This is a genomic window from Streptomyces sp. AHA2, assembly GCF_036857595.1.
Taxonomy (GTDB): Bacteria; Actinomycetota; Actinomycetes; order Streptomycetales; family Streptomycetaceae; genus Streptomyces.
This window is the reverse complement of the sequence record NZ_JAUQWJ010000012.1, coordinates 1-55,065: the sequence shown is the minus strand read 5'-3', so window position 1 is coordinate 55,065 and position 55,065 is coordinate 1. Positions and strand designations below refer to the sequence as shown.

60 protein-coding genes and 1 rRNA gene (1 of these 61 only partly in view) are annotated in these 55,065 nt (G+C 71.9%); 31 read left to right on the top strand and 30 right to left on the bottom strand.

The genetic code is table 11. From position 1 onward, the window contains the following. From Q5694_RS23495 to Q5694_RS23485, 3 genes are all read right to left on the bottom strand, one after another. A protein-coding gene (locus Q5694_RS23495) for an aminoglycoside phosphotransferase family protein (RefSeq protein WP_333935222.1) crosses the window boundary here: on the bottom strand, positions 1-453 show its 5' portion. The gene continues 612 nt to the left of window position 1, outside the view; only the first 453 of its 1,065 coding nucleotides appear in the window; it begins with the start codon at positions 451-453; its stop codon lies beyond the left edge, outside the window. Between the two features lie 264 nt (positions 454-717). Then, a complete protein-coding gene (locus Q5694_RS23490; protein WP_333935221.1) occupies positions 718-1,431 on the bottom strand; it encodes an HAD family hydrolase in 714 nt (237 codons plus the stop codon). 29 nt (positions 1,432-1,460) lie between these two features. Beyond that, on the bottom strand, positions 1,461-2,315 hold the full coding sequence (locus Q5694_RS23485; protein WP_333935390.1) for a winged helix-turn-helix domain-containing protein: 855 nt from the start codon (positions 2,313-2,315) through the stop codon (positions 1,461-1,463). 201 nt (positions 2,316-2,516) lie between these two features. Here Q5694_RS23485 and Q5694_RS23480 point away from each other — a divergent pair, with 201 nt between their 5' ends. Beyond that, on the top strand, positions 2,517-2,705 hold the full coding sequence (locus Q5694_RS23480) for a hypothetical protein (protein ID WP_333935220.1): 189 nt from the start codon (positions 2,517-2,519) through the stop codon (positions 2,703-2,705). A 96-nt stretch (positions 2,706-2,801) separates the two neighbouring features. Here the strand turns inward: Q5694_RS23480 and Q5694_RS23475 are convergent, their stop codons facing one another. The 3 genes from Q5694_RS23475 to Q5694_RS23465 all read right to left on the bottom strand — a co-directional run bounded on the left by Q5694_RS23475 (position 2,802) and on the right by Q5694_RS23465 (position 5,951). Beyond that, the gene (locus tag Q5694_RS23475; RefSeq protein WP_333935219.1) at positions 2,802-3,704 is read right to left on the bottom strand and encodes a FadR/GntR family transcriptional regulator; all 903 of its coding nucleotides are present in this window, start codon (positions 3,702-3,704) and stop codon (positions 2,802-2,804) included. Positions 3,705-3,979: 275 nt separating this feature from the next. Further along, positions 3,980-5,242: a GNAT family N-acetyltransferase gene (locus tag Q5694_RS23470; RefSeq protein WP_333935218.1), complete on the bottom strand. Its 1,263-nt coding sequence runs from the start codon at positions 5,240-5,242 to the stop codon at positions 3,980-3,982. 76 nt (positions 5,243-5,318) lie between these two features. Then, positions 5,319-5,951: an RsiG family protein gene (locus Q5694_RS23465; RefSeq protein ID WP_333935217.1), complete on the bottom strand. Its 633-nt coding sequence runs from the start codon at positions 5,949-5,951 to the stop codon at positions 5,319-5,321. Between the two features lie 211 nt (positions 5,952-6,162). Between Q5694_RS23465 and dtd the strand changes: the two genes are divergently transcribed. After that, positions 6,163-6,588, top strand: a complete 426-nt coding sequence (gene dtd, locus Q5694_RS23460; protein ID WP_333935216.1) for a D-aminoacyl-tRNA deacylase — start codon at positions 6,163-6,165, stop codon at positions 6,586-6,588. 19 nt (positions 6,589-6,607) lie between these two features. On the opposite strand, the gene ygfZ is transcribed toward dtd, so the two are convergent. From ygfZ to Q5694_RS23445, 3 genes are all read right to left on the bottom strand, one after another. Next, the gene (ygfZ, locus tag Q5694_RS23455; RefSeq protein ID WP_333935215.1) at positions 6,608-7,573 is read right to left on the bottom strand and encodes a CAF17-like 4Fe-4S cluster assembly/insertion protein YgfZ; all 966 of its coding nucleotides are present in this window, start codon (positions 7,571-7,573) and stop codon (positions 6,608-6,610) included. 10 nt (positions 7,574-7,583) lie between these two features. Continuing rightward, positions 7,584-8,021, bottom strand: coding sequence for a Fur family transcriptional regulator (locus Q5694_RS23450; RefSeq protein WP_333935214.1), 438 nt, complete (start codon positions 8,019-8,021; stop codon positions 7,584-7,586). A 68-nt stretch (positions 8,022-8,089) separates the two neighbouring features. Continuing rightward, positions 8,090-8,665 carry an FABP family protein gene (locus Q5694_RS23445; RefSeq protein ID WP_333935213.1) on the bottom strand — a complete coding sequence of 192 codons (576 nt, stop codon included), beginning with the start codon at positions 8,663-8,665 and terminating at the stop codon, positions 8,090-8,092. 203 nt (positions 8,666-8,868) lie between these two features. On the opposite strand from Q5694_RS23445, the gene Q5694_RS23440 reads away from it, so the two are divergent. Further along, positions 8,869-9,231: a DsrE family protein gene (locus Q5694_RS23440; RefSeq protein WP_333935212.1), complete on the top strand. Its 363-nt coding sequence runs from the start codon at positions 8,869-8,871 to the stop codon at positions 9,229-9,231. On the opposite strand, the gene Q5694_RS23435 is transcribed toward Q5694_RS23440, so the two are convergent. From Q5694_RS23435 to Q5694_RS23400, 9 genes are all read right to left on the bottom strand, one after another. After that, positions 9,225-9,620, bottom strand: a complete 396-nt coding sequence (locus Q5694_RS23435; protein ID WP_333935211.1) for a VOC family protein — start codon at positions 9,618-9,620, stop codon at positions 9,225-9,227. The two genes, Q5694_RS23440 and Q5694_RS23435, sit on opposite strands and share 7 nt — an antisense overlap. Before the next feature lie 37 nt (positions 9,621-9,657). Then, complete coding sequence (locus Q5694_RS23430; RefSeq protein ID WP_333935210.1) at positions 9,658-9,957, bottom strand: DUF3099 domain-containing protein; 300 nt, start codon at positions 9,955-9,957, stop codon at positions 9,658-9,660. Between the two features lie 86 nt (positions 9,958-10,043). Further along, positions 10,044-10,331: a DUF1416 domain-containing protein gene (locus Q5694_RS23425; RefSeq protein WP_003991226.1), complete on the bottom strand. Its 288-nt coding sequence runs from the start codon at positions 10,329-10,331 to the stop codon at positions 10,044-10,046. 43 nt (positions 10,332-10,374) lie between these two features. Next, positions 10,375-11,220: a sulfurtransferase gene (locus Q5694_RS23420; RefSeq protein ID WP_333935209.1), complete on the bottom strand. Its 846-nt coding sequence runs from the start codon at positions 11,218-11,220 to the stop codon at positions 10,375-10,377. Between the two features lie 137 nt (positions 11,221-11,357). Next, positions 11,358-11,438: a putative leader peptide gene (locus Q5694_RS34875; RefSeq protein ID WP_350310325.1), complete on the bottom strand. Its 81-nt coding sequence runs from the start codon at positions 11,436-11,438 to the stop codon at positions 11,358-11,360. Positions 11,439-11,641: 203 nt separating this feature from the next. Continuing rightward, positions 11,642-12,382 carry an LmeA family phospholipid-binding protein gene (locus tag Q5694_RS23415; protein WP_333935208.1) on the bottom strand — a complete coding sequence of 247 codons (741 nt, stop codon included), beginning with the start codon at positions 12,380-12,382 and terminating at the stop codon, positions 11,642-11,644. A gap of 225 nt (positions 12,383-12,607) precedes the next feature. After that, positions 12,608-13,732 carry a hypothetical protein gene (locus Q5694_RS23410; protein ID WP_333935206.1) on the bottom strand — a complete coding sequence of 375 codons (1,125 nt, stop codon included), beginning with the start codon at positions 13,730-13,732 and terminating at the stop codon, positions 12,608-12,610. A 2-nt stretch (positions 13,733-13,734) separates the two neighbouring features. Further along, entirely contained in the window at positions 13,735-13,989 is a 255-nt protein-coding gene (locus Q5694_RS23405) for a MoaD/ThiS family protein (protein WP_107456736.1), read from the bottom strand. Between the two features lie 78 nt (positions 13,990-14,067). Then, positions 14,068-14,919: an alpha/beta hydrolase gene (locus tag Q5694_RS23400; protein WP_333935204.1), complete on the bottom strand. Its 852-nt coding sequence runs from the start codon at positions 14,917-14,919 to the stop codon at positions 14,068-14,070. A gap of 173 nt (positions 14,920-15,092) precedes the next feature. On the opposite strand from Q5694_RS23400, the gene Q5694_RS23395 reads away from it, so the two are divergent. From Q5694_RS23395 to Q5694_RS23375, 5 genes are all read left to right on the top strand, one after another. Further along, positions 15,093-15,872 (top strand): response regulator transcription factor, encoded by a 780-nt coding sequence (locus Q5694_RS23395; RefSeq protein ID WP_333935203.1) that lies wholly within the window; start codon positions 15,093-15,095, stop codon positions 15,870-15,872. Positions 15,873-15,999: 127 nt separating this feature from the next. Further along, positions 16,000-17,022, top strand: a complete 1,023-nt coding sequence (locus tag Q5694_RS23390) for a LacI family DNA-binding transcriptional regulator (RefSeq protein WP_333935202.1) — start codon at positions 16,000-16,002, stop codon at positions 17,020-17,022. Positions 17,023-17,152: 130 nt separating this feature from the next. Next, positions 17,153-18,145: a S1C family serine protease gene (locus Q5694_RS23385; protein ID WP_333935201.1), complete on the top strand. Its 993-nt coding sequence runs from the start codon at positions 17,153-17,155 to the stop codon at positions 18,143-18,145. Between the two features lie 100 nt (positions 18,146-18,245). Then, complete coding sequence (locus tag Q5694_RS23380) at positions 18,246-18,983, top strand: response regulator transcription factor (RefSeq protein WP_333935200.1); 738 nt, start codon at positions 18,246-18,248, stop codon at positions 18,981-18,983. Further along, complete coding sequence (locus tag Q5694_RS23375) at positions 18,980-20,446, top strand: sensor histidine kinase (RefSeq protein ID WP_333935199.1); 1,467 nt, start codon at positions 18,980-18,982, stop codon at positions 20,444-20,446. Before Q5694_RS23380 ends, Q5694_RS23375 begins: the two co-directional genes overlap by 4 nt. Here the strand turns inward: Q5694_RS23375 and Q5694_RS23370 are convergent. Both Q5694_RS23370 and Q5694_RS23365 read right to left on the bottom strand, forming a co-directional pair. Continuing rightward, on the bottom strand, positions 20,436-20,633 hold the full coding sequence (locus tag Q5694_RS23370) for a DUF397 domain-containing protein (RefSeq protein WP_333935198.1): 198 nt from the start codon (positions 20,631-20,633) through the stop codon (positions 20,436-20,438). The genes Q5694_RS23375 and Q5694_RS23370 overlap by 11 nt on opposite strands. Continuing rightward, positions 20,630-21,463, bottom strand: a complete 834-nt coding sequence (locus Q5694_RS23365; RefSeq protein ID WP_333935197.1) for a helix-turn-helix domain-containing protein — start codon at positions 21,461-21,463, stop codon at positions 20,630-20,632. The genes Q5694_RS23370 and Q5694_RS23365 overlap by 4 nt, the downstream gene beginning before the upstream one ends. A 137-nt stretch (positions 21,464-21,600) precedes the next feature. Here Q5694_RS23365 and Q5694_RS23360 point away from each other — a divergent pair, with 137 nt between their 5' ends. Together Q5694_RS23360 and Q5694_RS23355 are read left to right on the top strand one after the other, a co-directional pair. Then, entirely contained in the window at positions 21,601-21,816 is a 216-nt protein-coding gene (locus tag Q5694_RS23360) for a hypothetical protein (RefSeq protein ID WP_333935196.1), read from the top strand. After that, positions 21,813-22,088 carry a hypothetical protein gene (locus tag Q5694_RS23355; RefSeq protein ID WP_333935195.1) on the top strand — a complete coding sequence of 92 codons (276 nt, stop codon included), beginning with the start codon at positions 21,813-21,815 and terminating at the stop codon, positions 22,086-22,088. The genes Q5694_RS23360 and Q5694_RS23355 overlap by 4 nt, the downstream gene beginning before the upstream one ends. A gap of 252 nt (positions 22,089-22,340) precedes the next feature. Here Q5694_RS23355 and Q5694_RS23350 read toward each other — a convergent pair whose 3' ends face one another. Next, complete coding sequence (locus Q5694_RS23350; protein WP_333935194.1) at positions 22,341-24,158, bottom strand: bifunctional metallophosphatase/5'-nucleotidase; 1,818 nt, start codon at positions 24,156-24,158, stop codon at positions 22,341-22,343. A gap of 145 nt (positions 24,159-24,303) precedes the next feature. Between Q5694_RS23350 and mshD the strand changes: the two genes are divergently transcribed. Next, positions 24,304-25,230 carry a mycothiol synthase gene (mshD, locus tag Q5694_RS23345; protein WP_333935193.1) on the top strand — a complete coding sequence of 309 codons (927 nt, stop codon included), beginning with the start codon at positions 24,304-24,306 and terminating at the stop codon, positions 25,228-25,230. Between the two features lie 106 nt (positions 25,231-25,336). On the opposite strand, the gene Q5694_RS23340 is transcribed toward mshD, so the two are convergent. After that, complete coding sequence (locus Q5694_RS23340; RefSeq protein WP_333935192.1) at positions 25,337-26,299, bottom strand: LysR family transcriptional regulator; 963 nt, start codon at positions 26,297-26,299, stop codon at positions 25,337-25,339. Between the two features lie 211 nt (positions 26,300-26,510). Here Q5694_RS23340 and Q5694_RS23335 point away from each other — a divergent pair, with 211 nt between their 5' ends. The 11 genes from Q5694_RS23335 (at position 26,511) to pstB (ending at position 38,127) form a co-directional block, all read left to right on the top strand. After that, positions 26,511-26,903 (top strand): GntR family transcriptional regulator, encoded by a 393-nt coding sequence (locus Q5694_RS23335; RefSeq protein WP_333935389.1) that lies wholly within the window; start codon positions 26,511-26,513, stop codon positions 26,901-26,903. Then, complete coding sequence (locus Q5694_RS23330) at positions 26,900-27,784, top strand: ABC transporter ATP-binding protein (protein ID WP_333935191.1); 885 nt, start codon at positions 26,900-26,902, stop codon at positions 27,782-27,784. The genes Q5694_RS23335 and Q5694_RS23330 overlap by 4 nt, the downstream gene beginning before the upstream one ends. Next, entirely contained in the window at positions 27,781-28,647 is an 867-nt protein-coding gene (locus tag Q5694_RS23325) for an ABC transporter permease (RefSeq protein WP_333935190.1), read from the top strand. The genes Q5694_RS23330 and Q5694_RS23325 overlap by 4 nt, the downstream gene beginning before the upstream one ends. Beyond that, positions 28,644-29,549 carry a hypothetical protein gene (locus Q5694_RS23320; RefSeq protein ID WP_333935189.1) on the top strand — a complete coding sequence of 302 codons (906 nt, stop codon included), beginning with the start codon at positions 28,644-28,646 and terminating at the stop codon, positions 29,547-29,549. The genes Q5694_RS23325 and Q5694_RS23320 overlap by 4 nt, the downstream gene beginning before the upstream one ends. 353 nt (positions 29,550-29,902) lie before the next feature. Continuing rightward, positions 29,903-32,134, top strand: a complete 2,232-nt coding sequence (locus Q5694_RS23315) for an RNA degradosome polyphosphate kinase (RefSeq protein ID WP_333935188.1) — start codon at positions 29,903-29,905, stop codon at positions 32,132-32,134. Further along, positions 32,115-33,263, top strand: coding sequence for a CHAD domain-containing protein (locus Q5694_RS23310; protein ID WP_443040925.1), 1,149 nt, complete (start codon positions 32,115-32,117; stop codon positions 33,261-33,263). The genes Q5694_RS23315 and Q5694_RS23310 overlap by 20 nt, the downstream gene beginning before the upstream one ends. Further along, positions 33,260-33,730 (top strand): NUDIX hydrolase, encoded by a 471-nt coding sequence (locus tag Q5694_RS23305; protein ID WP_333935186.1) that lies wholly within the window; start codon positions 33,260-33,262, stop codon positions 33,728-33,730. Before Q5694_RS23310 ends, Q5694_RS23305 begins: the two co-directional genes overlap by 4 nt. A gap of 283 nt (positions 33,731-34,013) precedes the next feature. Further along, positions 34,014-35,144, top strand: coding sequence for a phosphate ABC transporter substrate-binding protein PstS (pstS, locus tag Q5694_RS23300; protein ID WP_333935185.1), 1,131 nt, complete (start codon positions 34,014-34,016; stop codon positions 35,142-35,144). A 103-nt stretch (positions 35,145-35,247) separates the two neighbouring features. Continuing rightward, the gene (gene pstC / locus Q5694_RS23295; RefSeq protein ID WP_333935184.1) at positions 35,248-36,249 is read left to right on the top strand and encodes a phosphate ABC transporter permease subunit PstC; all 1,002 of its coding nucleotides are present in this window, start codon (positions 35,248-35,250) and stop codon (positions 36,247-36,249) included. Beyond that, positions 36,246-37,307 carry a phosphate ABC transporter permease PstA gene (gene pstA, locus Q5694_RS23290; RefSeq protein WP_333935183.1) on the top strand — a complete coding sequence of 354 codons (1,062 nt, stop codon included), beginning with the start codon at positions 36,246-36,248 and terminating at the stop codon, positions 37,305-37,307. The genes pstC and pstA overlap by 4 nt, the downstream gene beginning before the upstream one ends. Before the next feature lie 43 nt (positions 37,308-37,350). Then, the gene (gene pstB / locus Q5694_RS23285; RefSeq protein WP_333935182.1) at positions 37,351-38,127 is read left to right on the top strand and encodes a phosphate ABC transporter ATP-binding protein PstB; all 777 of its coding nucleotides are present in this window, start codon (positions 37,351-37,353) and stop codon (positions 38,125-38,127) included. Positions 38,128-38,245: 118 nt separating this feature from the next. Here pstB and Q5694_RS23280 read toward each other — a convergent pair whose 3' ends face one another. Both Q5694_RS23280 and Q5694_RS23275 read right to left on the bottom strand, forming a co-directional pair. Further along, positions 38,246-39,244 carry an inorganic phosphate transporter gene (locus tag Q5694_RS23280; protein ID WP_333935181.1) on the bottom strand — a complete coding sequence of 333 codons (999 nt, stop codon included), beginning with the start codon at positions 39,242-39,244 and terminating at the stop codon, positions 38,246-38,248. 7 nt (positions 39,245-39,251) lie between these two features. After that, the gene (locus tag Q5694_RS23275; protein WP_333935180.1) at positions 39,252-39,872 is read right to left on the bottom strand and encodes a DUF47 domain-containing protein; all 621 of its coding nucleotides are present in this window, start codon (positions 39,870-39,872) and stop codon (positions 39,252-39,254) included. Positions 39,873-40,075: 203 nt separating this feature from the next. On the opposite strand from Q5694_RS23275, the gene Q5694_RS23270 reads away from it, so the two are divergent. After that, on the top strand, positions 40,076-40,453 hold the full coding sequence (locus tag Q5694_RS23270; protein WP_333935179.1) for a metal-sensitive transcriptional regulator: 378 nt from the start codon (positions 40,076-40,078) through the stop codon (positions 40,451-40,453). A gap of 17 nt (positions 40,454-40,470) precedes the next feature. Here Q5694_RS23270 and Q5694_RS23265 read toward each other — a convergent pair whose 3' ends face one another. Beyond that, the gene (locus Q5694_RS23265; protein ID WP_333935398.1) at positions 40,471-40,638 is read right to left on the bottom strand and encodes a hypothetical protein; all 168 of its coding nucleotides are present in this window, start codon (positions 40,636-40,638) and stop codon (positions 40,471-40,473) included. A gap of 91 nt (positions 40,639-40,729) precedes the next feature. Continuing rightward, complete coding sequence (locus Q5694_RS23260; RefSeq protein WP_333935178.1) at positions 40,730-41,581, bottom strand: hypothetical protein; 852 nt, start codon at positions 41,579-41,581, stop codon at positions 40,730-40,732. Between the two features lie 138 nt (positions 41,582-41,719). On the opposite strand from Q5694_RS23260, the gene Q5694_RS23255 reads away from it, so the two are divergent. Both Q5694_RS23255 and Q5694_RS23250 read left to right on the top strand, forming a co-directional pair. After that, positions 41,720-41,890, top strand: a complete 171-nt coding sequence (locus Q5694_RS23255) for a hypothetical protein (RefSeq protein ID WP_333935177.1) — start codon at positions 41,720-41,722, stop codon at positions 41,888-41,890. A gap of 470 nt (positions 41,891-42,360) precedes the next feature. Beyond that, the gene (locus Q5694_RS23250) at positions 42,361-43,911 is read left to right on the top strand and encodes an FAD-binding oxidoreductase (protein ID WP_333935176.1); all 1,551 of its coding nucleotides are present in this window, start codon (positions 42,361-42,363) and stop codon (positions 43,909-43,911) included. A gap of 25 nt (positions 43,912-43,936) precedes the next feature. On the opposite strand, the gene Q5694_RS23245 is transcribed toward Q5694_RS23250, so the two are convergent. After that, entirely contained in the window at positions 43,937-44,635 is a 699-nt protein-coding gene (locus tag Q5694_RS23245) for a phosphatase PAP2 family protein (RefSeq protein ID WP_333935175.1), read from the bottom strand. A 245-nt stretch (positions 44,636-44,880) separates the two neighbouring features. After that, the gene (locus tag Q5694_RS23240; RefSeq protein ID WP_333935174.1) at positions 44,881-45,882 is read right to left on the bottom strand and encodes a bifunctional lytic transglycosylase/C40 family peptidase; all 1,002 of its coding nucleotides are present in this window, start codon (positions 45,880-45,882) and stop codon (positions 44,881-44,883) included. Between the two features lie 1,043 nt (positions 45,883-46,925). Between Q5694_RS23240 and Q5694_RS23235 the strand changes: the two genes are divergently transcribed. The 6 genes from Q5694_RS23235 to Q5694_RS23210 all read left to right on the top strand — a co-directional run bounded on the left by Q5694_RS23235 (position 46,926) and on the right by Q5694_RS23210 (position 54,250). Further along, positions 46,926-47,234 (top strand): hypothetical protein, encoded by a 309-nt coding sequence (locus tag Q5694_RS23235; RefSeq protein ID WP_333935173.1) that lies wholly within the window; start codon positions 46,926-46,928, stop codon positions 47,232-47,234. A 210-nt stretch (positions 47,235-47,444) separates the two neighbouring features. After that, entirely contained in the window at positions 47,445-48,275 is an 831-nt protein-coding gene (locus tag Q5694_RS23230; RefSeq protein ID WP_333935172.1) for a hypothetical protein, read from the top strand. Beyond that, on the top strand, positions 48,265-49,611 hold the full coding sequence (locus tag Q5694_RS23225; RefSeq protein WP_333935171.1) for a hypothetical protein: 1,347 nt from the start codon (positions 48,265-48,267) through the stop codon (positions 49,609-49,611). The genes Q5694_RS23230 and Q5694_RS23225 overlap by 11 nt, the downstream gene beginning before the upstream one ends. After that, positions 49,608-51,164 (top strand): SCO6880 family protein, encoded by a 1,557-nt coding sequence (locus Q5694_RS23220; RefSeq protein ID WP_333935170.1) that lies wholly within the window; start codon positions 49,608-49,610, stop codon positions 51,162-51,164. The genes Q5694_RS23225 and Q5694_RS23220 overlap by 4 nt, the downstream gene beginning before the upstream one ends. A 6-nt stretch (positions 51,165-51,170) precedes the next feature. Beyond that, complete coding sequence (locus Q5694_RS23215; protein WP_333935169.1) at positions 51,171-52,580, top strand: ATP-binding protein; 1,410 nt, start codon at positions 51,171-51,173, stop codon at positions 52,578-52,580. 11 nt (positions 52,581-52,591) lie between these two features. Further along, positions 52,592-54,250: a type IV secretory system conjugative DNA transfer family protein gene (locus tag Q5694_RS23210; protein WP_333935168.1), complete on the top strand. Its 1,659-nt coding sequence runs from the start codon at positions 52,592-52,594 to the stop codon at positions 54,248-54,250. 43 nt (positions 54,251-54,293) lie between these two features. Here Q5694_RS23210 and Q5694_RS23205 read toward each other — a convergent pair whose 3' ends face one another. Next, positions 54,294-54,836 (bottom strand): GNAT family N-acetyltransferase, encoded by a 543-nt coding sequence (locus Q5694_RS23205; protein ID WP_333935167.1) that lies wholly within the window; start codon positions 54,834-54,836, stop codon positions 54,294-54,296. A 156-nt stretch (positions 54,837-54,992) separates the two neighbouring features. Next, positions 54,993-55,065: ribosomal RNA gene (rrf, locus tag Q5694_RS34870) — 5S ribosomal RNA — on the bottom strand; the annotation flags it as partial.

Sequence of the window (55,065 nt, the reverse complement as noted above, 5' to 3'; positions counted from 1 at the left end):
GTAGACCTGTTCCTCGACGAAGACGATCAGCCGCTCCAGGAAGCCGTCGCTGTCGCCGTCCTCGGCGCGGTCCCGGTCCTCGCACCGCCGCTCGGCGTCGAGCATGTCCGGGGTGACCCGTACCGTCTCGCCGAAGAGGTCAAGGATCTGCTCGCACGCGCTCTCGGGTACGCGTCGTCCCGGTCGGCGCAGCTCCCCGAGCGTGCGCCCCTCGATGAAGGTCTGCAGGGGCATGCCGCCCACGTCCACGACGTCCGGGACACGGCTGATGTGCGGACGCAGCGCGGTGAGCAGCTCCTCCTCCGCGCGGAAGCACCTCCGGTCGAACCAGAGGATCTCGGCCCGCGGTTCACGGACCTTCACCGCGCGGGTGCCGCCCGGCAGGGCGAGGACGTAGGTCTCGTGGTGATAGCCCTCGAGCGGACCCCTGACCAGGCTCGGGTCGCCGCTCATCTCCTCTGCTCGCCCTCGAGCACCGGTGACCGACGGGGATGTCATGTGCTGGTTCAGCCTGTTCCGGTGGTACCGATGGTGTGGGAGGGGACGCAATCTACCCCCGCGGCCGCGGCCGCGGAACGACACAGGGCGGGCGGGCAGGGGATCACCCTGCCCGAGCGAATCGGCGCACACCTGAACGGCGGTGGAGGGCCGCCTTCGAGGCAGCCGGGTGTGCCCGCGGCAGGCCGCCCGGGGGTGCCGTGCGGGCCCCGCCCGGCTTCAGCCGCGCAGCAGGCGCAGCAGCGGCTCCAGGGACCCCACGACCGTCCGGGCACCGGCCGCCCTCAGTCCCTCGGCCTTGTCCTCGGTACGGGCGTAGCCGAGGAACGGCACGCCCGCCCGTTCCGCCGCCCGGTGGTCGGAGGGGGTGTCGCCGATCATCAGGGCGTCGGCGGGGGCGGCCCCCATCGCCCTCAGCGCCCTGGTCAGGAGGTGCGGGTGCGGCTTGAGGTGCCGCAGCTCCCCGGACCGGCCGTACAGGTGCGGGGCGAAACAGTCGACCAGGCCGCGGCTCACGAGGTAGGTGCGGGCCGCGCGGGGCGAGTTGTTGGTGGTGATCGCCAGCCGGGATCCCACCGCCGTCCAGGTCCGGATCAGCGGGTCCGCGTACGCGGTGGGCATCGCCGAGGCCGCCGCCCGCAGCTCCTCCTGGGTGAGGCGCTCCTCCAGCTCGGCGACGAGGCCGCTGCCGGGGTGCCCGCGGTCCACGGCGCGCAGGACCACCTGGGGGTCGAGGGACTCGCGCTCGGCGTCCGTGAGCAGGCCGTGCAGACCGCGGCCCTCCAGCCAGGAGACGAGGTCACCGGCGACGTGTTCCGCCGAATGCCCCGCGAACAGGCGGCAGATGGGCCCGTCGAAGTCCCACAGCACCACACGGGCGCCTCCGATCAGCGTGCGGAGCGCGTCCGGATCATTCTCGGTCTCGATCGTCACCGAACCAGTCTGCTGCGTGTCAGAAGTCACTAGGAGAGTGTCAGGTCCGTGGTGATGGTTTCCCAGAGGGCGTCGAACCACTTCTGGGATTCCTCCACGAACGCCGCGTCCCGCCGCCCGGCCCGCCGGGCGAAGGAGAACAGCAGGGACTTCGACCCGAGGACGTCGTACATGTCCAGCGTCCGGCTCTCCCACTCCTCCTCGCGCCTGGTCAGCATGTAGTAACCCATCAGCGCCTCCTCGTCGTTGAGGAGGTACAGCTTCACCGGCGGGGTGAAGGGAAGGGCCCGGAAGCGGACCCGGACGTCCATGCCGTGGGTGGAGCGCAGCGCCAGCAGGTTGTGCCGCAGGACCTGGCCCTGGGCGTTGCGCATGGCCAGCCAGCGCTGGTGGACGGAGTCGTCCTCGCCGTGGGACTCGACCGGGACCGGGAAGGCCAGTTCGATGTCCCGGGACGGGACGAGGATGCGCACGTCGATCGACTCGGGACGGATCCTGCCCTCGTGGATCAGCCGGAGCGGCTCCCCGAGGGCGACCATCAAGGTCTCCGCGGTGTGGCACACGACGTCGACGCGGACGGCCTTCGCCGAGAACGCCTCCGTCAGCCGCGGGGCCAGCCCGACCAGGGTCGGCTGGGGTTCACCCCGGGCGGGGGCAGGTTCGGCGATCGTGGGCGGGCTGCCCTTGCTGACGTTGGTGAGCAGCCCGTCCTCCTGCAGCACCCGCAGGGCCTGGCGCACGGTCCCGCGTTCCACGCCGAACTCCTCGGCGAGTTCGGCCTGGGTGGGCAGCCGGTCGCCCGCCCTGAGCTCCCCGGCGCGGATGCGTTCCCGCAGGATGCCGGCGATCTCCTGCGGCGAGGCACGCCTGCCGCTGCCGTTCACTGCGACGTTCTCCTGGGTCACGACCGAACGTTACAACCCTGATCCATCTGACGGGAGTTGTCGGGAAGTTGTTTATACCCGCTCACCAAGTGGGGACAACTTCAGCATAGTTGGTAGCCAACTTGCATGAGTTGGCGGAAGTTTTGCTTCCGAAGTTCGCCCCTCACCCTCCCGCCCCGGAAGCCCGAAGGGGGAAAGAACATGCCTGCCCTCGCCCTCCTCCCCGCGGTCCTCGTCGTCGCCTTCGAGCAGCTCGTCCAGTGGAAGTACGGGCCGGCGGGCATCGTCGGCCTTCTCCTGCTCACCGTCGGCATCAAGGCCAAGAGCCCGGCGGTCAGCTCCGCCGGAGCCGTCGTGCTCGCCCTGCTGATGACGGGACCCGCGCTGTGAGCCGTCGCACCACCGGCACCACGGCACCACCGGCAGCACGGCACCACAAGCACCACTCGCGCCACCGCACCACCCGCGACACCTCTGTGGGAGACGTCAGCCCGTGAGCACCAGCTCGGAACTGATCGTCTCCCACAGCGCGTCGAACCACAGGTGCGACTGCTCCACGAACGTCGTGTCACGCGGGCCGGCCCCCTGCCGGAACGAGAACAGCAGCGACCGCGTGCCCTGGGTGTCGTACATCTCCAGGTGCTCCTGGCCGATCTCGGCCTCCCGGCGCGCCAGCGTGTAGTGGGCGAACAGTGCCTCGGTGCCGTTGAGCAGGTACAGCTTCACCGGCGGGGTGAAGGGCAGGGCGCGGAAGGTGACGCGGACGTCGACGCCGTGCGTGGAGCGCAGCGCCAGCAGGTTGTGCCGCAGGACCTGGCCCTGGGCGTTGCGCATGGTCAGCCAGCGCTCGTGCACCCGGTCGTCGCCGTGCCGCCCGACCGGCACCGGGAAGGCGAGGTCGATGTCCCGGCTCGGCAGCAGCACCCGGACGTCGACCCTGGCCGGTTTCAGCCGCCCGGCGTGGATCTCCCGCAGGGGTTCGCCGATGGCGAGCGTCAGCGAGACGGAGGTCAGGCAGACGGCGTCGATCTCCACGTGCTCGGCGGCGAAGGCCCGCGCGATCCGGGGCGCGAGGGCGACCGTCGTGGGCAGCGGCGGGGCCTCGGGGCCGGTCAGGGCACGGGCGGGGTCGGGGGCCACCGTCGCCGGGCTGCCCTTGGAGACGTCGGTGAGCAGTTGCTCGGACTGCAGCACGCGCAGCGCCCGGCGCACCACCCCGCGCTCGACGCCGAACTCCTGGGCCAGCCGGGCCTGGGTGGGCATGCGCGCACCCGGCCGCAGCGCGCCCGACCTGATCCGGGCGCGCAGCTCGTCGGCCACCTCGTGATGTGTCCGTTGTGGCCGTTGCGACCTCTTCCGCCCGGTGGCGGAGTCGTGTTCCGGGTCCACAACTGAACATTACAACTTCCCGCCATCTTGCGGCAGTTCGCGGCCAGGTGGTTATGAGCCGGTCCCAGGCGGAGATAAGAACAGTGAAGTTGGCCGCCAACTTCCGCGACCTGGTCGGACCGTGAACCGGTTGGCCGGCGCGACCTCGCCGCGGGGCTCCCCTCCGGAGGGGAGCCGGGAGTCCCGGACAGCCGGAGAGAAACACGGCACGACCACCACAACCGAACAGCTCGCTACGGATGCGGGTCCCCGTCCACCGGCAGAAGGGAGCGGCTTCAGAACAGGTCCGGGCACCACGGCCGCCTGGACGTACGCAGCAGGGCGTCGGCCTTCCGGGCGGCGCCCGCTCGTTCCTCCCCGATCCGCCCCAGGGCCGCCAGCCGCACCGCCGACTCGTCACCGAGCCACAGGGCCGCCAAGTCGCCCGGTCCCAGCGCCAGATCGGCACTCTCGGTGGTGGGTGCACAGGACGCCCCGTCGGTGCCGGCCTCCAGCCGGTAGCGCCCGCCGGTCAGCCCGTCCACCCCGGCGACCTCCAGCACCAGCGCCCCCTCGCCCTGGTACGTCCGCGCCCGCAGGGCCCGTTCGACGTCGAGGATGCGCACCCACAGCCAGTCGGACTGGGTGGTGATCGCGGCCGCCCGCGGGTTGGGCAGCAGCAGCGGCAGCAGGTCGTCCGGGGCGCGCCGGCCGCTCTTGACCGAGACGACCCAGTCGATGGAGCACAGGTAGTGCCACAGGGCCCGCTCCGCCCGCGGGGTCACGCCGGTCAGCCAGTCCACGCTCGCCGTGTTCAGCGGCTGCTTGGCCTCGCCCCACCTGTCGTCCACGCGGTAGGCGGTCATGCCCTCGACCTCGCCGGACGCCGAGCGGTACACGGCGTAGAAGGGCGTCTGCCACGACGGGTCGGCGCGCAGGGCGCCCGTGTTCACCTTCCACCAGTGCTCGTCGCGGTCGATGACGCCGGGCCGGGTGCGGCACAGCCGCTCGTGGAGTTCGGGTCCGAGCTTGCGGACGTCCTCACCGTCCACCAGGTCGATCCGGCCGCCGTCCGCCGGGCCCGCCCAGCGGGCGTCCAGGCCGGCCCGCGGCACGTCGACCGTCCACTCGGACATCCAGGTCGCCGGGCCGAAGCCGAACCGGCCGTAGATCGGGTACTCGGCGGCGATCAGCGTCGCGACGACGTCCCCCCGCTCCTTCGCGGCCGCCAGGTCGTGCGCCATCATCCGGGAGAGCAGGCCGCGCCGCCGGTGGGTCGCCGTCACGGTGACGCCGGAGACGGCGTCGGCCGGGACGCTCGCCCCGCCGACGACCGTGAGCCGCTGGTCGAAGGACCGGAAGGTCGCCACGCACCGGTCGCCGTCGAAGGCACCCAGGTACCGCCCGGGGACGAACACCCGGCGCCGCGCCTCCACCTCCTCCTCCGACAGGGCCTGCGCCCGCAGGAACCCGGTGCCCACGGCCCGCTGCCAGGCGGTGAACTCGGTCTCCGTGATGGGGCGTACGTCGATGTCGTCGGCGTGGGGGAGGGAGGTCATGCAATCACGCTAGGCGGCGGGCCGGCCGGTGTCGTGCGAATATCCGACCGGCCCTCCCGGCCGCCCCCGCGAGGGCTCACGCCAGCAGGTCGTCGACCTGTGCCTCCCCCTCGCGGTACCGGCGGGCGATCTCCGTGCTGCACTCGTCGGCCGTGCGCTGCAGCCGCCGGCGGCGGCGCGAGACCTGCTGCTCGTGGCGCTCCAGGCGGCCGATGCCCGTGGTCAGCTCCAGGTCCGTGCGTGCGCCCAGGTCGGACAGCTCGACCTCGCCCAGCATCTCCGCGGCGAGCCGCCGGTACTCCTCGCCCTGCGGGGCGCCCATCGTCACGTGCCGGGCGGAGGAACGGCTGGAGGCCGGGGCGTCGCGCAGGATCTCCCCGAGCCGCTCGACGACGGACATCTCCGGGGGCGCGGCGACGCGGCCCGCGCCCTCCGGCGCACGCCGGGCCAGCTCCGCGCGCAGGATGTCGATCCGCCCCTGCAGCAGCCGCCGCACGTAGCTGAGGTCGGCCTCGTCTCGCTGGGCTTCGCGGCGCAGCGTGCGCAGCTCGGCCAGGCTCAGCGCGGTCAGCTCGCGCGCGGGGGTGCCCGAGGGCAGCCGTGGGCTGTCCGTGCGCTGGATGGGCGGCCGGTGGTACTCCGGCGCCCCGGCCCCCGTGTACGTCGACCAGGCAGCGCCCGGGTACTGCCCGGTGCTCGATGTGCTCATGTGCCTCGACCGTCCCCTCGACCGGTGTGTGAAAGCATCGTGCCACCCCAAGTGGCCGCTATGGGAACGAGTGCCCCCGATAGACCCCAGATGGGCGGTTAAGCAGCAAAATACGTCCGTGCGCTGCCTGTTGGCGCCCGCGCAAACCACTCTTTCGAGCCATGCGCCAACCGCGTGAGGCGGGAAAGTCACCGCCCTGCATGATGGACGCATGCGAGCAGTGGTGCAGAGGGTGGACGGCGCGAGCGTCGTCGTGGACGGCGAGACCGTGGGCGCGATCGAGGGCGAGGGACTGTGCGTCCTGGTCGGCGTCACGCACGAGGACACCAAGGAGAAGGCCGCCCAGCTGGCCCGCAAACTGTGGTCGCTCCGCATGCTGCACGACGAGAAATCCTGCAGCGACAAGGGCGCCCCGCTCCTGGTGATCAGCCAGTTCACCCTCTACGGGGACGCCCGCAAGGGCCGCCGCCCCACCTGGAACGCGGCCGCCCCGGGCGACGTCGCCGAGCCCCTCGTCGACGAGGTCGTGGCGCAGCTGCGCTCCCTCGGGGCGACGGTGGCGACGGGCCGGTTCGGGGCGGCGATGCGTGTATCACTGACCAACGACGGCCCGTTCACCGTGCTGATCGAAATCTGACCCGAAAGGTCTACAAGTCCTACGGCTCGACGACGACTTCCTGGGCCGCGGCCGTGTCCCCGGCGACCAGCGGGGCGTCCACGGGCACGTTGCGCTTCACCAGGGCGAGGGCAACCGGGCCCAGCTCGTGGTGGCGTGCGGAGGTCGTGATGAAGCCGATCCTCCGTCCGTCGGGGCCGTCCTCGGCGAGCCGCAGCTCGGTGCCGGCCACCGGCAGGTGGACCTCGCTGCCGTCCAGGTGCAGGAAGACCAGGCGGCGCGGCGGCCTGCCCAGGTTCTGCACCCGGGCGACCGTCTCCTGGCCCCGGTAGCAGCCCTTCTGCAGGTGCACCGCCGAGCCGATCCAGCCCAGCTCGTGGGGGATCGTGCGGTGGTCGGTCTCGAAGCCGAGCCGGGGCCTGTGCTGCTCCACACGCAGCGCCTCGTGGGCCAGGATCCCGGCGGGCGGCCCGGCCTGCTCGGCGTACGCCTCCAGGTCGGCGCGCGGCAGGAACAGGTCCCGGCCGTAGGGGGTCTCCCGGACCACCGCGCCCTCGGGCACCTCGGCGATGGAGCCGGCCGGGAGGTGCACGACCGCGATGTCACCGGTGCGGTCGGCGACCTCGACGCGGTAGAAGAACTTCATCGACTCCAGGTACGCGATCAGCGCCTCCTGGGTGCCCGGCTCCACGTGGGCCCAGACCGTGGCGCCGTCGTCGACGAGGTACAGGGCGTGCTCGATGTGTCCGTTCGCCGAGAGGATCAGCGCCTCGGTCGCCCGGCCCGCGGGGAGGTCGCTGACGTGCTGGGTGAGCAGCAGGTGCAGCCACGCCAGCCGGTCGTCGCCGGTGACGGTGACGACCCCGCGGTGCGAGAGGTCGACGAAGCCGGTGCCGTCGGCGAGGGCGCGCTGCTCGCGGAACAGGTCGCCGTAGTGGGCGGCGACGCCTTCGTCCACGCCCTCGGCGGGAACGGCGCCGGGCAGGGTCAGCAGGGGGCTCTTCATGTCCGTAAGCCTACGACTCGGTAGTTGAAGCCTTGAGGGTGCAGTCCTCGCAGCGGCCGAAGATCGCGAAGTGCTTCAGGTCGGTGTCGAAGCCGAAGGTCTGCCGCAGCCGGGCCGTGAACTCCGCCGCGACGGAGACGTCCGCCTCGATCACGTTCTGGCAGTCCCGGCAGACCAGGTGCAGATGGTGGTGCCGGTCCGCCAGGTGGTACGTCGGCGCCCCGTGGCCCAGGTGGGCGTGGCTGACCAGGCCGAGCTCCTCCAGGAGCTCCAGCGTCCGGTAGACGGTCGAGATGTTGACCCCCGACGCCGTCTTCCTCACTTCCACGAGGATGTCGTCGGGGGTCGCGTGCTCCAGGGTGTCCACGGCTTCGAGCACGAGTTGCCGCTGCGGGGTCAGCCGGTAGCCGCGCTGCCGCAGATCGCTCTTCCAGTCGGTGCTCACCACACCCCAGAGTCTAGGCGGACTCGCACCGGACCGGGCGGGGAAGGCGCCCCGGCCTCCCGGAGGGGCGGCTACTTGAAGAAGGCGATGCCGTCGTCCGGCATGTCGTCGGGCAGGGCCTTCGCCCAGCGCTCGACCTCCTCCGGCGTGACGACCTTCTTCAGGTGCGCCGACATGTAGGGGCGCAGCTCGACCTCGGGGGTCTGCTTCTCGCCGACCCACATCAGGTCGCTCTTGACGTAGCCGTACAGCCGCTTGCCGCCGGTGTAGGGCTGGGACGCGGCCGTGCGGGCCACCGCGTCCGTCACGAGGTCGATCTGCGGCTTCTTGTCGGCCAGCTCGCCGTACCAGATCTCGATGACGCCGTCGTCGCGGGTCATCGTGACTTCGACCTTGCGCTCGGCGTCGACGCGCCAGTAGCCGTGCTCGGACTCCAGCGGGCGGACCTTGTTGCCGTCGTTGTCCAGCACCCAGGTGTGCGAGCGGTACTCCAGGAAGTCCCGGCCGTCGTGGGTGAAGGCGACCTCCTGACCGAAGTTGCACTTCTCGGAGCCGGGGAAGTCGTGCACGCCGGCGCCCGCCCAGTTGCCGAGCAGGAAGGCGAGCGGGACGAGGTCCTTGTGGAGGTCGGACGGGATCTCGATCATGAGAACTTCCTAGACGTGGGTCAGCGCTGGCCCTGGTACAGCTTCTTCACGGTCAGTCCGGCGAACGCGAGGACGCCGACGGCGACCAGGACCAACAGGATTTCGAAGAAAAGCTCCACGGGGTGCTCCTTGAGCGGGGTGCGGATGTAAGCACAGGGCCGGCCCCAGCTTACGCGGGCCCCTTGCGCACTACGATTCCGGCTATGGCGAACAAGCTGGTGATCAAGGTGACGGCCGGGGCCGACGCCCCCGAGCGGTGCTCCCAGGCGTTCACGGTGGCGGCGGTGGCCGTCGCGAGCGGCGTGGAGGTCTCCCTGTGGCTGACCGGCGAGTCCGCCTGGTTCGCCCTGCCCGGCCGGGCGGCCGAGTTCGAGCTGCCGCACGCGGCGCCCCTGCCCGACCTGCTGGACTCGATCCTCGCGGCCGGCCGCGTCACCCTGTGCACGCAGTGCGCCGCCCGCCGCGACATCACGGAGAAGGACGTCCTGGAGGGCGTGCGGATCGCGGGGGCGCAGGTCTTCGTCCAGGAGGCGATGGCGGACGGCACGCAGGCCCTCGTCTACTGAGACTCCGCGGCCGGCGGGCTCTGCTCCGTGTAGAGGCAGAAGGGGTGGCCCGCCGGGTCCAGCAGCACCCGGACGTTCTCCTGCGGCTGGAAGTCCGGGAGCCGTGCCCCCGCGGCCAGGGCCCGCGCGGTCTCCCGCTCCAGGTCGTCCACCTCGATGTCCAGGTGGACCATCATCCGCTGCCGGTCCGGGCGGCCCGGCCAGACGGGCGGCACGTAGGCGGTCTCGGTCTGGAAGGCCAGGCCCGCACCGCCGCCGGGCGGCCGGATGCGCACCCAGTCGGGGTCGCCCTCGTCGCGCCACACGCCCCAGCCGGGCAGCAGCCGTAAGTAGAAGTCCGCGAGTTCCCGTGCGTCGGGTGCGTCCAGCACCGTCTCCGTCAGCCTCATGCAGGCGGGATACCCCGGGCGTCCGGCGGGACTCCCCTTACCGGGGGCGCTCCCTGCCGTCCAGCTCGTCCCACCACTCGTCGGACTGCGGATCGCCGTGGGGGTCCCCCCTGCTCGGGCGAAGCCGAGAGCTCGGGGGAGGATCGTCCCACCAGCGGTCGTCGGGCCCGCGCCGGTTGGCGACCACGGCCGCCACGGGCGGGATGACCATGGCGACGACGCACATCCCGACCGCCACGGGGACCGACCACAGCCGCACCACGGACCAGGCCAGGACGAACAGGCCGATGCACAGGCCCATCAGGGCGAAGTACCGGTGCCGTCGCCGCGCGTACATGCCTCCAGCGTAGGTCCGGGCAGGCCGAAGGGCCGCACCCCAGGCGTCCAACCCGGTGGGTGCGGCCCCTCGAGGACCTCTCGCCGTCAGACGGCGATCGCGACCTCGGCCAGTCCGCCCTGCTGGGCGACGACCGTGCGGTCGGCGGTGGCGCCGGGCACGAGGGCACGGACGGTCCAGGTGCCCTCGGCCGCGTAGAAGCGGAACTGTCCGGTCGCCGAGGTCGGCACCTCGGCCGTGAACTCGCCGGTCGAGTCCAGCAGGCGGACGTAGCCCACCACGGGCTCGCCGTCCTTGGTCACCTGGCCCTGGATGGTGGTCTCACCGGGCTTGATCGTCGAGGCGTCGGGGCCGCCGGCCTTCGCACCGCACATGTCGTACTCCTGTAGGGGTTCTGGAGAGGTCGGTCGGGTTCGCTTACTTGGCGGCGCCGAGCTCGATCGGCACGCCCACGAGGGAGCCGTACTCGGTCCAGGAGCCGTCGTAGTTCTTGACGTTCTGGACGCCCAGCAGCTCGTGCAGGACGAACCAGGTCAGCGCGGAGCGCTCACCGATGCGGCAGTAGGCGATGGTGTCCTTGGCCAGGTCGACGCTCTCGGCCTCGTAGAGGGCCTTGAGCTCCTCGTCCGACTTGAAGGTGCCGTCGTCGTTGGCGTTCTTCGACCACGGGATGTTCCGGGCGCTCGGCACGTGGCCGGGGCGCTGGGACTGCTCCTGCGGCAGGTGGGCCGGGGCGAGCAGCTTGCCGGAGAACTCGTCGGGGGAGCGCACGTCGACCAGGTTCTGCGCGCCGATCGCGGCGACGACGTCGTCGCGGAAGGCGCGGATGGAGGTGTCCTGGGCCTTGGCCTTGTAGTCCGTCTTCGGACGCTCGGGCACCTCGTCGCCGGGCACCAGCTCGCGGGCGTCCAGCTCCCACTTCTTGCGGCCGCCGTCGAGAAGCTTCACGTTCTCGTGGCCGTACAGCTTGAAGTACCAGTACGCGTAGGAGGCGAACCAGTTGTTGTTGCCGCCGTAGAGGACGACCGTGTGGTCGTTGGCGATGCCCTTCTCCGACAGGAGCCTCTCGAAGCCCTCCTGGTCGACGAAGTCACGGCGGACCGGGTCCTGGAGGTCCTTGGTCCAGTCGATGCGGATCGCGTTCTTGATGTGGTTCTTGTCGTACGCGGACGTGTCCTCGTCGACCTCGACGATCGCGAGATTCGGGTCGTCCAGGTGCTCCTGAAGCCAGTCGGCGTCTACCAGGACGTCGCTGCGGCTCATGCTCTTTCTCCTCCGGGGCAGTTACGGCGGGGCGTGCGAGGTCTGCGGGCGCGCGCCCGCGGTCGGGGCGGCGCACGGGTGCCCTTGCTGCAGGGCGGCGGGGATGCGCGCGCCGGCGAGCAGGCCGGCGCGGTCGCTCAGAAGGTGCGACAGAGCATGGCGGCGACGCGGCACAGGTCTACTGCCCGCCGCTTCGTGAGATCCGCCTGTCGCTTCATGGCCTCGATCGTAAGGACGGCAGGGCTGCCATGTCACCGGCGTGTCGCATACTGAGACGGGATGATCCGCCATGTGGGATCAACAGCCCGTCGGGCCCCCCGCCGCACCGGTCCCGCCCGACCGGTCCGCCCGGCGCATCTGCGCTGCGGACACCGCCGTCTCGCCCACCGGACAGCGCTGGTCGGAGTGGTGTGCCGGCCCCCTACCCGGCGAGCCGGACGTCGGAACCCTTCACCGAGATCTCGACGCCGTCGGGGGCGGCCTGGACCCGGTCGAGCTTGATGCCGCCGGGCAGGCCGTCGATCTTCTGCTGGAAGTCGGTGATGGTACGGACCCGGTTCTCCGCCAGGTTCACCCCGGCGAACTTCGGCAGGCCGTCCGCCTTCACGCGCACGGTGTCGCCGTCGACCACCGTCACCGTGCTGAGCACGGCGACCGGCTCGGGGAGCCTGGTGCCGAGGACGGTGGCCTCGACGGCCACCTTGATCTTGCCGTTGCCGCCGTCGGAGAGGCCGACGACGTTGGCGGTGACGCCCGGGGCGATCTGCGTGGGCTCCACCTTCGCGGTCTTCAGCAGCTCGTCGTAGGCGATGGTCGCGGTGCCGGTGGCCGTGGTGGCGGTGGCGGAGCTGTAGTCGCCGGAGAACTCCACGCCCTTCATGTCGGCCTGGAGGTCGTCGATGCGGATCGTGCGGCCGCCGTCGCCGGTGGCGGCCTGGTAGTCCTCGATGCCGACCTCGACGTCGTCGAGGGAGCCGCCGACGACCTGCGTGAGGAACGGGAAGCCCTTGATGCTGACGTCCGGGGCCGACGACAGGTTCTCCGTCGACTTCAGACGGTCGGCGACCTCGTCCTCGGCGAAGTTGACCGCGACGCGGTCGGCGATCACGAACAGACCGCCCAGGACCACGACGAAGATCAGCAGTATTCGCAGTGCGCGCATGCGGTGTTTCCCCCACCTAGGCGGTTGTGACGGCGTCCCTCGACGACCGGGCGGCCGTCCCTGGCGTGAGCGTAACTCCGCGGGCGACGGCCGCCGCCGATCTGTCGATCATCTGTGACAGGCCCGGCGGGCTGATCGGGGGCTGCCCCCGACGGTGGGCCCCAGGGCTTGTCCGACGATTCCCTCCTGCCTCGCGGGCGACGGTGGGAGTCGTCAGACAGGGCCCTAGCCCAGCGCACGGCCCAGGACGTACACCGCCGGGGCCGCCGCGGCGAGGGGCAGGGCCACGCCCGCGGTGAAGTGCACGAAGCGGGAGGGGTAGTCGTAACTCGCCACGCGGTGGCCGATCAGGGCGCACACCGCCGCCCCCGCGCCCAGGGCCGCGCCCGGCGTGCCCAGGCCCGTCATCGCCCCGGCCGCCGCGCCGCCGCCCGCACCGGCGAGCAGCGCCACCACGACGGAGGCCGGGGTGGGCAGCGGCAGCGCCCGCACCAGGACGGCGACCGTCGCGGCGACCGCTCCCACCGTCACCGCGTCCGCGTCGGCGGCGAGGTAGCCGCCCGCCACGATCGCCAGCGCGGAGGCCGCGACCGTCGCCATCAGCCCGTACATCCGCTCGTCGGGGTCGGCGTGCGAGCGCAGCTGCAGCACCAGCGCGAGCAGCACCCACACACCGAGCGTCCCGAGGATCGCCGCGGGCGACCGGCCGGAGACGAGCAGGGCGGCGTCCGCCGCCAGCGCCCCCGCGAACCCGAGCGCGATGCCCTGCCGCGCCGGCCACATGCCGTTGAGCCGGAACCAGCCCGCCGCGGTGACGGCCTGCAGGACGACGAGCGGCACGAGCAGCGCGTACGTGCCGACCGCCGCGGCACCGGCCAGCAGCAGGCCCAGCAGCGCGGTCAGCGCGGCGGGCTGCACCCCCGGCTCGATGATCGGCGAGCGTCCCTCCGCGCGGGCCCGCTGCGCGTCGGTGAGGCGGGTGTTGCCGCCGACCGTGGCCGGGCCGTACTCGGGGACGGACGCCGCGGTGCCGGCGGGGGCCCCGGCGTCCACCGGGTCGGTGGGCGCGGGGTACGCGGGCTGCGACAGGTACGCCGTCTCCGCCGCGGCCGGCGCGGTCACCGGCTGCTGCGTCTGCGTCTCCCAGGTCTGCCCCTGCCACTGCTGCGTGTACTGCTGCGCGGCCTGCGGGTCGTCGTACCCCTGGTACCCCTGCCCGGGCCACGCCTGCGGCTGGTGAGCCTGTGGCTGCTGCGGGTGCGCTTGCGGCTGCCGCCCGTGGGAGTCGTAGGGGCGGTACCCGTCGTACCCGTCGTACCCGTCGTACCCGCCGTACGGCTGGTTGGTCATCGTCACCCTCCTGCGAACGGCGGGAGCACCTCGACCGTGCCGCCGTCGGCCAGCCGTACCGTCTCGTGCCCGCGGGTGCCCACGGGGTCGCCGTCCACGAGGAACGAGCAGCGCAGCAGGACGCGCTCCAGCTCCCCGGGGTGGCGCTCGCGCACGCCGGCCAGCGCCTCGGCGAGCGTGGCGGCCTCGTACGGCTCCTCGGCCACCCCGGCCGCGGCCTTGGCGGCGGCCCAGTAGCGCACCGTGACCTTTGGCATCTGCTTCCTCAATCGCACAGTCGCAGCGGACTCACATCGACATTCGCACGGGTCCACCCGACGGTGAACCCCGTCAGGCTAGCCCGACCGCCGGACCGCCCACGTCGCGATGCGGTCCAGCAGCTCCTCGCCCGCCGCGTGCTCGGCGTGCCCCATACCGGGCTCCAGCCACAGTTCGCCCTGGTCACCGGCCGCGGCGGCCAGCATGCGCGGGTGGTCGACGGGGAAATAGCCGTCGGCGTCGCCGTGCACGATCAGCAGGGGCGTGGGCGCGATCTCGGGCACCGCCTCCACCGGCGACAGCGGCACGGGGTCCCAGTCGCGGTGGTGGATGCGGGTGCGGAACCCGTAGCGGCTCACCACGCGGCCCTCGGGGCGGGTCACCAGCCAGTGCAGCCGCCGCATCGGGGCGGTCCCCCGGTAGTACCAGCGGGCCGGGGCGCTCACCGACACCACCGCGGCGCTCTCGCCGGGGTGCAGCGCCGCGTGCCGCAGCACCACCGAGCCGCCCATGGAGAACCCGACCGTCACGATGCGGCGGTATCCCAGCTCCTCCGCCCAGCGCACCGCGGCCGCGAGGTCCAGCACCTCCCGGTCCCCGACCGTCGACCGTCCGCCGGAGGCGCCGTGTCCCCGGAAGGAGAAGGTGACCACCGCCCCGTACCGCGCGAAGGCGCGGGCCACCCGCCGCACGTGCGGCCGGTCGACGGCCCCGGTGAAGCCGTGCGCCACGACGAACACGGGGTGGCCGGAGGGCGTCCCGCAGGCGTCGGACGCGGCGGCGCCCGGCTCGTGGAGGGCGTCGATCGTCACCCCGTCGGACGTACGCAGAAACGTCCGCGACGGCTCGCGAACGGGTGTTCCCGCAGCCGTCCCGGGATGCGGACGACCGGTGGAACGCGCCACATGACCTGCCGGACCAGAGCTCATGTGGGCTATTCTGCTCGGCAGAGGACTCGGGCAGCGTTGCCCCCGGGTCCTTTTGTGCTTTCGGAAGCGTTGTATACGACGCGGGAAACCGCGGGTGTACGGGGCCTTCGGGATCGCAGAGCCCGTGCTGTGCCAACCAGCGTCCTCGCAGGGACCGAGGAGGAACCAGACGTATGAGTTCTCTGCTGCTCCTGACCAACGCCCTCCAGCCGTCGACGGAGGTGCTCCCCGCACTCGGCCTGCTCCTGCACAACGTGCGGGTGGCCCCCGCGGAGGGCCCCGCCCTCGTCGACACCCCCGGTGCCGACGTCATCCTCGTCGACGGCCGCCGGGACCTTCCCCAGGTCCGCAGCCTGTGCCAGCTGCTGCGCTCCACCGGGCCGGGCTGCCCGCTGGTCCTCGTCGTCACCGAGGGCGGTCTCGCCGCCGTCACCGCCGACTGGGGCATCGACGACGTCCTGCTCGACACCGCCGGGCCCGCGGAGGTCGAGGCGCGGCTGCGGCTGGCCATGGGACGGCAGCAGATCGTCGGTGACGACTCCCCCATGGAGATCCGCAACGGCGACCTGTCGGTCGACGAGGCGACCTACTCCGCCAAGCTCAAGGGCCGGGTCCTGGACCTGACCTTCAAGGAGTTCGAGCTGCTGAAGTACCTCGCGCAGCACCCGGGCCGGGTCTTCACCCGCGCCCAGCTGCTGCAGGAGGTGTGGGGTTACGACTACTTCGGCGGTACGCGCACGGTCGACGTGCACGTACGGCGGCTGCGCGCCAAGCTCGGCCCCGAGCACGAGTCGCTGATCGGCACCGTGCGGAACGTGGGTTACCGATTCGTTACGCCGGAGAAGGTGGAGCGGGCCGCCGAGGAGGCGAAGGCCAAAGCCGCCGCCGCGAAGCCGGACAAGACGGACGAGTCGGCTGCCCTCGACGCCGCCGAGGCGCGCGCCCGGGCCTGAGGCGCGCATCCCGCCGCCGACCTGGGCCTCACCCCGCGCGAGGGCGTCGCCCGGACGGCGGTCGGGATATCGTACGGACCCTCTTCACGCCCTGCCCGGAGCGGGTATATCCGCGTAGACTCCGCGCGTGGCCAAGGTGACTCGGGATGATGTGGCGCGGCTGGCAGGGACCTCCACTGCCGTGGTCAGCTACGTCATCAACAACGGACCCCGGCCGGTCGCCCCGGCCACGCGCGAGCGTGTCCTCGCCGCGATCAAGGAACTGGGGTACCGGCCCGACCGGGTGGCCCAGGCGATGGCGTCCCGGCGCACCGACCTCATAGGCCTGATCATCCCCGACGCCCGCCAGCCCTTCTTCGGGGAGATGGCGCACGCGGTCGAGCAGGCCGCCTCCGAGCGCGGGAAGATGGTGCTCGTCGGCAACACGGACTACGTGGCCGAGCGCGAGGTCCACTACCTGCGCGCCTTCCTCGGCATGCGGGTGTCCGGGCTGATCCTCGTCAGCCACGCGCTCAACGACCTGGCCGCCGCCGAGATCGACGCCTGGGACGCCCGGGTGGTCCTGCTGCACGAGCGCCCCGAGGCCATCGACGACGTCGCCGTCACCACGGACGACCTCGGCGGCGCCGAGCTGGCCGTCCGGCACCTGCTGGAGCACGGTTACGAGTACGTCGCCTGCATGGGCGGCATAGCCGAGACGCCCGCGGTCGGCGACCCGGTCTCCGACCACGTCGAGGGCTGGCGCCGGGCGATGGACGACGCCGGGATCCCCACCGAGGGGCGCCTCTTCGAGGCCCTCTACAACCGCTACGACGCCTACCAGGCCGCCCTGAAGATCCTGTCCGGCCCCGACCGCCCGCCGGCGATCTTCTGCTCCACCGACGACCAGGCGATCGGCCTGCTGCGCGCGGCGCGCGAGCTGCGCATCGACGTGCCGGGCGAGCTGGCCGTGGCGGGCTTCGACGACATCAAGGAGGCGGCGCTGGCCGACCCGCCCCTGACCACCATCGCCTCGGACCGTCCGGCGATGGCCCGGGCCGCGGTGGACCTCGTCCTCGACGACGGGCTGCGGGTGGCGGGCTCCCGGCGCGAGCGCGTGAAGGTCTTCCCCTCGCGGTTGGTGGTCCGCCAGTCCTGCGGCTGCGCGTAGCCCGCCGGCTCACCGAGCGGGACGCCGGACTCACCGCGCGAGGCGTCTTTATATCGGGCATACGCACTTCTGTCGGGCTTCTCAGCGAGCACTCAGGAAGCTCTCATGGTCGGGCGACACGCTCGATGCCATGACCGAGAGCTTCCACCGCAGTGGCGAGTACCCGAACCCCTACGAGGGTCAGCAGCAGGCCCCGGTGAACCCCGAGTGGCCGCCTCCCCCGGCGTACGCCCCGGCGCATGCCCCGCGCAAGCGCACCCGCGGGCCGGTGGCCCTGCTCGCCGCCGTGGCGATCGTCGCGGCCGCGATAGGCGGCGGCACGGCTTACGGCATCCAGGAGCTGGCCGGCGACGACACCGTCGCCTCCAGCTCCACCAGCACCGACGTGGTGCCCTCCAGCCAGAAGGGCACGGTCGCCGGGGTCGCCAAGGCGGTCAGCCCCAGCATCGTCGAGATCAACGCCGACTCCAACGCCGGTTCCTCCACCGGCTCGGGCGTGATCATCACCAGCGGCGGCGAGATCGTCACCAACAACCACGTCGTCTCCGGCGCCTCGAAGATCCGGGTGACGACCAGCGACGGCGAGTCCTACTCCGCGAAGGTCGTCGGCACCGACAGCAAGAAGGACCTGGCGCTGATCGAGGTGCAGGACGGCTCCGGCTTCAAGGCCGCCACGCTCGGCGACTCGGCCGGGGTGCAGGTCGGCGACCAGGTCGTGGCGATCGGCTCGCCCGAGGGGCTGTCCGGCACCGTGACCAGCGGCATCATCTCGGCCCTCGACCGCGACGTCACGGTCCCGACCGAGGCGGGCCAGCAGCAGCCCCAGCAGGGCGACGGCCAGTGGCCGTTCGAGTTCGGCGGACGCCAGTTCAACGGCGACACCGGCAACGACACGACGACGTACAAGGCGCTCCAGACCGACGCGTCCCTCAACCCGGGCAACTCCGGCGGCGCGCTGATCGACATGAACGGCAACATCATCGGCATCAACTCCGCGATGTACTCGCCGGCCGGCCAGGCCTCCTCGTCCTCCGACGCGGGCAGCGTCGGCCTCGGCTTCGCCATCCCGATCAACACGGTGAAGGCCGACCTCGCGAAGCTGCGGGCCGGCTCGACGGACTGAGTCCTCCGCGAAACGGACGGCGCCCGGCACCGCGCTGTGCCGTGCGACGCTGAGAGCGTCAGAGCAGCCCCGTCCCATCACACCCGAGGACCCCGGACCCATGAGCCCCGCAGACGGCGACCGTGACACCCAGCGCATCCTGATCGTCGACGACGAGCCGGCCGTACGCGAAGCGCTCCAGCGCAGCCTGGCCTTCGAGGGGTACGGGACGGAGGTCGCGGTCGACGGTGCGGACGCCCTGGAGAAGGCCGCGGCCTACCGACCCGACCTGGTCGTCCTCGACATCCAGATGCCGCGCATGGACGGACTGACGGCCGCACGCCGCATCCGCGCCGCCGGCGACACGACACCGATCCTGATGCTCACCGCCCGCGACACGGTCGGCGACCGCGTCACCGGCCTGGACGCGGGTGCCGACGACTACCTGGTCAAGCCGTTCGAACTCGACGAGCTGTTCGCCCGGATCCGCGCGCTGCTGCGCCGCAGCTCCTACGCGGCGGCCGTGGGCGCGGCCGGCCCGGCCGACGAGGACGTGCTGGCCTTCGCCGACCTGCGCATGGACCTCGCCACGCGCGAGGTCACCCGGGGCGGTCGCCAAGTGGAGCTGACTCGCACGGAGTTCACGCTGCTGGAGATGTTCATGGCCCACCCGCGCCAGGTCCTCACCCGCGAGCAGATCCTCAAGGCCGTCTGGGGCTTCGACTTCGAACCGTCGTCGAACTCCCTCGACGTCTACGTGATGTACCTGCGCCGCAAGACCGAGGCGGGCGGGGAGCCGCGCCTGGTCCACACGGTGCGCGGGGTCGGCTACGTGCTCCGCCAGGGCGGCGCCGAGTGAACGGGCTCGTGCGCCGCTTCCGCTCCCTGCCGATCCGCTCGCGCCTGGCGCTGCTGGTGGCGGCGGCGGTGGCGTTCGCGGTGGCGGCGGTGTCGGTGAGCTGCTGGTTCATCGTGCAGGGGAAGCTGTACGACGAGATCGACGAGGACCTGAAGTCGTCGGTCGGGCCGGTGCACCCCGACGAGTTCCGGGACCTCGTGGCCACCTGTCCCCAGACCCCGTCCGACGCGCTCGGCGTGGGATCGCGCCCCAAAAGCTACGGGCAGCTGGTCAGGGTCGACGGCAAGGTGTGCCTCTTCCCCAGCTCCACGGCCCAGGTACAGGTCAGCGGCGTCGACAGGTCCGTGGCCAAAGCCCCCGACCCGAACGTGCGGCACTTCCGCGACGGCACCGACACCGACGGCGCCGAGCTGCGCGTCATGACCACGGCACTCGTCGTCAAGGACGACCCCCTGCAGCCGGGCGTGGCCGCGGACTACTCCCTGGTCGTCGCCCTGCCGCTGAAGGGCACCCGGTCCACGCTCAACGAACTGGCGCTGATCCTGCTGCTCGTGTCGGGCGTCGGAGTGCTCGGCGCCGGAGCGGCCGGGCTGGCCGTCGCCCGGGCAGGGCTGCGGCCCGTCGACAAGCTGACCGAGGCCGTCGAGCACGTGGCCCGCACGGAGGACCTGAACATCCGCATCCCCGTCGAGGACGACGGCGAGGACGAGATCGCCCGCCTGTCCCACTCCTTCAACTCGATGACCTCGGCGCTGGCCAGCTCCCGGGACCTCCAGCAACAGCTGATCGCGGACGCCGGCCACGAACTGCGCACCCCTCTCACCTCGCTGCGCACCAACATCGAACTCCTCACCCGCAGCGAGGAGACGGGCCGCCCCCTCCCCGAGGCCGACCGCAAGGCGCTGCTGGCCTCGGTGAAGGCCCAGATGACGGAACTGGCTTCGCTCATCGGCGACTTGCAGGAGCTGTCCCGCCCGGACACCGGCCAGCACTCCGGGCGGGCCCAGATCGTCGCCTGGCACGACACGGTCGAGTCGGCGCTGCGGCGGGCCCGGCTGCGGGGCCCGGACCTGACGATCACGGCCGACGTCGAGCCCTGGTACGTCCGTGCGGAGCCGTCCGCCCTGGAGCGGGCGGTGGTCAACATCCTGGACAACGCGGTGAAGTTCAGCCCCGAGGGCGGCACGATCGACGTACGGCTGTCCGAGGGCGTCCTCACGGTCCGCGACCACGGCCCGGGCATCCCCGCCGACGAACTCCCCCACGTCTTCGACCGCTTCTGGCGCTCCCCGAGCGCGCGCTCCCTGCCGGGCTCGGGCCTGGGCCTGTCGATCGTGGCCCGCACGGTGCAGCAGGCGGGCGGTGAGGTGACACTGTCCCCGGCGGAGGGTGGGGGCACGGTGGCGACAGTCCGCCTGCCGGGAGCGACGGTGCCTCCGCCGGCGAACCTCCCTACCGACTGACGTGCTCCACGAACAACGCCCAGGGTCTCGCGCCGAAGACGAGAACGGGCCCGTCGGGGAGCTTGCTGTCGCGGACGGGGGTCATGCCGGGGCAGTCTTCTGCGACTTCGAGGCAGTTCGTCCCGCCCCCGTCGCTGTAGGAGGACTTGCGCCAACGGACCGTGCCGAGGTCAGTGGCTCTCTTCATGCTCTGCACTCCTCCAGAAGGCGCCTGATGAACGCCGTCGACTCCGGAGGAGTCAGCGCCGCGTCCCTGACGCGATCGTAGGACAAGCGGAAGCGCAGCACCTTGTCCGCGTCCGTGATCGACTCACCGAAGCCGTTGCCCTCCGTCCAGGCGACCGGATCACCCACGCGCCGCCAGAAAAGCCACAGATGGCTGTCCATGAGGTCGTGCACTCCGGCTGTGAAGGGCAGCACCTGGAGTGCGACGTTGGGCAGGTCGGCCGCGTCCAGAAGGTGGGCCAACTGCTCAGCCCACACCCTCGGGTCGGGAACGGACCGCCGCAGCGCCACCTCGTCCAGGATCACGCGCACGTCCGGTGCCGACGCGCGGTAGAGCAACTCCTGCCGCCCCATCCGCGCAGCGACCTGTTCCTCGACTTCCTCGCTGTTGCCTGCCGTTGTCTGGGCGCCCGACAACCCCGACAACACCACACGGGCGTACTCCTCCGTCTGCAGAAGACCCGGCACCCGCAGCTGGAACATCCACATGACCCGTGCCGTCGCCTCGAGGTCCATGAACGCCTTGTACTTGTCCTTGATGACCTCGCGGCGCGCCTCTCGCCACTCGCGAACCAGCAGGCCACCCGACCCGTAGTAGCTGTCCAGGTCCTCCATCACCGCCCGCTTGGACAGCCGCTCGCCCTTCTCCAGCCGGCTCAGGTAGCTCTTGTCGTACCCCGTGTCCTCGGCCAGTCGGCCGAGCGACTTGCCCGCCTGCTCGCGCAGGAACCTCAGCGTGCGTCCCAGGACCGCCCGGCCCGATCCGTCCGCGCCGTCAACAGCGTCCTCCACGTCACCCCTCCCCGTTGCCTGGGCCGCCAGGCAACACCTGGCACCTTCCGCAGCGTACGGGCCGTCCGTGACGATGTGGGCACGAACGGTGATCACCGCTCGTCACACCTCTGCCCCGCCCGAGAAGGGTTCCTTCCGTGCGCCTGCGTGCCGCCGAACTCTGCGAGTGCGTCCTGCTGTTCCTCGTCCGGCTGCTGCTCCCCGCCCGGGGGCGGCACCGTGCCGCCGGGCCCGTCCGGCGGGAACCGGCCGTGCCGCACTCCCCGCCGCCCCCGCTCCCGCCCGGGGAACCCCTGGTCCTGGACACCCCCCTCGTGCGGCCCTACCTCCGCGCCCTGGAGGTCTCCGCATGAGGCTGCTCCCCTGGACCGGTGCCGACGGACAGGCCTGTTACCTGAGCACCGACGACCCGCACAGCCCGCTCTCCCGCCTCGCCGACGACATCGAGGAAGCCCAGCTCGCCTGCGCGGAGCAGGTACTCGAAGGCGTCAGGGCCGTACTGCGCGACGGCAAGGCCGGTGAACACGCCGTGCGCTTCGCGCTCGTCAGAGCCGTGGAATCGCTCGGCGACGCCCTGCGCGTCGCGGTCAGCCGGGGCCAGCGCCTCCACCACGGCGACGAGTGACGTGTCAGTGGAAGCCGAGCGTCCCGGGGGAGTCGACGCACACGGTGACCACCTCCGGCGGGTACGCGTCCTCCCGTTCCGTGAGCGGGATCGGGCATCCCCACGAGGAGGTTCAGCGTCTCGAGGGCGGCGAACTGCTCGTACGGGCTGGGCCGGCGCCGGGGATGCGCGGCTGCGTGGTGGGGGGTACGCATCGATCCGTCCGACCATGCGCACCTGCCCCACCCGCAGCGCGGACCCCGGGTGTGCGACCTACTTCACGATCGTGATCCGGTCGGCCTTCGGCGGCGCGATCGGGCCGGCCGGCGAGGAGTTGGCCGTCAGGTACTGCTCCAGCGCGGTCAGGTCGTCGGCGCCGACGACGTCGTTCGTGCCCTGGCCCAGCGTCGGGAAGCCGTCGCCGCCGCCCGCGAGGAAGCTGTTCGTCGCGACGCGGTAGGTGGCTCCCGGGTCGATGGCCGCGCCGTTCAGCTCGATGCTGTCGGTGACCACCCGGTCGGCACCGGACTTGGTGAGGTCCAGCGTGTACGTCAGACCGGACGAGACCTGGAGGATCTTCGGCGCGGCCGCGTTCGGGCCGGACACCTGCTCCTTGAGCGCCTGGATCAGCTGCGCGCCCGTGAAGTCCTGCAGGTTCACGGTGTTGGCGAACGGCTGGACCGTGAAGCCCTCGGCGTAGGTGACGACGCCGTCGCCCTCACCGGCCTTGGCCGCGTAGGTCAGCGGGGCCCGGATGCCGCCCGGGTTCATCAGCGCCAGGTCGGTCTCCGGGTCGAGCTGCTTGCCGTGGGCGAGCTGCGCGTCCGCGATGAGGTCGCCGAGCGGGGACTCGGTGCCCGTGTTGCCGATGTCGCCGGAGATGTAGCCGATCGGCCGGTTGCCGATGGGCGCGGCCAGCGTGTTCCACTTGCTGATCAGCTCGGTCATGTCGGGCGCCTTGGGGACGTCCCGGGTGACCACGCGGTTGGCGGACTTGACGGCCGTACGGGCGATGTCGCCCGTCCTGCGGTCGTAGGTCAGCGTCGTGTCGGTGTAGAGACGCCCGAAGGACGCGGCCGAGGTGACCATGCGGGGCTTGCCCGCCGGGTCGGCGATGCTGCACACGTACGCGCTGTGCGTGTGGCCGGTGACCAGCGCGTCCACCTGCGGTGTGACGTTCTTGGCGATGTCGACGATCGGCCCGGAGATGCCGTCGCCCGCACCCGGGGAGTCACAGTCGTAGTTGTACGACGTCGACGCCGGGAAGCCGCCCTCGTGGATGAGCGCGACGATCGACTTCACGCCCTTGCGCTGGAGCTCCTCGGCGTACTTGTTGATGGTCTCGACCTCGTCCTTGAAGGACAGGCCCTTGACGCCCTCGGCGGAGACGATGTCCGGGGTGCCCTCCAGGGTCACGCCGATGAAGCCGACCTTGACGCCGTTCTTCTTCCACACCCAGTAGGGCTTGAGGATCGGCTTCTTCGTCTTCTCGTCGAGGACGTTGGCCGCGAGGTAGGGGAAGTCGGCGCCCTCGAACTCCTCGTCCGTGTAGCAGCCGTCCTTCGGGTGGCAGCCGCCGTTCTGCAGGCGGCCCAGCTCCTTGGCGCCCTCGTCGAACTCGTGGTTGCCGACGGAGGTGACGTCGAGGTCGAGCTTGTTCAGCGCCTCGACGGTCGGCTCGTCGTGGAACAGGCCGGACAGCAGCGGGGACGCGCCGACCATGTCGCCGCCGGCCGCGGTGATGGAGTACTTCTCACCCTTGCGGGCCTGGCGCAGGTGCGTGGCGAGGTACTCGACACCGCCCGCGTCGACGGTCTTGGTGGTGCCGTCGGGCTGGTTCTCGGTGACGCGGCCGGAAGAGCCGGCCGGGGGCTCCAGGTTGCCGTGCAGGTCGTTGAAGGACAGCAGCTGCACGTCCTGGTAGCGGCCGTGCCCGTGGCCCCCCTTGCCGTGGTCCTCACCGGCGCTCGCGGAGCCGGGCAGCGCCGCGGCGGCCAGCGCGCCGACGGTGACGACACCGGCGGTGAGCGCGAGGAAACGGTTGGTACGGCGTTTCCGGCGCTCCGGATGCGCCGGTGAAGTGGCTGGCATTCGCCCCCCTGTGGGTCTGCGGTGACAGTGACGTCGTCGCGCGCAGCCTAAAGTCAACGCGCGTAGCGCGACAGGTCTTTCATGGTTACGAGTGGGTTGCTTCTTTGCCGCCGATTTGCCGGTGGTGCCCCGTACCCTCGTACGCATGACCAGCGACGACACCGTACGGCCCGGCCACCCCCGCTCGATCGAGACCCTTGCCGCACTCTCCGCCGAGCAGACCGAGGCCGTGCTCGCACTGCTCGACGAGGCGGCCCGGACCGACGGTCAGCAGGCGGTGTCCGAACAGGGCCGGCTGCAGCTGCGGGGCGGGGAGCGGGAGGGCGTCTCCCATCTGCTGCTCACCGTCGGGGGACAACTCGTCGGATATGCCCAGTTGGAGGACACCGACGAGGTCGAGCCGCCCGCCGCCGAGCTGGTGGTGCATCCCGGGCATCGCGGACACGGGCACGGACGGGCCCTCGGTTCGGCGCTGCTGGCCGCCTCCGGCAAGCGGCTTCGGGTGTGGGCGCACGGCGGGCACTCCGCCGCCCGGCACCTGGCCCAGGTCCTCGGCCTCACCCTCTTCCGCGAACTGCGCCAGATGCGACGCCCCCTGGCCGGTTTCGACGCCCCGGAGCCGGTGCTGCCCGAGGGCGTCTCCGTGCGCACCTTCGAGCCCGGCCGGGACGACGCGGCCTGGCTCGCCGTCAACGCCGCCGCCTTCGCCCACCACCCCGAGCAGGGTTCCCTCACCCAGCGCGACCTGGACGACCGCAAGGCCGAGCCGTGGTTCGACCCGGCGGGCTTCTTCCTCGCCTTCCGCGGCGACGAACTCGTCGGTTTCCACTGGACGAAGGTGCACGCCCGCGAGAACCTCGGCGAGGTGTACGTCCTCGGCGTCGCCCCGGGCGCCCAGGGCGGCGGACTCGGCAGGTCCCTCACGACCATCGGACTGCGCCACCTGGCGGACCGGGGCCTGCCGACCGCGATGCTGTACGTCGACGCCGACAACAAGGCGGCCGTGACGGTCTACGAACGCCTGGGTTTCGCCACGCACGAGGTGGACCTGATGTACCGGACGGAGACGTGAGCCGTACCCGCGGGACCTGACCCCGCGTCCGTCCGGCCGGGGCGCCGCCGACCGGGTCGCGGGCCGCGAGGGGGCGGGCCACGGCCGGGCGGGCCGGCCGAGTCCCTCACGCCCGCGGAGAAGCGGCTCCGGCGGACGGGTGCCGGGCCCAGGCCGGGCGCCAGGTCTCTCCCTGCGGCGGGAGGGGGCGGGTCGCCGTGAGGTGGTCCTGGAGCGCGGTCAGGCCGGGGTGCCGGTTGTCCGTGCGCCGGAGCAGGAAGTGCGGGTAGACCGGGACCGGGTCACGCAGCGGCACCAGCCGCAGGTCGTGACCGACGGGCCAGACGTGCGGGGTCCGTTCGCTGAGGACGGTCGCCACGGTCGGGGACCCGGCGACCGTGTCGAGCAGCGCCTCCAGACCGAAGTTGGGCCCGACGGTGTCGACGGCCGGCCCGAACTGCGCGGCGAACGCCTCGTAGTAGGCGTGCCACTCGGTCCCCGGCACGTTCCCCGGCATCCAGATGCGGTGCCCGGCCAGCTGCGCGGGCGTCACCCAGGGGGCCCGGGCGAAGGCGTGTTCGGGGCCGACGCACAGGTGCAGCGGCTCGTCCAGGACGGGGACGGCCGTGACACCGTCGGGGAGCCGGTGCCCGGGCATGGTGACGGCCCGGAAGGTGGCGTCCACGGCCCCGTCCCGCACCGCCGCCATCGCCGTGTCCGCGTCGAACAGCGTGACGACGTCCAGGGCGGTCCCCGGATGTGCCCGGTGGAAGTCCTGCACGAGCCCGCCGACGGCGGTGCGGCGCCCCACCACGTCCACCCGCAGCGCGCGGTCCGCGCGCCGCACCGCGGCGGCGGCCCGCTCCTCCGCCTGGAGCAGGACCCGGGCGTGCGGCAGCAGGGCCTGTCCGTCGATGGTCAGCTCCGCCCCCCGCGGCGTGCGCACCAGCAGCCGCACCCCGAGGTCCTTCTCCAGCACGGCGATCCGCTTGGAGACGGCCTGCTGGGTGAGGCCGAGATCGACGGCGGCCAGCTGGAACTGCCCGGAATCGGCGATGGCGACGAAGGCCCGCACGGCTTTGAGATCCACACCGCGAGCTTAGTCACACGCCCGGCGGTTGTGCCGGGGTCGACACCGCAGACGACGAGAACCGAGTGAACACGCAGCCGCACAACCGTTGATTGTGGAAAGCAGGCGCCCGGACGGTGTCCGGCTCGCGGTAGCGCACCGTCACGCTTGACTCCTCGACCGTCTTCCACCACCCTTTCACTACTCAATTAGTGAAAGGGTGGTTCAGGCAGTGGTCGAGTACCGCATCGACCGGCGCAGCGGCGTGGCCACCTACGTCCAGATCGTCCAGCAGACCAAGCAGGCCCTGCGCCTGGGCCTGCTGCAGCCGGGTGACAGGCTCCCCACGGCCCGCGAGGTCGTGGAGGCCACCGCCATCAACCCGAACACCGTGCTCAAGGCGTACCGGGAGCTGGAGCGCGAGGGCCTGGTGGAGGCCCGTCGCGGACTCGGCACCTTCGTGCGCCGGTCCCTGGGCGCCGCCCCCGCCGACTCCCCGTTGCGCGCGGAGCTGGACGCCTGGGCGGCCCGGGCCCGCGAGGCCGGCCTGGAGCGCGAGGACGTGGCCGCCCTCTTCACCTCCGTACTCGACGCGCAGTTCACAGACTCCGAGGGGGACGCATGACCGACACCGCCATCGAGGCGGCCGGGCTGGGCAGGAGATTCGGGCGCCGCCGCCCGCCGGCGCTGGACGGGTGCTCCTTCCGGCTCCCCGCGGGCCGCGTCTGCGCCCTCGTCGGGCCGAACGGCGCCGGCAAGTCCACCCTGCTCGCCCTCGCGGCCGGGCTGCTGCGCCCCACCGGGGGCACCGTCAGCGTGCTCGGCACCACCCCGGCGGCGGCCCGTGAGCGTCTCGCTCACGTCGCCCAGAACAAGCCGCTGTACCCCCAGCTCACCGTCGCGGGCACGCTGCGGCTCGGCCGGGACCTCAACCCGCGGCGGTGGGACGCCCGGACCGCCGAGCGGATCGTGGCGGAGGGCGACCTCGACCCCGGTGCCCGTATCCGCTCCCTCTCCGGCGGCCAGCGCACCCGGGTCGCCCTCGCCCTGGCCCTCGGCAAGCGCCCCGAGCTGCTGCTCCTGGACGAGCCGATGGCCGACCTCGACCCTCTGGCTCGGCACCGGCTGATGGGCACGCTCATGGCCGACGCCGCCGAACACGGCACCACCGTTGTCATGTCCTCGCACGTCGTGGCGGAGCTGGAGGGTTCCTGCGACCACCTGCTGCTGCTCGGCGGCGGCCGTGTCCGCCTGGCCGGCCCGCTGGAGGACCTGCTCGCCGCGCACACCCTGGTCACGACCCGCGCGGGTGACTCCCTGGCCCCGCACACCGTGGTCGACTCCCGCACCACCGGCCGCCAGCTGACCGCCCTGGTCCGGCCCGCCGGACCCCTCGGCGACGCACGGCAGGGCCACCGCCCCTCCCTGGAGGAGGTCGTCCTGGCCCATCTGCGTTCCTCCGACGCCCCGCCGCTCCTGCTCGGCACACGGGAGGCCGCCGTATGACCGCCGTGACGGGCGAGGCCCCCGTCGCCGTCCCCCGCTTCCCGGAACCGCGCGGGCTGTTCCTCGCCGTGCTGCGGGTGCACCGCTCGGCTCTGATCTTCTGGATCGGACTGGTGGCGGTGGCCGCGGCGGCACTGCTGTGGGCGCTCGGCCCGGGCGCGGACGCCGCCTGGGCCGAGTACCGGGCGATGGACTGCCACGGGGACAGCCCGAACCCGGGCTGCGACCTGCCCCGACCCGCGATGATGCGCTACGAGACGGTCGTGACGGTGGCCACCGCTCTCCTCGCCCTGCTCCCGGTGTTCACCGGCGCCTGGGCGGGCGGTGCGCTCATCGGCCGCGAGCTGGAGGACGGCACCGCCCGGCTGGTCTGGACCCAGTCGGTCACCCCGGCCCGCTGGCTCGCCGCCGGACTGGCGGTCCCGGCCCTGCTGCTGGTGCCGGGCACCCTCGCGCTGACCCTGCTGCACCGCGCCCTGTGGACCTCGGACAACCACCTGTTCCGTGCCATCGGCTGGTACGAGTGGCACGACGACAGGGTCTTCGAGATCAACGGCGTCCTCGCCACCGTCCAGCCCCTGGCCGCCCTCGCCCTGGGCGTCCTCGCGGGCGTGCTGCTGCGCCGCGCCCTGCCCGCACTGGGTGCCGCCGTCCTGGCCGTGGCGTCGCTGACCTGGGCGCTCGACGAACTGCGCCCGCGTCTGTGGCCGACCCCGCCCGGGACGCGCCCCGTGATGCACGAGCACCCCGCGTCGCACTTCTGGCCCCTGCAACTCGTCGAGGCCGGCATCGTGCTGGCCGTCACCGCCCTGGCCGTCACCGCCGCGTTCGCCCTGCTGCGCCGCACGGCAGGGACCGCATGACCGCCCCGGCGCCGGGGTTCGCCGACACGGGCGGGCTGCTGCGCGCTCTCGCCCGGACACAGCGCACCGCCCTGGTCCTGACCCTGGTGGCCCTGTCCGCCGCGGCGGCGGCCCTGCTCCGGCTGCACGCCCTGGGCGGCCCGGCCCGCGCCGGGCACGGCGCCTGCGCCACCCCGCCGGCCCACGGGCTGCCCTCGTGCGCCGCCGTCGAAGCGATCACGGCCGACGAGATCTACGCCAACGGCCTCGCCGTGCTCGCCTCCCTGCTCACCTGGTCGATGATCCCGGTGGCCGCGTGGGCGGGCGGGGCGCTCGTCGGCCGGGAACTGGAGGACGGCACCGCCCGGCTGGCCTGGACCCAGTCGGTCACCCCGGTCCGCTGGCTGGCCGTGAAGCTGGCCGCCCCGGCCGCGCTGCTCACCGCCGGCACGGGCGGGCTGGTCCTGCTGAACGTCCGGGCGCGCGGGGACGGCGACCCCGACCTGACCGGCGACTGGTACCACCCGGAGGTGTTCGTCTCCACGGGGCCGGTCGCCGTGGCCCAGGTCCTGGCCGGTCTCGGGCTCGGCGCCCTGGCCGCACTGGTCTGGCGCCGGGCCCTGCCCGCCGCGGGCGCGGCCGCCGGGGTGTCCCTGCTGCTGCACGCCCTGCTGGAACGCCACCGGGAGGACCTCTGGCCCACCGTCACCCGCGGCACGGTCGGCAGCCTCGAACTGCCCCGCTCCGCGTTCCAGGTGTCCTGGTACGAACAGACCCCGCACGGCGTCCCGTTCTCCCGCGCGACGTTCCACCCCGAGTCGCACTTCCGGCCCCTGCAGTACGTGGAGACCGGCGTGCTCCTGGCCGTGGCCGCCACCGCCACGGCCGCCGCCTTCCTCCTCCTGGCCCGCCGCCTGCCCTGAACCCGGTCCGCGCGTCCGTTCACGGGGGGACGGACGCGCGGACCGCGCCGGAGGAGAACCGGGCCCGTCTCCACAGCCCGAGCACGGCCCCGCGGCCCGCTCCCGGCACCCCCTCACGCCCCACCCACCCCCCTGGCACCCCGGCGAGCCGCCCCCCGGTGTCCCGCACGTCATGTCTCCGTAACCATCGATTCAGACGGGCTTGCGACGCTCGGCCAATGAATCCCGCCGTGCCAGAGCCTTCGCCGCCCCCGGAGGGGCCCGCGGGGAACGGGAGCACTCGTGAGACTCCCCCGCTCCCGCCCGCGCTCTCCGACGCGCCCGTGATGCTCGCGGCGCGGAAGAATGGGTCCATGAGCCAGCCGAACACCCAGGCACAGGTCCAGCACCCGCAGCCCTCCGTGGGCTCCATCGCGGCCCACCGCCCGCACACGGTCGCGGCCGTCGTGTCCGATCTGGAACCCGACATCGACGCCGACCTCGACGCCTACGAGGAGTCGCCGAACGACGGGCCCCAGCTGCCCCAGGGCCGGTTCCTGGACCGGGAGCGCAGCTGGCTCGCGTTCAACGAGCGCGTGCTCGAACTCGCCGAGGACCCGAACACGCCCCTGCTGGAGCGGGCCAACTTCCTCGCGATCTTCGCCAGCAACCTGGACGAGTTCTTCATGGTCCGGGTCGCCGGCCTGAAGCGCCGCATCGCCACCGGTGTGGCCACCCGCTCCGCCTCCGGTCTGCAGCCCCGCGAGGTGCTGGAGATGATCTGGGCGCGCTCGCGCGAGCTGATGGCCCGGCACGCCGCCTGCTACCACGAGGACGTCGCCCCCGCACTCGCGGAGGAGGGCATCCACCTGGTCCGCTGGAGCGAGCTGCAGGAGAAGGAGCAGGCCCGCCTGTTCACCCTGTTCCGGCACCAGATCTTCCCCGTGCTGACCCCGCTGGCGGTCGACCCGGCGCACCCCTTCCCCTACATCTCCGGCCTGTCGCTGAACCTGGCCGTCGTCGTGCGCAACCCCGTCACCGGCCACAAGCACTTCGCCCGGGTCAAGGTGCCGCCGCTGCTGTCCCGCTTCCTGGAGAGCTCCCCCGGCCGCTACGTCCCCGTCGAGGACGTCATCGCCGCGCACCTGGAGGAGCTGTTCCCGGGCATGGAGGTGCTGGAGCACCACGCCTTCCGCCTCACCCGCAACGAGGATCTGGAGGTGGAGGAGGACGACACCGAGAACCTGCTCCAGGCCCTGGAGAAGGAGCTCATGCGGCGCCGCTTCGGCCCGCCGGTGCGCCTGGAGGTCGAGGAGTCCATCGACCGCGACGTCCTGGACCTGCTGGTGCGCGAGCTGAAGATCAGTGAGGCGGAGGTGTACCCGCTGCCGGGCCCGCTGGACCTCACCGGCCTGTTCCGCATCGCCTCGCTGGACCGGCCGGAGCTGAAGTACCGCAAGTTCGTCGCCGGCACGCACCGCGACCTCGCCGAGGTCGAGTCGGCGTCCGCGCCCGACATCTTCGCCGCGCTGCGCGAGCGGGACGTGCTGCTGCACCACCCGTACGACTCGTTCTCCACGTCCGTGCAGGCCTTCCTGGAGCAGGCGGCCGGCGACCCGGACGTCCTCGCCATCAAGCAGACCCTGTACCGCACCTCCGGCGACTCCCCGATAGTCGACGCCCTCATCGAGGCCGCCGAGTCCGGCAAGCAGGTCCTGGTCCTGGTCGAGATCAAGGCGCGTTTCGACGAGCACGCCAACATCAAGTGGGCCCGCAAGCTGGAGGAGGCCGGCTGCCACGTGGTCTACGGCCTGGTCGGGCTGAAGACCCACTGCAAGCTGTCGCTGGTGGTCCGCCAGGAGGGCGAGACACTGCGCCGCTACAGCCACGTCGGCACCGGCAACTACCACCCGAAGACGGCCCGCCTCTACGAGGACCTCGGTCTGCTCACGGCCGACCCGCAGGTCGGCGCGGACCTCTCGGACCTGTTCAACCGGCTCTCCGGCTACTCCCGCCGCGAGACCTACCGCAGGTTGCTCGTCGCCCCCAAGTCCCTGCGCGACGGGCTGGTCTCGCGGATCACCAAGGAGATACAGCACCACCGCGCGGGGCGTCCCGCGTACGTCCGCATCAAGGTCAACTCGATGGTCGACGAGGCCGTCATCGACGCCTGCTACCGCGCCGCCCAGGCCGGTGTGCCGGTGGACATCTGGGTGCGGGGCATCTGCGCCGTGCGCCCGGGCGTGGCCGGCCTGTCGGAGAACATCCGGGTCCGCTCGATCCTGGGCCGGTTCCTGGAGCACTCCCGGGTCTTCGCCTTCGGCAACGGCGGCGAGCCCGAGGTGTGGATCGGCAGCGCCGACATGATGCACCGCAACCTCGACCGCCGGATAGAGGCCCTGGTCCGGGTCACCGACCCGGCCCACCGGGCGGCACTGAACCGGCTGCTGGAGACCGGCATGTCGGACTCCACCGCCTCCTGGCACCTCGGCCCGGACGGCGACTGGACCCGGCACGCCACCGACGCGGACGGCCAGCCCCTGCGCAACGTCCAGGAGATGCTCATAGACGCCCGGAGGCGCCGGCGTGGCACAGCGACACCTTGACCCGACGGACCCCCGGCCCGGGACCGTCGGGCCCGTGGCGGACACCCGGCCCGCAGCCGTCGGGCCCGCCCCCACCGGTGACGCCCTCGCGGGCTATCTGCGGGCACAGGCCACGGAGTTCCTCCGGGCGCTGCGCCTGCACCGGGAGACGGGGTCGGGGGCGCACGGCTCGGAGGGCTCGGCCGAAGCGGCCCGCGCCCTGCGCCGCTCGGCCCGCCGGATCAGCGCCAGCCTGCACACCTTCCAGCCGCTGCTGGACGCCGACTGGTGCGAGGCGATGCGCCCCGAACTGGCCTGGGTGTCGGGCACGCTGGCGATGGAGCACGCCTGCACGTCCCGCCTGGAACGCCTGCTGGCGGCCCTGCACCGCCTGTCGGGCTCCACGGCGTTCCCGGCACAGCCGGGCGGTCCGGCCGGCCCGCCCCCCGGTGGCCGGGCCGCCGGAGCGGCGACCGCCCCGGCCGGGACTGCCGCCCGGGGCACCACCGCGGCCCCGGAGCGCGGCAACCTCACCGTCGGGGCGGCGAAGGCGGGCGCCCTGCTCGATCGCCAGCTGACCCTCGCCCGCACCCGCGCCCACTCCACCGCCCTGCAGGCCCTGGGCAGCAGCCGCTTCCACGCCGTCGCCGACAAGGTCGCCGTCCTGGCCAGCGAGGTCCCCCTCACCGGCACGGCCGCCACGACCGACCTGCGCCCCCTCGCCGCGGCGGCCGAGGAGCGGCTCACCGACGCCGTGACGGCCCTGCCGCTGGTCACCGCGGGCAACCCGTACAACGCCGCGGCCCTCGTGCACGGCCTGTCCCCGGACACGGTCGCGCACCCCCAGGACGCACCCTGGCACCAGGTCCGCCTGCTGCTGCGCCTGCACCGCTACGCCCGCGAGACGGTCAGCGGCCCCCGGGGCAACGCCGTCGTGGACCTGCGCCTGCTCGCCGCGGGCCAGGCACTGAACCTGCACCGGGACGCCTCGGAGGCGGCGGCCGCGGCGGCCCAGGCGGCCCGTACCCCGCGGATCGCCCCGGCCACGGCGTACGCGCTCGGGGTGCTCCACGCCGACCAGCGGCACGAGGTGGAGGCGGCACGTTTCGCGTTCCAGCAGGCATGGCAGAAGGAGACCGTCGGCGCGTGACGACCCGGGCCGGGCGGCAGGAGGCGGTGAACGGTGTGAGCACCCCCGAGGACACCACGGTCCTGGCGGCCGGCTGCGTCCTGTGGCGCCGCTCCCGGGCCGGCGGGCCCGAGCTCTGCCTGGTCCACCGGCCGAAATACGACGACTGGTCGTGGCCCAAGGGGAAACTGAAGCACGGCGAGGAGGCCCTCGCGGGCGCACTGCGCGAGGTGGCCGAGGAGACGGGCTGCCGGGCCGTGCCGGGCCCGGAGCTGTCCACCCTGCGGTACCTGGCGGGCGGCCGCCCCAAGCAGGTCCGGTACTGGGCGGCCGAGGCCGTGTCCTGCGCGTTCACCCCGTCCGACGAGGTCGACCGGGTCCTGTGGCTGGCACCCGCCGCCGCCCGCGACCGGCTCACCCAGGCCCACGACCGGCCCCTGGTCGACGAGCTGCTCGCCACGCTGCGGCTGCCCGGAACGCCCGAGTGACCGGCTGACCGGCTGCCCGGCTGCCCGATCGACTGACCGGAGTGTCCGATTTCGTCCGCGGAAGCGGAATGCCGGCGTGCCCTCCCCGTGAGCATTCCGTTACCTCACCAGGCCTTAGGCAGGGGTTCACCCCTCGTTCATGTGCGGCCATCGGCTCCTTCACCTGATCTGCCTAATTTCGGCCTTACCGACGCGAGCCGCGCCAACCGAGCGGGTCAGCGTCCGCGTCACTCAGACTTCGCACGCCGCCGATTCAGGACGGCGGCTCCTGGAAGGAACAAAAGTGAAGCTTCAGCGCATGAACCGGCGGGCCCTCGCTCTCGGTGCTCTCGCCGTCTCCGGCGCCCTGGCCCTCACGGCGTGCGGCTCCGACGACACCGGCGGCAACAGCGACGGCGGCGGCTCCTCCAACGCCGCGGCGCCGAGCAACGTCAAGTGCGACGACGCCAAGGGGCAGCTGCTCGCCGACGGCTCCTCCGCGCAGAAGAACGCCATCGACGCCTGGGTGAAGCAGTTCACCGCCGCCTGCCAGGGCGTGCAGATCAACTACAAGGGCGGCGGCTCCGGTGCCGGCGTCACCGCGTTCACCCAGGGCCAGGTGGCCTTCGCCGGTTCCGACTCGGCGCTGAAGCCCGACGAGGTCGCCGCCTCCAAGAAGGTCTGCTCCGGCGGCCAGGGCATCGACCTGCCGATGGTCGGCGGCCCGATCGCGGTCGGCTACAACGTCAACGGCGTCGACAACCTCGTCCTGGACGCCCCGACCCTGGCGAAGATCTTCAACAACCAGATCACCAACTGGAACGACAAGCAGATCCAGAAGCTGAACCCCGACGCGAAGCTCCCGGACCTGAAGATCCAGGCGTTCCACCGCTCGGACGACTCCGGCACCACCGACAACTTCACCAAGTACCTGATCGCCACCGCCAAGAGCGACTGGCCCTACGACGGCGGCAAGACCTGGCAGGCCAAGGGCGGCCAGTCCGCCTCCGGCTCCTCCGGTGTCGCCCAGCAGGTGAAGCAGACCAACGGCGCCATCGGCTACTTCGAGCTGTCGTACGCCAAGGACGGCCTGAAGACCGTCGACCTGGACACGGGCGCCGCCCAGCCGGTCAAGGCCACCGTCGAGAACGCCACCAAGGCCATCTCCGAGGCCAAGGTCGTCGGCACGGGCAAGGACCTCGCGCTGGAGCTGAACTACGCCACCAAGGCCGAGGGCGCCTACCCGATGGTCCTGGTCACCTACGAGATCGTCTGCGACAAGGGCAACAAGGCCGACACGCTGCCCGGCACCAAGGCGTTCCTGCGCTACATCGCCTCCGAGGACGGCCAGAAGATCCTCGCCGAGAACGACTACGCGCCGATCCCCGACGACATCATCGCCCAGGTCCGCACCACCATCGAGAGCCTGAGCTGACCCGCGTGCGGCCCGGTCCCCACCCCGGGGCCGGGCCGCACCGTCCGGTGCACCGCCGCCAGTGGCCGTACCCCGCGTACGGCTCCGCAGACCGGAGAACCCGATGGGCACACCCACACAGATAACCGACGCACCTCCCCCCGCCTCGCAGCCGGCGATCGACAAGCGCGCCGCGCGCGGCGCCACCCGGCCCGGGGACCGGATCTTCCTCGGCCTCTCCCGGGGTTCCGGCATCCTGCTGCTGGTGATCATGGCCGCGATCGCGGTCTTCCTCACCTACCGGGCCACCCTCGCCATCAGCAAGGACGAGGGCAACTTCCTCACCACCTTCCAGTGGGACACCAACCTCGTCCCGCCGAACTTCGGCATCGCCGTCCTGGCCTTCGGCACGGTGGTCTCCTCGATCATCGCCATGGTCATCGCGGTCCCGGTCGCCGTGGCCATCGCGCTGTTCCTCACCCACTACGCCCCGCGCCGGCTGCGCGGCCCGATCGCCTACGTGATCGACCTGCTCGCCGCCGTGCCGTCCATCGTCTACGGCCTGTGGGGCGCCCTGGTCCTCGTCCCGCACATGAACGGCCTGTTCGGCTGGCTGAACGACTACCTCGGCTGGACCGGCATCTTCTCGTGGGAGGGCGGCGCCCCGCGCTCGATGCTGACCGTCGGCATCCTGCTCGCGATCATGATCCTGCCGATCATCACCAACGTGAGCCGCGAGGTCTTCCGCCAGGTCCCGCAGATGCACGAGGAGGCCGCGCTGGCCCTCGGCGCCACCCGCTGGGAGGTGATCCGCATGGCGGTCATCCCCTTCGGCCGCTCCGGCGTCATCTCCGCCTCCATGCTCGGCCTCGGCCGCGCCCTCGGCGAGACCATGGCCGTCGCCACCGTCCTCTCCCCGACCTTCGACATCCAGGCCAGCCTGCTGGACCCGGGCGGCGGCACGTTCGCCCAGAACATCGCCAGCAAGTTCGGTGAGGCCACCGAGTTCGGCCGCGACGCGCTGATCGCCTCCGGCCTGGTCCTGTTCGTCATCACCCTGCTGGTCAACGGCGCGGCCCGCGCGATCATCGCCCGCCGCAAGGAGTACTCGGGGGCCAACGCATGAGCACCGCAACCCTGACCCCCAAGGGCCCCAGCAGCCTGCGCGGCGCCCGCCTGCCCAAGTGGTCCCCCTACGCCATCGCAGGCGGCTCGATCGCCCTCGCGGTCGGCATCGGCCTCGCCGCCGGACTGCACAGCCGCGTCCAGTGGGGCCTGATCGCCGCGATCCTCTACGTCGTCGCCACCTACGCCATCGCCACGGCCGTCGAAGGCAAGCGGCAGGCCAAGGACCGCATCGCGACCTCCCTCGTCTGGGTCGCCTTCCTGCTGGCCGTGGTACCGCTGGCCTCGCTGGTCTGGTCGACCGTGGTGCGCGGTGTGAAGGTCCTCGACGTCTACTTCCTGACGCACTCGATGGGCGTCGTCGCCGACACCGAACCCGGCGGCGGCATCTACCACGCCATCCTCGGCACCCTGGAGCAGGTCGGACTCGCCACGGTGATGGCCGCGCCGATCGGCGTGCTCACCGCGATCTACCTCGTCGAGTACGGCCGGGGCAACCTCTCCCGGGCCATCACGTTCTTCGTCGACGTCATGACCGGCATCCCGTCGATCGTCGCGGGCCTGTTCATCCTCAGCCTGATGCTGATGTTCGACATGCAGCCCTTCGGCTTCGCCGGCTCGCTGGCCCTGGCCATCCTGATGATGCCGGTGGTGGTGCGCTCCACGGAGGAGATGCTCAAGCTCGTCCCGAACGAGCTGCGCGAAGCCTCCCTGGCGCTCGGCATCCCGAAGTGGCGCACCATCCTGAAGGTGGTCCTGCCGACCTCCATCGGCGGCATCACCACCGGCATCATGCTGGCGATCGCCCGCATCACCGGCGAGACCGCCCCCGTGCTGCTGCTGGTCTGGGGCAACGCGTTCATCAACGCCAACCCCTTCGAGGGCGCGCAGGCCTCCCTGCCGCTGTACATCTACCAGCAGTACGCCAACAGCGCGGGCTCCGGCGCGGCGTACGACCGTGCCTGGGCGGCCTCGCTGACCCTCATCGCCTTCGTGATGCTCCTGAACCTGGTGGCCCGCGGCATCGCCCGCTGGAAGGCCCCGAGCACCGGTCGCTGACGCGGCCATTCAGCGACCGACCGAGTCTGGAAGTGAAGTAGTCATGGCCAAGCGAATCGACGTAAGCGGACTGACCGCCTACTACGGCTCCCACAAGGCGATCGAGGACATCTCGATGACCGTCGAGCCGCGTTCGGTGACGGCGTTCATCGGCCCCTCCGGCTGCGGCAAGTCGACGTTCCTGCGCACCCTGAACCGCATGCACGAGGTCACCTCGGGCGGCCGCGTCGAGGGCAAGGTGCTCCTGGACGACGAGGACCTGTACGGCACGGGCATCGACCCGGTGTCGGTCCGCCGCGAGGTCGGCATGGTGTTCCAGCGGCCGAACCCGTTCCCCACGATGTCGATCTTCGACAACGTGGCGGCGGGCCTGCGGCTGAACGGCAACTACAAGAAGAGCGAGCTCTCCGACATCGTGGAGCGCTCCCTCAAGGGCGCGAACCTCTGGAACGAGGTCAAGGACCGCCTGAACAAGCCCGGCTCGGGCCTGTCCGGCGGCCAGCAGCAGCGTCTGTGCATCGCCCGCGCCATCGCGGTCGAGCCGAACGTCCTGCTCATGGACGAGCCCTGCTCGGCGCTCGACCCCATCTCCACGCTGGCGATCGAGGACCTGATCTGCGAGCTGAAGGAGCGCTTCACGATCGTCATCGTGACGCACAACATGCAGCAGGCGGCCCGGGTCTCCGACCGCACGGCGTTCTTCAACCTCTCCGCGGTCGGCCAGCCCGGCAGGCTCATCGAGATCGACGACACGGAGCGCATCTTCTCCAACCCGTCGGTCCAGGCCACCGAGGACTACATCTCCGGCCGCTTCGGCTGATCGTCCCGCCGGTACTCCTCGCGGTGCTGCATGGCGGTGCCACCGCGAGGCCGAAAAAGGGCCCGCCCCCACTCCCGGGGGCGGGCCCTCTCGCGTCGTGCGGAGCGGCGCGGGCGTCCTACAGGAACGCCAGGTTCACGATCCCGAAGGCCGCCGCGGCCACCAGGGCCGCTGCCGGCATCGTGATGAACCAGCCCAGGATGATGTTCTTGGCGACACCCCAGCGCACCGCGTTCAGGCGCTTGGTGGCGCCCACGCCCATGATGGCGGAGGTGATCACGTGGGTCGTGGAGATGGGCGCCTTGAAGAGGAACGCCGTGGTGAACATGATCGAGGCGCCCGTGGTCTCCGCCGCGAAGCCCTGCGGCGGGTCCAGCTCGATGATCTTCCGGCCGAGGGTGCGCATGATGCGCCAGCCGCCCGCGTAGGTGCCCAGCGACAGCATCACCGCACAGACGATCTTGACCCAGACCGGGATGGGGTCGCCGTAGTCCTCGACGTCGGCGATGACCAGGGCCATCACCACGATGCCCATGGTCTTCTGCGCGTCCTGCAGACCGTGGCCGAGGGCCATGCCCGCGGCGGACACCGTCTGGGCGATGCGGAAACCGCGCTTGGCCTTGTGCGGGTTGGAGCGCCGGAATATCCACAGGATCGCCGTCATCACCAGGTAACCGGCGATCAGGCCGACCACCGGCGAGATGAACATCGGGATGACGACCTTGTCCAGCACGCCGTGCCAGTAGACCGTCGTGCCGCCGGCCAGCGCCGCGCCCACCATGCCGCCGAACAGCGCGTGCGAGGACGAGGACGGCAGGCCGAAGTACCAGGTGATCAGGTTCCAGGTGATCGCGCCGACGAGCGCGGCGAAGAGGATGCCCATCCCCTTCGACCCCTCGGGCGTCTGGATCAGCCCCTCGCTGACGGTCTTGGCGACTCCCGAGCCCAGGAAGGCGCCGGCCAGGTTCATGACGGCGGCCATCGCCAGCGCGGCCTTCGGCGTCAGCGCCCGGGTGGACACGGACGTGGCGATGGCGTTCGCCGAGTCGTGGAAGCCGTTGGTGTACGTGAAGAAGAGCGCGACCCCGATGGTCGCGACCAGGGCGAAGGTGTCCATGAAGGGCTCAGGACTCCTTGACGGCGATGGTCTCCACCGTGTTCGCCACGTGCTCGAACGCGTCAGCCGCTTCCTCCAGCACGTCCACGATCTGCTTCAGCTTCAGCACGTCCATGGCGTCGTACTTGCCGTTGAAGAGGTGCGCGAGCAGCTTGCGGTGGATCTGGTCGGCCTGGTTCTCCAGACGGTTGACCTCGATCCAGTACTCGGTGAGGTTCTCCATCGTCCGCAGGTGCGGCATCGCCTCGGCGGTCAGCTCCGCCGCGCGCGCCAGCACCTCGATCTGCTGGTCGACGCCCTTGGGCAGTTCCTCGATGTTGTAGAGGACGACCAGGTCGACGGCCTCCTCCATGAAGTCCATGATGTCGTCGAGGGACGAGGCGAGGGAGTAGATGTCCTCGCGGTCGAACGGCGTGATGAACGAGGAGTTCAGCTGGTGGAAGATCGCGTGCGTGGCGTCGTCACCTGCGTGTTCCGCTGCCCGCATACGCTCTGCGATCTCGGCCCGGGCGGAAGTGTCCGCCCCGAGCAGTTCCATCAGGAGCTTCGAGCCCGTGACGATGTTGTCCGCGGAGGCGGCGAACATGTCGTAGAAGCTCGTCTCCCTGGGGGTCAGACGAAAGCGCACGTGGGGTCCTCGGGGTGCTTCGGTTTCGGTCAGGCTGATGCTAGGCGCAACATCCGGCCACGGCTATCGGGCCGCCCACCAGTGTCGCCCATCGGGCACAGTGATGAGCACGGGGGCGGCCCCAGGCCCGTGTACCCCGGAAACTTCGGTACCATATACCCAGTAGGGGTATATGTCGGCGCACTGCCCACCAGGAGGACGCGATGACCGACGTGACCGACACGACAGATGTCGCGCATGTCACCCACGGCACCGCCGACACCACCGGTGCGGACGTCGTGACCGACCACGACCACGGGACGCACGGGTACCACAAGCAGAAGGACGAGCACCTCAAGCGGCTGCGCCGCATCGAGGGCCAGATCCGCGGCCTGCAGCGCATGGTCGACGAGGACGTCTACTGCATCGACATACTCACGCAGGTCTCCGCCTCCACCAAGGCCCTGCAGTCCTTCGCGCTGCAGCTGCTGGAGGAGCACCTGCGGCACTGCGTCGCCGACGCGGCCCTCAAGGGCGGTGACGAGATCGACGCCAAGGTGAAGGAGGCGACCCAGGCGATCGCCCGCATGCTGCGGACCTGACCCGGGGCCCCTGCCGCTCAGCGCCCGGCGGCGGCGCGCTCCTCGGCCACCTTCAGCACCTCGTCGATGCTCTCCAGGCTGAGCCGCTCCTGCGCGGCCGACGCGGCGATGATCAGCTCGCCGCACAGCTCGATCTCGGCGAGAGCCACGTGGTCCTGAACTGCCGTACCGCCGACCGGAGCCACGCGCATCACCTCGTCTCTGCCGTTACCGGCTTCCTAGAGTAGGGAGCGGCGCACGCACCGCGCATGGCACGGACGGGCTAGTTCGCGCCGGTCACTCCTCGGCGATCCGGCCCGCGTAGATGTCGCCGCCCTCCGGCAGCCGGACGCGCGCCGGAGCGCCGAAATCGTAGAGCAGCGTGGTCGAGGCGACGGCCACCGGGTTCTTCTGCTGCCCGTTCAGGAAGCTGAAGCGGTGGCGCACCTTGCGGATGCGCCCCTCGTCGTCGAGGTAGACGTCGAAGGGGACCTCGGCCGTGGCGAACCCCTTGCCCGCCGCGCGCAGCGAGCCCGCGCTGCCGTCGGAGGCCCGCCGGGCCGCTGCACCGAGATCGGCCGTCCCCCGGTAGTGCCGCACCGCCGTGCCCGCGACCTCGGTCTCGCCCACGTACGTCGCCGTCCGCGTCCCGCGCAGCACCTCCGCCGCCGTGAGCGGATCGGTGGCCCCGCCGGTGACGAGGTTGCCGTCGGTCAGGGTCCGGGTGTCCACCCGCACCCACTTGTCCGGCGGGACACCGGCGCCCCGGTTCTTCATGTACAGCGCGCCCGGCGCGAGCAGCTCGGTGATGGGCCGGCTCCCGGTGGGCTCGGCCGGGTCCTGCGGCAGCAGCACCTTCAGCCGGCCCGTGTGGCGCCGGAAGTCGTACACCCCGGCGCCCCGGATCGTCACCCGCGTCCCGCCGGCCGCCATCTCCATCGACGTGCGCGCCCGGGCACTGCCCGCGTCCACCAGCCGGTCGGCGGCCCCGCGCAGCACGGCGACGGCGTCCCCGCCCCGGGAGTCCCCGGCGACGGCGTCCCCGCCGGCGCACCCGCCCGCACCCAGCCCCGTCACGGCCACGACCCCGGCCGCGACGAGAGCCGCACCCGTCCGCCCGCGCCGCCGTTCCCGCTGCCGCCCAGTCATCGCCTGCCTACCCCCAAGCCGGTACGTCCGTCACGGGCCCCCTGTTGTTCCGGTTAACGACGGGTATGTGCCCCCGTCACGCGGGCACCGGCCGCCCGCCACCCGAGCACGTCATCCGGGGTGGGTAACGTGGTCGCCGTGGCACAGCAGGACGGGCCGGAGCCCGACCCCGATCTCCTCGAACACCGCACGACGACCCAGGAGAAGGGCCGCTTCTGCATGGCCCGGTGCACCTGCGGCTGGCACGGCCCGGCGAGAAGGGCCCGCAGCCAGGCCCGCACGGACGCGGAGAACCACGCGACCGGCTGAACCGGACCCACCGCGCCGACGACCGCCAGGCCGACGCCCCCCCGGACGGGACGCCCGAGCCCGCCGCCGCGAGGACGACCGCCTCTCGGTACCCGCCGGCCGGGATCCGCCGCTTCGGCGACGGGCTCCTCGACGCACCCACCGGCCCGACTCCACCACCCGGCAGGTCACCGTCATCGGCACCCACCGGCCCGACTCCACCACCCGGCAGGTCACCGTCATCGGCACCCACCGGCCCGACCCCACCACCCGGCAGGTCACCGTCATCGGCACCCATCGGCCCGGTTCCGCCACTCCCGTGGCGAACCGCTGCCGGCACCCGCCGACCGAGCCCCGCCGTCCAGCCGGTGATCGCCGGCCACGGCCGGGCCGCAGGCGAGGGGGGCGGCGCACGCCACGCTCCGTCCCCCCGCCGTGGAACCCGCGTCGCCGCCACCCCGTCTCCCACGGCGGAACCACCGGGAGGCCCCATGGAACGGCGCACAGTCCTCACCGCCGGCACCGCGGCGATCGCCGCCGCCGCGACCCCTTTCAGCACCGCCTGCACCCCGCCGGGCGCCCGCTCCGGGCCCCCGGCGGCGACCCCGCGCACCACCACGGCCTCGAAGTCCACGGCGGCCGACTGGTCCGCCCTGGCCCGGGACCTGGACGGTCCCCTGGTCCGCCCGGGAGACGCGGCCTGGAAGACGGCCCGCCAGCTGTACAACACCCGCTTCGACGGCCTCAGTCCCGCGGCGGTCGCCTACGTCTCCCACGCGGACGACATCCGCACCGCCCTGGCCTACGCCCGCACCCACGCCCTGCGCGTGGCGATCCGCAACGGCGGCCACTCCTACGCCGGCTGGTCCTCCGGCGACGGACGGCTGGTCCTCGACGTGTCGAAGCTCAACCGCGTGCGCGCCTCCGGCGACAGCGCGGTCGTCGGCGCCGGCGCCAAACTCATCGACGTCTACCGCGCGCTGGCCGCCAAGGGCGTCACCATCCCCGCCGGCTCCTGCCCCACGGTCGGCGTCTCCGGGCTGACCCTCGGCGGCGGTCACGGCGTGGTCTCCCGGGCCTACGGACTGACCTGCGACAGCCTCACCCGCGCCACGCTGATCACCGCGGACGGCAGGCAGCTCACCGCCGACTCCCGCGAGAACAAGGACCTGTTCTGGGCCCTGCGCGGCGCGGGCAACGGCAACTTCGGCGTGGTGACGGAGCTGCACTTCAGGACCCACCCGGCCCCGCAGGGCGTCTCGGCGTACCTGTCCTGGCCCTGGTCGAAGGCCGCGGCGGTGGTGCGGGCCTGGCAGGAGTGGGGCCCCTCGCAGCCCGACGAGATCTGGTCGTCCCTGCACCTGGCGAACGCCGCCGGGGGCACCCCGACCGTCTCGGTCGCCGCCTTCTCCCTGGGCACGTACGGCGAGTTGAAGAACGCCGTGGACCGTCTCGCCGACCGGGTCGGCGCCCCGGCCCGCAGCGTCTCCCTGAAGCGCCGCTCCTACGAGGAGTCCATGGAGGTGTACGCGGGCTGCTCCTCGTTCCCGACGGACGCGCAGTGCCATCTGCCCGGTACGACTCCGGGCCGCTCGCCGAAGGGGGCACTGGGCCGCGAGACGTACGCGGCGGCCTCGGACTTCTTCGACCGCTCGCTGTCCGCGGCCGGCGTCCGCACGCTCCTGGCCCAGATCGCGTCCGTGCGCGGCGGCACCGGCAGCATCGCCCTCACGGCCCTGGGCGGCGCGGTGAACCGCGTCTCCCCCACCGCCACGGCGTTCGTCCACCGCCGTTCGCGGATGCTGGCCCAGTACATCGGCGCCTGGCGGGCCGGGACGAGCGGCGCGACGGCCCGCGACTGGCTGGCGTCGGCCCACCGGGCGATGCGTCCGCACGCCTCGGGCGCGGCCTACCAGAACTACACGGACCCGACGCTGACCGACTGGCGCAAGGCCTACTACGGGGACGCGGCGACCCGGCTGGCCAAGCTGAAGAAGCAGTACGACCCGGACCGCTTCTTCACCTACCCCCAGGCGCTGTGAACCCGGGCCACGGCCGGGAAGGGGCCTAGGCGGCCAGGTCCCGCTCGGAGGTGCGGTCGGTGCGCGCCTCGGGGATCACGGTGTCCTGGCCGGACGCCCCTCCCCGGGCCCGCACCAGCCACCCCGCGCGGGGCGACCGCTCGACGGCCTTGACCAGCGGCGTCAGCAGGGCCATGGCGACGGGCGACAGCAGCAGGGCGACCGCCGTGCCGAGCGCGAAACCGCCCACGACGTCCGTCGGGTAGTGCACGCCCATGTAGACCCGGATGAACCCGCCGAACAGCGCCAGCACCAGGCCGACGAGCCCGAACCTGCGGTTGGCGACGAAAAGCCCGACCGCCAGTGCCATGACGATCGTGGCGTGGTCGCTGACGAACGAGTAGTCGGTCTTGCCCTGGACGAGCACGTCGAGACCCTGATGGTCCAGGAAGGGCCGGGGCCGCTCGACGAAGCCCCGTATCGGCACGTTCACCAGGACCGCCACGCCCGCGGCCAGCGGCGCCCACACCAGGGCGGCCACGGTGGAGGCCGCGTCCTCCCCGCCGCGCCGCCGCACGGACCACCAGCAGCCGAGCACGAGCAGGACGATGGCGAGCAGCAGCCCGTATTCGCCGACATACTCCATGACCCGGTCGAACCACGGCGGCGCGGCCTTGGCGAGGCCGTTGATGTCGTAGAGCAGGTCGACGTCGGGGTTCGACCCGGAATCGGCGAGTCCAGCCATGGTGCTGCGGCCCCTTCGTCGTCTCTGCGGCGCACCCGTGCGTGCGCCGTGCCTGCCACCCCCGTGGGTTGTAGATCCGCTTCCGCTGTACGCGTGCGTGCCACGCGCTCCCTGACGTCTGCTCGGCTACGACATCAGGAACGCACGGTCCCCGTTGATACGTTCCACACTCCACCGAATGATCACGCAGACGTTATCGAAGAGAGATACGTCGTCGCAGCTCAGGGGGTGGGTTCACGCTCGGTTCACACCGTGGTGGGCAGCGCTTTCGCGCCATCTTCGGTGACGCGCGTGGCCCCGAAGTAGTCAGGCGTGTCGATCGGGTCGAACCGGATGACCGCGCCGGTCCGCGGCGCGTCGATCATGTACCCACCGCCGACATAAATGCCGACATGCCGGATGGCCCGCGAATTGGTGAGGTCGTCCGAGAAGAACACCAGGTCACCGGGGAGCAGTTCGTCCCGCGCCGGGTGCGGGCCCGCGTTGTACTGGTCGTTCGCCACACGCGGCAGCTTGATGCCGACGCTGGCGTAGGCGGCCTGGGTGAGCCCGGAGCAGTCGAAGCGTCCGCCCTGCTCAGGGGTGCCGGTGCCGCCCCAGAGGTACAGCGTGCCGAGCTTCTTCTGCGCGTACTCGATCGCGCCGGCGGCCTGCTGGGAGGGATCGACCCGGCCCACGGGCGCGGCGAAGCTCTCGGAGAGCGCGGTGATCCGCTTCACGTAGTTCTGCGTCTCGCTGTACGGCGGCACGCCCCCGTACTTGATGACCGCGTACGCCCCCGCGTTGTAGGCGGCCAGCATGTTCTCGGTCGGATTTCCGCCAACCTTCTTCACGTACGAGGCGAGTTCGCAGTCGTAGGAGGCCGCCGACGGGATCGCGTCCGCCGGGTCCCACACATCGCGGTCCCCGTCACCGTCGCCGTCGATGCCGTGGCTGGCCCAGGTGCCGGGGATGAACTGCGCTATGCCCTGCGCGGCGGCGTGGCTCTGCGCCCGGGGGTTGAAGCCGCTCTCCTGGTAGAGCTGGGCAGCCAGCAGAGCGGGGCTGATGGCGGGGCAGAGGTTGCCCCACTTCGCCACGAGCGGCGCGTACGCGGCGGGCACCGACCCCTTGGCCAGCGCCTTCGCCCCACCGGCCACGCCGTTGACGACGTTCCCGGCGACGAGGTAGACGCCGATCACGAGCAGCATCACGAAGGCGAGTGCGGAACTGATGGCGACGCCCGCCAGGATCCATGCCTTACGCACCGTCAACCGCCCCTCACAGCTCAGGAGTCCGCGAGCCAGTGTAGAGGCGGGCGCCGTCCGCCGGAATGATCACGCGGAGGGGAGTCGGGGCGGCCGGAGGAACGAGCGGCGCCGCACGGGGCACGGGCGGCACGGCGGGGGCGCACAGCGCACAGGGGCGCCACGGGCGGCCCGCCGCCCTCCGGACCGGCACGTCGGTCGGCGTCCCGGCGCCAGAGCGCGAACGAGAGGTCGGCCGGCTGGGACTGGGCGCAGACGCCCTGCGGCATGCAGCGCGACCGCGACCTGAGGTGCAGGCCGTCGAACCGGATGCGGGCAGACCCTGCCTCGACGCTTCGACGCTTCGACGCTTCGACGCTGCGACGCTGACCGGCCTACGACGACCGGGTCAGGCCCCGGGAAGCGCCGACGACCCGGAACTCCCGCCGGAACGGCGGCCGACCGTCCTCACCCGGGCCTGCCCCGCCTTCACGATCGACAACGGCGGGCGAACGGCACCGAGGAACCGGGTCGCTCCCTGCTGCACGACCTCGAACCCCCTGCCCTCCGGCGACGGGATCACGCCGACGGGCTACGCCACCGCCACCGCACGGAGTACACCCGCGGGGCCCCGTCCGCCCCCCCGGCCGCCCCCACCGGTCCGTGACGCACCGTCACGGCCGCATGCCGTCCCGGGCCGTGGCGGGTAGCCTTCATCCGGGAAGCACCGGCGCGACCCTCACCCGATCGGCCGTCAGAAACCGTCCGTGAAGGTGAGCAAGGCCGCAGGAGGGCACAACGACGGAACCACATCCCGGGTTCCGCTCCGGCCTCATTGCCCGGGGTGACCCGCCGTGATACACAGAGTGACCATACGATCCTTCGTACACCGTTCACCGTCACCCTCCCGGGCCGGCACCGAGCGGTGGCAAGGTTCTCGTACGAAACCCGTCCATCAATGACGCCAAGTCGACATACGACGGCATCATTGTCGGCGAGAATGATGCCTGACCTCTGCATGCCCGCAGGGGCTGCGGAACTACCCACCAGGGGCGGTGACTTACATGCTCTTTGCGGCCGACAAGGGAGACATCAACACCATCATCGGCGGGATCGCTCCGGACTGGGGCCCCTTCGGCAGCCTGGGCACCGAGGCGAAGACGATGGTTCAGGTCGTGATGGCGTTCGCCATCCTGATCTGCCTCGGCATCGCCGTCTGGGGCGCCGCCAAGCAGCGCATCGGGGCGACGGCCCTGCGGGACACCTTCAGCGCGGAGCAGGGCAAGGGCCTCATCATCGCGGGCCTGACCGGTGTCTTCATCATCGGCTCGCTCGGCACGCTGTTCACGATCGTGTACGGCATGGCCGTGTAGACCGGGCGCCGTCCGTCCCGGCCGGCACGCCCGGCTCCCCCTTCCACCCCACCCGCCCGTCGTGCCCACCGGCTGAGGTTGCGTTTCCCTGATGTCGAGTCACCACACCGCGCCCGCGCGGGAACCAGCACGGCTACCGTCGTACGTGGAGTACGAGCAGTACGACCGGTACGAAGTGTTTCCGCACGACGTCGAGGGGGCGTACGCGGCATGAGTCTCGGTGACGAACGGGAGTCCTCCGGGGGCTACGGCGGCACGGGCCAGACCCGCACCCGCCTGCCCGACACGGACCCCGACTCCTACGGCACGCAGCGCCGCGCCTCCCGCTCCTCGTCCCGCAGCCTGGTCACGGTCGTCGGCGTGGTGGTCCTCCTGATCGCCGCGATCGCCTTCGCCAACCGCGGGGACGGCGACCCGTCGGACGACCCGACCACGAACAAACCGGAAACCGCAGCGACGGCACCCACCGGGAAGCAACCGGTCGACTCGAAGGCCGCAGGCATCCCCACGGGCTACGCACACGACCGGCAGGGCGCCCAGTCGGCCGCCACCAACTACGGCATCGCCCTTGGCTCCGCGGATATGTACGACCTCGAGAAGCGGCATGCGATCGTCAACACTGTGTACGCGCCTGACGTCGCCGCGTCCCGTCTGCCCGACTTCGACCAGGCGTACTCCGGGGAGAGCTTCCTCGAGAAGCTAGGCCTGGACAAGAACGGCGCCGCGCCGAGCGGTCAGACCTTCGTGTCCCGCGTCATCCCGGTGGGCACCAAGGTCACTTCCTACAGCGACTCGGACGCCACCGTCGCCCTCTGGTACACCTCCCTCTTCGGTCTGTCGGGGGTGGGCTCCAAGAACCCCGTGACTGAGAGCTGGTACACGACGACCTATCGGCTGAAGTGGGTGGGAGGGGACTGGAAGGTCATCGACTTCACCCAGAAGGAAGGCCCGGTCCCGGTCGGGCACGACCAGAGAGCCTCCACCGCGGAGGACATGACGAAGGCCGTCGAGGAGTACGGAGGGTTCACCTATGCCCGCTAGGCATCGCGTACTCGAGCTCGGCGCCGCGGTCGCGGCGGTGCAGACCGCAACGGTCCTGCTGGCCAGCCGGGCCTTCGCCGCACCTACCCCCACCCCCACCCCCACGCCCAGTCCCACTCCCTCACCGAGCAACAACGCGTGCGACCTTCTCCGGGGCAGGGCCCGCGAGGTCTGTGAAGGTGACACCGGGAGCGGTGGTGGTGGGGGCGCCGACCGGATCAACCCCACCTCCACCCTCGACCCCCTCTCCTCCCTCGCCAAGGGCTGTGCCGACGCCGCCTCCTGGACCGTCGACAAGCTCAGCGACGCCGTGCAGGAGACCGCCAACGTCGACTTCACCAACCCCAAGTTCCTCCAGCAGTACGCCGTCGTCTTCGCCGCCTCGACGATCCTCACCCTCGTGTTGTGGATCCTCGCCGTCGCCAAGCGCGCCGTGCGCGGCGTCCCCCTCGGCACCGCCCTGTCCGAAGCCGTCGGCTTCCTCTGGCTCACCGTCCTCGCCTCCGCCTTCACCCCGCTGATCCTCTACACCGTCGTCTCGGCGACCGACGGCATCACCCAGGTCCTCGCCAAGGCGACCGGCGACCAGACCGACGCCTTCTTCGGCACCTTCTCCGAGGCCCTGAAGAAGGGCGAGGACATCGGCGGCGGCCCGATCATGCTGATCGTCGTCTCCCTCGTCAGCATCCTCGCCGCCGGAGTCCTCTGGCTGGAACTCGTCATCCGCGCGGCCCTGCTCTACGTCGGCGCCCTCCTCGGCACCGTCGTCTACGCCGGCCTCGTCGACAAGAACCTCTGGGGCCACGTCCGCCGCTGGGCGGGCATCATGATCGCGGTGATCCTCGTCAAGCCCGTCATCGTGATCGTGCTCGGCCTCGCCGGCGCGCTCTCCGCCGACGACGGCCCGGACGCCTTCTCCGCCGTCGTCTCCGGCCTCGCCATCATCCTGCTCGCCATCTTCGCCAGCGCGATGATCTACCGCTTCGTCCCCGGCTTCGGCGACGAGATCGCCGGCTCCCGCAACAACCGCATCATGCAGGGCGCCGAGAGCAAGGCCGCGGCCGTCATCAGCTCCCCGGCGTCCCTGGTCGCGCAGGGCATCAAGACCCACAGCACCCGCGCCGACCACAACGGCGGAGGCGGCCAGTCCTCCGCCCCCCGCCCCAGCAACCCCGCATCCGGCGGCGTCGCCGCGCACAGCGCGCGCACCCCGAACGGCGGCGGCGGAACTGTCCCCTCCGCCGCACCGGCGCCCCGTTCGGGCAGCCCCGTCAACACACCCCACGCCAGCAGCACCCGCAACAGCAGTACCAACACGGGAGGTGAAGGGCGTTGACGACCGAGTCCCACCTGTCCCATCCGGTCACGCCCCGCCGTACGTATCTGATCGGCCGCGCCCGGCCGAACGCGATCATCGGCCGCAACCGCGAGACGGGCGAGATCGCCCTGATCATCGTGGGCGCGTTCCTCGGCATGATGTGCGGGCTCCTCGTCCCCGTGCTGTCCCTGCGCATCGTGCTGCTCGCCGGCTTCCCCATGCTGGCGCTGGCCGCGGTGTACGTGCCCTACAAGCACCGCACGTTCTACAAGTGGTTCGAGATCAACCGCAGCTACAAGCGGACCCTGAAGCGCACGGCCACCTACCGCTCCACCGCCGTCGAGGCCGGCACCCGCCTCGACGGACGCGAGATCGAGGTCGGCCCGCCCCCGGGCATCGGCCGCATCACCTGGCTGTCCGCCCCCTTCGGGCCCGACGAGATCGCCGTGCTGCTGCACGCCGACCGCAAGACCGTCACCGCCGCCATCGAGATCGAGGGCCCCGGCGTCGGCCTGCGCGACAGCGAGGACCAGGAGGCCCTGGTCGACCGCTTCGGCACCCTGCTCAAGCACGTGGCCAACGGCGACGGCTTCGTCACCCGCCTGCAGATGCTCGCCCGCACCCTCCCCGCCGACCCCGACGCCCACGCCAAGGACGTCGCCGTCCGCGGGGACGACAAGGCCCTGCCCTGGCTGCAGGACTCCTACGACCAGCTCCAGTCCATGGTGTCGACCAGCAGCGAGCAGCACCGCGCCTACCTGGTCGCCTGCATGCACTACAACCGCGAGCTCGCCGCCGAGGCCAACGCCATGGCCCGGGCCGCCCGCGCACACGGCGGCAAGGTCGACCGCGACGCCGGACTCGCCGTCGTCATGGCCCGCGAACTCACCGACATCTGCTCGCGCCTGCAGGAGGCCGACATCCGCGTCCGCCAGCCGCTCGGCCAGAGCCGGCTGTCCTCGCTGATCCACTCCATGTACGACCCGGACCACCCCATCGACCACATCCAGGCGATGACCAAGCGCAACGCCTGGCCGGCCGAACTGGACGCCACCGAGCCCACCTACCTCCAGGCCAAGACCCGCGAGTCCTCCACCCGCGCCCCCTGGTGCCACGCCACCGCCTGGGTGAAGGAGTGGCCGATGACCCCCGTCGGCGTCAACTTCCTCGCCCCGCTGCTCGTCCACACCCCGGACGTGATCCGCACGGTCGCCGTCACCATGGACCTGGAACCCACCGAGGTCGCCATCGAGCGCATGCTCACCGAGAAGACCAACGACGCGGCCGAGGCGTCCCGCGCCGCCAAGATGAACCGCACGGTCGACCCGCGCGACGTCGCCGCCCACTCCCGGCTCGACCAGCGCGGCGAGGACCTCGCCAGCGGCGCCGCCGGCGTCAACCTCGTCGGCTACATCACCGTCTCCTCACGCTCCCCCGACGCCCTCGCCCGCGACAAGCGGACGATAAGGGCCTCGGCCGGAAAGTCGTACCTCAAGCTCGAGTGGTGCGACCGCGAGCACCACCGCGCCTTCGTCAACACCCTTCCCTTCGCCACCGGCATCCGGAGGTAGGACCTCATGCGGGACCCGCTGTCCGTCCTCACCGAGGCCTTCACGTCCTTCCTCTTCGGGAAGGTCGAGACGACCCGGCTCCCGGTGCGCACGTCCACGGGCCAGGCCCAGGCGGTCTACCTCCCGACCGCCGCCCCCGGCCTCGGCGACTCCGGCGTCATCATCGGCCGCGAGGTGTACTCCGGAAAGGGCTACATCTACGACCCCTTCCAGCTCTACGGCCAGCAGCTCCCCGCCCCCCACTGGCTGGTCCTCGGCGAGTCCGGCAACGGCAAGTCGGCGCTGGAGAAGACGTACGTCCTGCGCCAGCTCCGCTTCCGCGACCGCCAGGTCGTCGTCCTGGACGCCCAGGGCGAGGACGGCGTCGGCGAGTGGAACCTCATCGCGCAGGAGCTGGGGATAACTCCCATCCGCCTGGACCCGATGGCGGCCCTGGACATGGGCATCCGCCTCAACCCGCTCGACCCCGCGATCACCACGACGGGCCAGCTCGCGCTGCTCCGCACGATCATCGAGGTCGCCATGGGCCACGGCCTGGACGAACGCTCCGGCTTCGCCCTGAAGGTCGCGCACGCCTACGTCAACGAGACGATCGTCGACCGCCAGCCCGTGCTGTCCGACATCGTGGAGCAACTGCGCCACCCCGAGCCCAAGTCCGCCGAGGCCATGAACGTCGCCATAGACGACGTCCGCGCCTGGGGCCTGGACGTCGCGCTCGTCCTGGACCGGCTCGTCGACGGTGACCTGCGGGGCATGTTCGACGGCCCCACCACGGTCGGCATCGACCTGGACGCGCCGCTGATCGTCTTCGACCTGTCCCACATCGACCGCAACTCCATCGCCATGCCCATCCTCATGGCGATCGTCGGCGTGTGGCTGGAGCACACCTGGATCCGCCCCGACCGGAAGAAGCGCATCTTCCTGGTCGAGGAGGCCTGGCACATCATCAACAGCCCCTTCGTGGCCCAGCTGTTCCAGCGCCTGCTGAAGTTCGGCCGCCGCCTGGGCCTGTCCTTCGTCGCGGTCGTCCACCACCTGTCCGACGTCGTCGACGGCGCGGCGGCCAAGGAGGCCGCGGCGATCCTCAAGATGGCCTCGACGAGGACGATCTACGCCCAGAAAGCCGACGAGGCCAGAGCCACCGGCCGCGTCCTCGGCCTGCCCCGCTGGGCCGTCGAGATCATCCCCACCCTCACCCCCGGCATCGCCGTCTGGGACGTCAACGGCAACGTCCAGGTCGTCAAACACCTGGTCACCGAGACCGAACGCCCCCTGGTCTTCACCGACCGCGCGATGACCGAGTCCTCCATCGACCACGCGGACGACGCCCTGCACGCCGCGGAGCGCGAGGCGGAGGCACGGGCCGCGGCCTTCGTGGAGCACCACGTGGGCGACTCCGAATCGACGGTGGCGTAAGGGGCGAGCGCGTGAGACCGGACGACCCCCGCAGCCGGCGGGACACCCAGGGCGGCATCCCCGACGGCCTGCTGATCGGCATACTCGCGCTGCTCCTCGGCACGACCCTGCTGGTGTGGACGGCCACCGGCCTCGCCGGCCTGTTCGCCCACGGCTCCTGGCCGTCCGCAGTCACCTTCACGCGCACGCCCCTGGCGATGCGCGAACTCATCGCCCACCCCCAGGACATCACCGCCGCCTGGCCGGCCACGCCCTCCGGGGAGCTCTCCGGCTACGGCCTCTTCTGGGGCCTGTTCATCGGCCAGCTGATGCTCCTGTTCGTCCTGACGGTCTTCGTGATGGGCACGCTGGCCCGCTGGAGGGCGGTCCGCGCGAAACGCCGCATGGAGGCGGCGAGGGCGGCGGACGGCCTGTACGGGGCAGCCCCCGCGGCCCACCACGACGTACCGACGGCACCCCGGCACGGCACTCCCACCGCAGGACAGCACCAGGCACCGTCGACGCCCCCGCACGGCCTCCCGGCCTGGGGGCAGCACGACGTACCGGTCACGCCGCAGCACGATCCCCCCTCAGTCCCGCCGCACCACGAGGCACCGGCCCCGGCGGCGCAACACGCCACCACCGCCCCGGCCGCCACCGCCCCGGCCCCGGCAGCCCAGACCGCCCCGCACGACCTCCCCACGCCGCGTCGGGCCACGGCTCCCGATACCCCGGCGCCCCTGTTCGCCCAGGGCGGGACAGGCGGGTGGCCGAAGGCCGTCGTGGCCCCCAGGGAAACCCGCCGCAACACCGCCGCCCAGGCCGTACGCGACGCGGAGGGCCCCGCCCTGGTCGTCACCTCCGACCCCGCCCTGTGGCAGGAGACGAAGGACGCCCGGGCGAAGCTCGGCCCCACCCACCTCTACGATCCCGCCCACCTCTGCGACACCCCCTCCCGCCTCCACTGGTCCCCCACCACCGGCTGCGAGGACCGGGACACGGCAGCCGCACGGGCCACCGCCCTCCTCACCCCCGTCCGCCCCACCGCCAAGCTCGACCAGGCGGTCAGCGACACGGCCATCACGCTCCTGCGCAGCTATCTGCACGCCGCCGCCATCGACGGCCGCACCGTCCGGCACGTCCACCGCTGGTCCCAGGGCACCCAGCTCCAGGACGCCGTACGCATCCTGCGCACCAGCCCCAAGGCGTCCCCCGGGGCCGCCGGCGAACTCGAAGGGGCCCTCACCGCCCACCCCGAACGCCGGGACGTCGCCCAGCAGCTGACGACCCGTGCCCTCGCCGCCCTCTCCACGGTCAATGTCCGCGAGGCCTGCACTCCCAACCGAAATGATGCCCTCGCCTTGGATTCCTTCGTCCACGAAGGGGGAACGCTTTACGTGGTGGGGGAATCCATCGAGGACCCCAGGACCGACCCGGGCGCGATGCCCTTCCTGACGGCCCTCGTCTCAAGCGTGGTCGAGCGCGGCCGGCACATGGCCGAACGGTCATCGGCCGGTCGCCTCGACCCACCAATGACGCTCGTCCTGGACGACGTCGCGGCCGTGGCCCCGCTTCCCCAGCTCCCGCAGCTGCTGGCCACCGGGGCCGACCGGGGCCTGCCGACCCTGGCCCTGCTCCGGTCCGCCGAACAGGGCCGCTCCCGCTGGCCCCACGACGAACTGCCGGTGTAGGGACGAACCCGGACCGGCACCGGCGGCCAGGCGCGTCGGCTCTTCACTCCCGCTCGAGCACGAACTCCAGCTCCCGCTCCCCCGCGTCCCCCAGCGGCACCGTCAGCCCGCTCGGCAGGAAACCCACCCGCCGGTAGAACCGCTGCGCCCGCCCGTTGTCCTCGTGCACGATGAGCCGCACCCGCTCCAGGCCCCGCCCCCAGGCCCACTCCAGAGCCGCGTCGAACAGCACCTCGGTCAGCCCGCTGCCACGCTCCTCGGGCCGCACGAAGACACCGACGACGTGCCCCTGCTTCCGCTCCACCGGAAATCCCGCCCAGTCGGTCGTCCCGGGCTCCTCCACCAGGACGGTCAGCGTCCCCACCCACCGCCCGTCCGGCGCCTCGGCGATGATCTGCTGCGCCCCGTCCGCCCCCTCGGCGGCCCCGGCCGTCCGCTCCCGCCAGAACGCGTCCGGCTTCTCCGCGGCCTGCTCGTAGGTCTCCAGGAAGGCGAGGTGCGCCACCGGATCCCGCAGCGCCGCGAGCCGCAGCTCCTTGGCCGCAGGCCACTCATCAGCACGGACGGACCGGATCACATAGCTCATACGGCCACGGTAGTACCCGTGTACGACGCACCTCACCCGGATTACCACCGCCGGTCCCAGCGACCACGCCCCCCGCCGGCACGAGCATCGAAAAGAGCAAGGACCGGAAACGCGAAAAGGCCCACACCGTGAGGTGTGGGCCTTTTCCCAATGATTGTTCGGCGGCGTCCTACTCTCCCACAGGGTCCCCCCTGCAGTACCATCGGCGCTGTAAGGCTTAGCTTCCGGG

Coding starts and splice junctions, on each gene's coding strand:
- Q5694_RS23480 (WP_333935220.1), top strand. CDS start 2,517: ATGCCTGCCCTCGCCCTCCTCCCCGCGGTCCTCGTCGTCGCCTTCGAG.
- Q5694_RS23470 (WP_333935218.1), bottom strand. CDS start 5,242: ATGACCTCCCTCCCCCACGCCGACGACATCGACGTACGCCCCATCACG.
- Q5694_RS23465 (WP_333935217.1), bottom strand. CDS start 5,951: ATGAGCACATCGAGCACCGGGCAGTACCCGGGCGCTGCCTGGTCGACG.
- dtd (WP_333935216.1), top strand. CDS start 6,163: ATGCGAGCAGTGGTGCAGAGGGTGGACGGCGCGAGCGTCGTCGTGGAC.
- ygfZ (WP_333935215.1), bottom strand. CDS start 7,573: ATGAAGAGCCCCCTGCTGACCCTGCCCGGCGCCGTTCCCGCCGAGGGC.
- Q5694_RS23445 (WP_333935213.1), bottom strand. CDS start 8,665: ATGATCGAGATCCCGTCCGACCTCCACAAGGACCTCGTCCCGCTCGCC.
- Q5694_RS23440 (WP_333935212.1), top strand. CDS start 8,869: ATGGCGAACAAGCTGGTGATCAAGGTGACGGCCGGGGCCGACGCCCCC.
- Q5694_RS23435 (WP_333935211.1), bottom strand. CDS start 9,620: ATGAGGCTGACGGAGACGGTGCTGGACGCACCCGACGCACGGGAACTC.
- Q5694_RS23430 (WP_333935210.1), bottom strand. CDS start 9,957: ATGTACGCGCGGCGACGGCACCGGTACTTCGCCCTGATGGGCCTGTGC.
- Q5694_RS23425 (WP_003991226.1), bottom strand. CDS start 10,331: ATGTGCGGTGCGAAGGCCGGCGGCCCCGACGCCTCGACGATCAAGCCC.
- Q5694_RS23420 (WP_333935209.1), bottom strand. CDS start 11,220: ATGAGCCGCAGCGACGTCCTGGTAGACGCCGACTGGCTTCAGGAGCAC.
- Q5694_RS34875 (WP_350310325.1), bottom strand. CDS start 11,438: ATGAAGCGACAGGCGGATCTCACGAAGCGGCGGGCAGTAGACCTGTGC.
- Q5694_RS23415 (WP_333935208.1), bottom strand. CDS start 12,382: ATGCGCGCACTGCGAATACTGCTGATCTTCGTCGTGGTCCTGGGCGGT.
- Q5694_RS23410 (WP_333935206.1), bottom strand. CDS start 13,732: ATGACCAACCAGCCGTACGGCGGGTACGACGGGTACGACGGGTACGAC.
- Q5694_RS23405 (WP_107456736.1), bottom strand. CDS start 13,989: ATGCCAAAGGTCACGGTGCGCTACTGGGCCGCCGCCAAGGCCGCGGCC.
- Q5694_RS23400 (WP_333935204.1), bottom strand. CDS start 14,919: ATGAGCTCTGGTCCGGCAGGTCATGTGGCGCGTTCCACCGGTCGTCCG.
- Q5694_RS23395 (WP_333935203.1), top strand. CDS start 15,093: ATGAGTTCTCTGCTGCTCCTGACCAACGCCCTCCAGCCGTCGACGGAG.
- Q5694_RS23385 (WP_333935201.1), top strand. CDS start 17,153: ATGACCGAGAGCTTCCACCGCAGTGGCGAGTACCCGAACCCCTACGAG.
- Q5694_RS23380 (WP_333935200.1), top strand. CDS start 18,246: ATGAGCCCCGCAGACGGCGACCGTGACACCCAGCGCATCCTGATCGTC.
- Q5694_RS23370 (WP_333935198.1), bottom strand. CDS start 20,633: ATGAAGAGAGCCACTGACCTCGGCACGGTCCGTTGGCGCAAGTCCTCC.
- Q5694_RS23355 (WP_333935195.1), top strand. CDS start 21,813: ATGAGGCTGCTCCCCTGGACCGGTGCCGACGGACAGGCCTGTTACCTG.
- Q5694_RS23350 (WP_333935194.1), bottom strand. CDS start 24,158: ATGCCAGCCACTTCACCGGCGCATCCGGAGCGCCGGAAACGCCGTACC.
- mshD (WP_333935193.1), top strand. CDS start 24,304: ATGACCAGCGACGACACCGTACGGCCCGGCCACCCCCGCTCGATCGAG.
- Q5694_RS23330 (WP_333935191.1), top strand. CDS start 26,900: ATGACCGACACCGCCATCGAGGCGGCCGGGCTGGGCAGGAGATTCGGG.
- Q5694_RS23325 (WP_333935190.1), top strand. CDS start 27,781: ATGACCGCCGTGACGGGCGAGGCCCCCGTCGCCGTCCCCCGCTTCCCG.
- Q5694_RS23320 (WP_333935189.1), top strand. CDS start 28,644: ATGACCGCCCCGGCGCCGGGGTTCGCCGACACGGGCGGGCTGCTGCGC.
- Q5694_RS23315 (WP_333935188.1), top strand. CDS start 29,903: ATGAGCCAGCCGAACACCCAGGCACAGGTCCAGCACCCGCAGCCCTCC.
- pstC (WP_333935184.1), top strand. CDS start 35,248: ATGGGCACACCCACACAGATAACCGACGCACCTCCCCCCGCCTCGCAG.
- pstA (WP_333935183.1), top strand. CDS start 36,246: ATGAGCACCGCAACCCTGACCCCCAAGGGCCCCAGCAGCCTGCGCGGC.
- pstB (WP_333935182.1), top strand. CDS start 37,351: ATGGCCAAGCGAATCGACGTAAGCGGACTGACCGCCTACTACGGCTCC.
- Q5694_RS23280 (WP_333935181.1), bottom strand. CDS start 39,244: ATGGACACCTTCGCCCTGGTCGCGACCATCGGGGTCGCGCTCTTCTTC.
- Q5694_RS23270 (WP_333935179.1), top strand. CDS start 40,076: ATGACCGACGTGACCGACACGACAGATGTCGCGCATGTCACCCACGGC.
- Q5694_RS23260 (WP_333935178.1), bottom strand. CDS start 41,581: ATGACTGGGCGGCAGCGGGAACGGCGGCGCGGGCGGACGGGTGCGGCT.
- Q5694_RS23250 (WP_333935176.1), top strand. CDS start 42,361: ATGGAACGGCGCACAGTCCTCACCGCCGGCACCGCGGCGATCGCCGCC.
- Q5694_RS23245 (WP_333935175.1), bottom strand. CDS start 44,635: ATGGCTGGACTCGCCGATTCCGGGTCGAACCCCGACGTCGACCTGCTC.
- Q5694_RS23235 (WP_333935173.1), top strand. CDS start 46,926: ATGCTCTTTGCGGCCGACAAGGGAGACATCAACACCATCATCGGCGGG.
- Q5694_RS23230 (WP_333935172.1), top strand. CDS start 47,445: ATGAGTCTCGGTGACGAACGGGAGTCCTCCGGGGGCTACGGCGGCACG.
- Q5694_RS23225 (WP_333935171.1), top strand. CDS start 48,265: ATGCCCGCTAGGCATCGCGTACTCGAGCTCGGCGCCGCGGTCGCGGCG.
- Q5694_RS23215 (WP_333935169.1), top strand. CDS start 51,171: ATGCGGGACCCGCTGTCCGTCCTCACCGAGGCCTTCACGTCCTTCCTC.
- Q5694_RS23205 (WP_333935167.1), bottom strand. CDS start 54,836: ATGAGCTATGTGATCCGGTCCGTCCGTGCTGATGAGTGGCCTGCGGCC.